Annotated in this window: 51 protein-coding genes, 4 tRNA genes, 1 rRNA gene and 1 pseudogene (1 of these 57 running past the window's edge); 43 read left to right on the plus strand and 14 right to left on the minus strand. The window is 52.2% G+C overall.

The features are described from left to right. From ACLTX1_RS07435 to ACLTX1_RS07450, 4 genes are all read left to right on the plus strand, one after another. Positions 1-163 (plus strand): 23S ribosomal RNA (locus ACLTX1_RS07435); the annotation flags it as partial. Positions 164-500: 337 nt separating this feature from the next. Next, the gene (locus tag ACLTX1_RS07440) at positions 501-842 is read left to right on the plus strand and encodes a hypothetical protein (protein WP_412330700.1); all 342 of its coding nucleotides are present in this window, start codon (positions 501-503) and stop codon (positions 840-842) included. Next, the gene (locus ACLTX1_RS07445) at positions 826-1314 is read left to right on the plus strand and encodes a GNAT family N-acetyltransferase (protein WP_308449957.1); all 489 of its coding nucleotides are present in this window, start codon (positions 826-828) and stop codon (positions 1312-1314) included. Before ACLTX1_RS07440 ends, ACLTX1_RS07445 begins: the two co-directional genes overlap by 17 nt. Positions 1315-1341: 27 nt before the next feature. After that, positions 1342-1551 carry a hypothetical protein gene (locus tag ACLTX1_RS07450; RefSeq protein WP_343285228.1) on the plus strand — a complete coding sequence of 70 codons (210 nt, stop codon included), beginning with the start codon at positions 1342-1344 and terminating at the stop codon, positions 1549-1551. A 303-nt stretch (positions 1552-1854) separates the two neighbouring features. Here ACLTX1_RS07450 and ACLTX1_RS07455 read toward each other — a convergent pair whose 3' ends face one another. The 3 genes from ACLTX1_RS07455 to ACLTX1_RS07465 are packed head-to-tail and all read right to left on the minus strand — an operon-like array spanning position 1855 to position 4301. Next, on the minus strand, positions 1855-2430 hold the full coding sequence (locus tag ACLTX1_RS07455) for an ATP-binding cassette domain-containing protein (RefSeq protein WP_308449956.1): 576 nt from the start codon (positions 2428-2430) through the stop codon (positions 1855-1857). After that, positions 2414-3196, minus strand: a complete 783-nt coding sequence (locus ACLTX1_RS07460) for an ABC transporter permease (RefSeq protein WP_308449955.1) — start codon at positions 3194-3196, stop codon at positions 2414-2416. Before ACLTX1_RS07460 ends, ACLTX1_RS07455 begins: the two co-directional genes overlap by 17 nt. 19 nt (positions 3197-3215) lie before the next feature. Beyond that, a complete protein-coding gene (locus tag ACLTX1_RS07465; protein ID WP_395507347.1) occupies positions 3216-4301 on the minus strand; it encodes an MqnA/MqnD/SBP family protein in 1086 nt (361 codons plus the stop codon). Between the two features lie 306 nt (positions 4302-4607). Between ACLTX1_RS07465 and ACLTX1_RS07470 the strand changes: the two genes are divergently transcribed. From ACLTX1_RS07470 to ACLTX1_RS07480, 3 genes are all read left to right on the plus strand, one after another. Beyond that, positions 4608-4682: transfer RNA gene (locus tag ACLTX1_RS07470), tRNA-Gly, on the plus strand. 45 nt (positions 4683-4727) lie between these two features. Continuing rightward, positions 4728-4804 (plus strand) — tRNA-Arg (locus ACLTX1_RS07475). Between the two features lie 4 nt (positions 4805-4808). Beyond that, positions 4809-4885: transfer RNA gene (locus ACLTX1_RS07480), tRNA-His, on the plus strand. A gap of 158 nt (positions 4886-5043) precedes the next feature. On the opposite strand, the gene ACLTX1_RS07485 is transcribed toward ACLTX1_RS07480, so the two are convergent. Then, positions 5044-5853, minus strand: a complete 810-nt coding sequence (locus ACLTX1_RS07485; RefSeq protein WP_308449953.1) for an AraC family transcriptional regulator — start codon at positions 5851-5853, stop codon at positions 5044-5046. A 174-nt stretch (positions 5854-6027) separates the two neighbouring features. Here ACLTX1_RS07485 and ACLTX1_RS07490 point away from each other — a divergent pair, with 174 nt between their 5' ends. The 7 genes from ACLTX1_RS07490 (at position 6028) to ACLTX1_RS07520 (ending at position 13531) form a co-directional block, all read left to right on the plus strand. Next, positions 6028-7185, plus strand: coding sequence for a Gfo/Idh/MocA family oxidoreductase (locus ACLTX1_RS07490; RefSeq protein WP_308449952.1), 1158 nt, complete (start codon positions 6028-6030; stop codon positions 7183-7185). A gap of 305 nt (positions 7186-7490) precedes the next feature. Then, on the plus strand, positions 7491-7616 hold the full coding sequence (locus tag ACLTX1_RS07495; protein ID WP_308449951.1) for a hypothetical protein: 126 nt from the start codon (positions 7491-7493) through the stop codon (positions 7614-7616). A 222-nt stretch (positions 7617-7838) separates the two neighbouring features. Beyond that, positions 7839-8795, plus strand: a complete 957-nt coding sequence (locus ACLTX1_RS07500; protein ID WP_412264681.1) for an ABC transporter permease — start codon at positions 7839-7841, stop codon at positions 8793-8795. A 50-nt stretch (positions 8796-8845) separates the two neighbouring features. Then, positions 8846-9751, plus strand: a complete 906-nt coding sequence (locus ACLTX1_RS07505) for a carbohydrate ABC transporter permease (RefSeq protein WP_412330701.1) — start codon at positions 8846-8848, stop codon at positions 9749-9751. A 95-nt stretch (positions 9752-9846) separates the two neighbouring features. Next, positions 9847-11508: an extracellular solute-binding protein gene (locus ACLTX1_RS07510; protein WP_412330702.1), complete on the plus strand. Its 1662-nt coding sequence runs from the start codon at positions 9847-9849 to the stop codon at positions 11506-11508. A 144-nt stretch (positions 11509-11652) separates the two neighbouring features. Next, the gene (locus ACLTX1_RS07515) at positions 11653-12729 is read left to right on the plus strand and encodes a Gfo/Idh/MocA family protein (protein ID WP_177717056.1); all 1077 of its coding nucleotides are present in this window, start codon (positions 11653-11655) and stop codon (positions 12727-12729) included. A 28-nt stretch (positions 12730-12757) separates the two neighbouring features. After that, on the plus strand, positions 12758-13531 hold the full coding sequence (locus ACLTX1_RS07520) for a ThuA domain-containing protein (RefSeq protein WP_177717058.1): 774 nt from the start codon (positions 12758-12760) through the stop codon (positions 13529-13531). 178 nt (positions 13532-13709) lie between these two features. On the opposite strand, the gene ACLTX1_RS07525 is transcribed toward ACLTX1_RS07520, so the two are convergent. Then, entirely contained in the window at positions 13710-15161 is a 1452-nt protein-coding gene (locus ACLTX1_RS07525) for a hypothetical protein (protein ID WP_412330703.1), read from the minus strand. 198 nt (positions 15162-15359) lie between these two features. Here ACLTX1_RS07525 and ACLTX1_RS07530 point away from each other — a divergent pair, with 198 nt between their 5' ends. The 9 genes from ACLTX1_RS07530 to ACLTX1_RS07570 all read left to right on the plus strand — a co-directional run bounded on the left by ACLTX1_RS07530 (position 15360) and on the right by ACLTX1_RS07570 (position 26373). Further along, entirely contained in the window at positions 15360-17063 is a 1704-nt protein-coding gene (locus ACLTX1_RS07530; protein ID WP_412330704.1) for a sensor histidine kinase, read from the plus strand. Between the two features lie 109 nt (positions 17064-17172). Next, complete coding sequence (locus ACLTX1_RS07535) at positions 17173-18657, plus strand: response regulator transcription factor (RefSeq protein ID WP_412330705.1); 1485 nt, start codon at positions 17173-17175, stop codon at positions 18655-18657. A gap of 52 nt (positions 18658-18709) precedes the next feature. Continuing rightward, a complete protein-coding gene (locus ACLTX1_RS07540; protein ID WP_308449944.1) occupies positions 18710-19669 on the plus strand; it encodes an aldo/keto reductase in 960 nt (319 codons plus the stop codon). A gap of 16 nt (positions 19670-19685) precedes the next feature. Further along, complete coding sequence (locus ACLTX1_RS07545) at positions 19686-20540, plus strand: ketose-bisphosphate aldolase (protein ID WP_177717071.1); 855 nt, start codon at positions 19686-19688, stop codon at positions 20538-20540. Between the two features lie 34 nt (positions 20541-20574). Next, the gene (locus ACLTX1_RS07550; protein WP_395507357.1) at positions 20575-21546 is read left to right on the plus strand and encodes a carbohydrate kinase family protein; all 972 of its coding nucleotides are present in this window, start codon (positions 20575-20577) and stop codon (positions 21544-21546) included. Further along, positions 21543-22928, plus strand: coding sequence for an L-fucose/L-arabinose isomerase family protein (locus ACLTX1_RS07555; protein WP_412330706.1), 1386 nt, complete (start codon positions 21543-21545; stop codon positions 22926-22928). The genes ACLTX1_RS07550 and ACLTX1_RS07555 overlap by 4 nt, the downstream gene beginning before the upstream one ends. Before the next feature lie 21 nt (positions 22929-22949). Further along, a complete protein-coding gene (locus ACLTX1_RS07560; protein WP_308449941.1) occupies positions 22950-23444 on the plus strand; it encodes an ureidoglycolate lyase in 495 nt (164 codons plus the stop codon). A 12-nt stretch (positions 23445-23456) separates the two neighbouring features. Continuing rightward, entirely contained in the window at positions 23457-25253 is a 1797-nt protein-coding gene (locus ACLTX1_RS07565) for a glycoside hydrolase family 13 protein (protein ID WP_308449940.1), read from the plus strand. 43 nt (positions 25254-25296) lie between these two features. Continuing rightward, entirely contained in the window at positions 25297-26373 is a 1077-nt protein-coding gene (locus tag ACLTX1_RS07570; RefSeq protein ID WP_343285212.1) for a Gfo/Idh/MocA family oxidoreductase, read from the plus strand. 311 nt (positions 26374-26684) lie between these two features. Here the strand turns inward: ACLTX1_RS07570 and ACLTX1_RS07575 are convergent, their stop codons facing one another. From ACLTX1_RS07575 to ACLTX1_RS07590, 4 genes are all read right to left on the minus strand, one after another. Next, positions 26685-28760, minus strand: a complete 2076-nt coding sequence (locus ACLTX1_RS07575; protein ID WP_343285211.1) for an elongation factor G — start codon at positions 28758-28760, stop codon at positions 26685-26687. A 500-nt stretch (positions 28761-29260) separates the two neighbouring features. Further along, complete coding sequence (locus ACLTX1_RS07580; protein ID WP_177717085.1) at positions 29261-29800, minus strand: stage V sporulation T C-terminal domain-containing protein; 540 nt, start codon at positions 29798-29800, stop codon at positions 29261-29263. A gap of 226 nt (positions 29801-30026) precedes the next feature. After that, positions 30027-31328 carry a DUF1015 domain-containing protein gene (locus tag ACLTX1_RS07585; RefSeq protein ID WP_412330707.1) on the minus strand — a complete coding sequence of 434 codons (1302 nt, stop codon included), beginning with the start codon at positions 31326-31328 and terminating at the stop codon, positions 30027-30029. Between the two features lie 173 nt (positions 31329-31501). Next, a complete protein-coding gene (locus ACLTX1_RS07590) occupies positions 31502-33589 on the minus strand; it encodes a helix-turn-helix domain-containing protein (protein WP_412330708.1) in 2088 nt (695 codons plus the stop codon). 78 nt (positions 33590-33667) lie between these two features. On the opposite strand from ACLTX1_RS07590, the gene ACLTX1_RS07595 reads away from it, so the two are divergent. Both ACLTX1_RS07595 and ACLTX1_RS07600 read left to right on the plus strand, forming a co-directional pair. Continuing rightward, positions 33668-33868: a hypothetical protein gene (locus ACLTX1_RS07595; RefSeq protein ID WP_412330709.1), complete on the plus strand. Its 201-nt coding sequence runs from the start codon at positions 33668-33670 to the stop codon at positions 33866-33868. Positions 33869-33997: 129 nt separating this feature from the next. Further along, positions 33998-35173: an MFS transporter gene (locus ACLTX1_RS07600; protein ID WP_412330710.1), complete on the plus strand. Its 1176-nt coding sequence runs from the start codon at positions 33998-34000 to the stop codon at positions 35171-35173. Between the two features lie 51 nt (positions 35174-35224). Here the strand turns inward: ACLTX1_RS07600 and ACLTX1_RS07605 are convergent, their stop codons facing one another. Beyond that, positions 35225-35920 (minus strand): CPBP family intramembrane glutamic endopeptidase, encoded by a 696-nt coding sequence (locus ACLTX1_RS07605; RefSeq protein ID WP_316523312.1) that lies wholly within the window; start codon positions 35918-35920, stop codon positions 35225-35227. A 182-nt stretch (positions 35921-36102) separates the two neighbouring features. Between ACLTX1_RS07605 and ACLTX1_RS07610 the strand changes: the two genes are divergently transcribed. Beyond that, positions 36103-37587: a serine hydrolase gene (locus tag ACLTX1_RS07610; RefSeq protein WP_308449934.1), complete on the plus strand. Its 1485-nt coding sequence runs from the start codon at positions 36103-36105 to the stop codon at positions 37585-37587. 119 nt (positions 37588-37706) lie between these two features. After that, positions 37707-37782: transfer RNA gene (locus ACLTX1_RS07615), tRNA-Gln, on the plus strand. Positions 37783-37900: 118 nt separating this feature from the next. Here the strand turns inward: ACLTX1_RS07615 and ACLTX1_RS07620 are convergent. Beyond that, positions 37901-38112 (minus strand): annotated as a pseudogene (locus ACLTX1_RS07620) (radical SAM protein); the annotation flags it as partial. Positions 38113-38210: 98 nt separating this feature from the next. Then, entirely contained in the window at positions 38211-39536 is a 1326-nt protein-coding gene (locus tag ACLTX1_RS07625; RefSeq protein ID WP_308449151.1) for a murein hydrolase activator EnvC family protein, read from the minus strand. Positions 39537-39901: 365 nt separating this feature from the next. Between ACLTX1_RS07625 and ACLTX1_RS07630 the strand changes: the two genes are divergently transcribed. The 11 genes from ACLTX1_RS07630 (at position 39902) to ACLTX1_RS07680 (ending at position 49686) form a co-directional block, all read left to right on the plus strand. After that, the gene (locus ACLTX1_RS07630) at positions 39902-40342 is read left to right on the plus strand and encodes a MarR family winged helix-turn-helix transcriptional regulator (RefSeq protein ID WP_176821017.1); all 441 of its coding nucleotides are present in this window, start codon (positions 39902-39904) and stop codon (positions 40340-40342) included. 291 nt (positions 40343-40633) lie between these two features. Then, on the plus strand, positions 40634-41593 hold the full coding sequence (locus ACLTX1_RS07635; protein WP_176821016.1) for a beta-ketoacyl-ACP synthase III: 960 nt from the start codon (positions 40634-40636) through the stop codon (positions 41591-41593). 76 nt (positions 41594-41669) lie between these two features. After that, entirely contained in the window at positions 41670-42614 is a 945-nt protein-coding gene (fabK, locus tag ACLTX1_RS07640) for an enoyl-[acyl-carrier-protein] reductase FabK (protein WP_308449152.1), read from the plus strand. Next, the gene (gene fabD, locus ACLTX1_RS07645; protein WP_308449153.1) at positions 42602-43534 is read left to right on the plus strand and encodes an ACP S-malonyltransferase; all 933 of its coding nucleotides are present in this window, start codon (positions 42602-42604) and stop codon (positions 43532-43534) included. Before fabK ends, fabD begins: the two co-directional genes overlap by 13 nt. After that, positions 43531-44268 (plus strand): 3-oxoacyl-[acyl-carrier-protein] reductase, encoded by a 738-nt coding sequence (fabG, locus tag ACLTX1_RS07650; RefSeq protein ID WP_412330711.1) that lies wholly within the window; start codon positions 43531-43533, stop codon positions 44266-44268. Before fabD ends, fabG begins: the two co-directional genes overlap by 4 nt. Before the next feature lie 128 nt (positions 44269-44396). Continuing rightward, complete coding sequence (gene fabF / locus ACLTX1_RS07655; protein WP_176821012.1) at positions 44397-45632, plus strand: beta-ketoacyl-ACP synthase II; 1236 nt, start codon at positions 44397-44399, stop codon at positions 45630-45632. 79 nt (positions 45633-45711) lie between these two features. Next, positions 45712-46146 (plus strand): acetyl-CoA carboxylase biotin carboxyl carrier protein, encoded by a 435-nt coding sequence (gene accB, locus ACLTX1_RS07660; protein WP_176821011.1) that lies wholly within the window; start codon positions 45712-45714, stop codon positions 46144-46146. A gap of 73 nt (positions 46147-46219) precedes the next feature. After that, positions 46220-46636 (plus strand): 3-hydroxyacyl-ACP dehydratase FabZ, encoded by a 417-nt coding sequence (gene fabZ, locus ACLTX1_RS07665; protein WP_176821010.1) that lies wholly within the window; start codon positions 46220-46222, stop codon positions 46634-46636. Between the two features lie 22 nt (positions 46637-46658). Further along, positions 46659-47972: an acetyl/propionyl/methylcrotonyl-CoA carboxylase subunit alpha gene (locus tag ACLTX1_RS07670; protein ID WP_176821009.1), complete on the plus strand. Its 1314-nt coding sequence runs from the start codon at positions 46659-46661 to the stop codon at positions 47970-47972. 41 nt (positions 47973-48013) lie between these two features. Beyond that, positions 48014-48916, plus strand: a complete 903-nt coding sequence (accD, locus tag ACLTX1_RS07675) for an acetyl-CoA carboxylase, carboxyltransferase subunit beta (RefSeq protein WP_373367778.1) — start codon at positions 48014-48016, stop codon at positions 48914-48916. Then, complete coding sequence (locus ACLTX1_RS07680; RefSeq protein ID WP_176821007.1) at positions 48916-49686, plus strand: acetyl-CoA carboxylase carboxyltransferase subunit alpha; 771 nt, start codon at positions 48916-48918, stop codon at positions 49684-49686. Before accD ends, ACLTX1_RS07680 begins: the two co-directional genes overlap by 1 nt. An 85-nt stretch (positions 49687-49771) precedes the next feature. Here the strand turns inward: ACLTX1_RS07680 and ACLTX1_RS07685 are convergent, their stop codons facing one another. Both ACLTX1_RS07685 and ACLTX1_RS07690 read right to left on the minus strand, forming a co-directional pair. Next, complete coding sequence (locus ACLTX1_RS07685) at positions 49772-51580, minus strand: ABC transporter ATP-binding protein (RefSeq protein ID WP_176821006.1); 1809 nt, start codon at positions 51578-51580, stop codon at positions 49772-49774. Positions 51581-51604: 24 nt separating this feature from the next. After that, the gene (locus ACLTX1_RS07690) at positions 51605-53401 is read right to left on the minus strand and encodes an ABC transporter ATP-binding protein (RefSeq protein WP_308449156.1); all 1797 of its coding nucleotides are present in this window, start codon (positions 53399-53401) and stop codon (positions 51605-51607) included. Between the two features lie 621 nt (positions 53402-54022). Here ACLTX1_RS07690 and trhA point away from each other — a divergent pair. The 5 genes from trhA to ACLTX1_RS07715 all read left to right on the plus strand — a co-directional run. After that, positions 54023-54724: a PAQR family membrane homeostasis protein TrhA gene (trhA, locus tag ACLTX1_RS07695; RefSeq protein ID WP_308449157.1), complete on the plus strand. Its 702-nt coding sequence runs from the start codon at positions 54023-54025 to the stop codon at positions 54722-54724. A gap of 46 nt (positions 54725-54770) precedes the next feature. Continuing rightward, a complete protein-coding gene (locus tag ACLTX1_RS07700; RefSeq protein WP_308449158.1) occupies positions 54771-55871 on the plus strand; it encodes an alpha/beta hydrolase in 1101 nt (366 codons plus the stop codon). A gap of 117 nt (positions 55872-55988) precedes the next feature. Then, positions 55989-56897, plus strand: a complete 909-nt coding sequence (locus ACLTX1_RS07705) for a polysaccharide deacetylase family protein (RefSeq protein ID WP_308449159.1) — start codon at positions 55989-55991, stop codon at positions 56895-56897. Between the two features lie 15 nt (positions 56898-56912). Next, positions 56913-57452: an N-acetylmuramoyl-L-alanine amidase gene (locus ACLTX1_RS07710; RefSeq protein WP_308449160.1), complete on the plus strand. Its 540-nt coding sequence runs from the start codon at positions 56913-56915 to the stop codon at positions 57450-57452. Further along, positions 57449-57671: the start of an amino acid carrier protein gene (locus ACLTX1_RS07715; RefSeq protein WP_308449161.1), read on the plus strand. It continues 1082 nt past the right edge of the window; the window shows 223 of its 1305 coding nt (coding positions 1-223); its start codon is at positions 57449-57451; its stop codon lies beyond the right edge, outside the window. The genes ACLTX1_RS07710 and ACLTX1_RS07715 overlap by 4 nt, the downstream gene beginning before the upstream one ends.

A 57671-nucleotide genomic window follows, 5' to 3' on the forward strand; every position in this document is an offset into this window, starting at 1 on the left:
GATAAACGCTGAAAGCATCTAAGCGTGAAGCCGACTCCAAGATTAGATATCCCATAGCGTAAGCTAGTAAGACCCCTTGTAGACTACAAGGTTGATAGGCTGCATGTGTAAGCACGGTAACGTGTTCAGCTTGGCAGTACTAATAGGTCGAGGGCTTGACCATAACCCTTCTTGGTTCAAGATTGCGCTTTCTTCTCCCATTCTACTCTTGCTTCTCCCTTTATTCAGTTTTCAGGGTATATGAAACCTACAGGATACACAAATGTGTATCCTGTTTTTTGTTATATTGAAAACGATTCCGATTTAAAAATGTGGTTTTGTCCAAAGTATAATAATAAAGGAATTTGGACTGCGAGGAAAATACGTTGACAATTGGTAACGCAGTTACAGGGTGACAGGGCGTTTGTGCCATGTTTGAATGATGCGGAGGAATGCTGATTATGGTGCGGATCGAATTTTTGGGCGCATGGAAAGACAAGGACGTGCAGGCTGTGCGGGACGTGACGGTGACGGGCATTGAAAAAAAACTGAAAATTTCGGTTTTACCCGCATATTTTGAAGAGGAATATTCTTTAATAGAAGAAAATTGCTTGGCTTTCTCCGAAAATTGTATGAGGAACAAAAAAATTGCACCTGTGGAGTGTGGTGAGGCAGAACGACGGATGAGCGGTGTGAAAATCACGATCTCGCTGTTTCCTGCGGGGAACGGGCGTATGCGGCGGCAGACTGCGCAGGAGATCACGAAAAATATTGCGCTGAAGACGGGGATATCCAAGGATAATATTTCGGTCACGCTCGATGCGCCGCCGCAGGAGAGGAGAAGCTATGCCGAAGAACGTTGAAAACTTTGAGATCCGCACACTCGGACGTGATGATTACGCGCAGGCGGCGGAAATTTTTGCGTTTGTGCATGCGCTGCACCAAGCAAATCGCCCGGATATTTACAGAAAGACGAATGTCCCGCTCGGCGAAGACGAATTTTTCAAAATGTGCGATGACCCGCACGAAATCATGCTGTGTGCGGTGCGAGACGGCAAAATTTTAGGGCTTGCCCGCACGGTGATGCGGGGAAATGCCGGGGATGCGGTTACTTTGTCGCGTGTGCGGGCGGTTATGGAGGAACTGGCCGTGTTGCCGCAGGCACAGGGCATGGGCATCGGCACGGCACTGCTGTATGCGAGCGAGGCGGAAGCGAAGCGCCGCGGTGCGGAATCTTTGGAGCTGATGGTGTGGTCGTTTAATAAATCGGCGATGCGGTTTTATGAAAGCGCCGGCATGACGGTGCGAAGCTTTGTGATGGAAAAGAAATTGTAAGCGCGCAAGTGTTATGTAAATCAAGCGGTGGAAGCGCTGGCGGCGGAGACCTCGGACACGGTGTGTCTGGGCGTTGGTCTGCATAGCGGCTACGGTGCGGCGCAGCGCATGTACGTGCTGCGCGGGTATGTGCCGGACGGCTCCGGCGTGTGGTATGAGGGCCGCGTGTGGGACCAATATGCGCCGTGCGTGAACGATGACGAGCTGAATTTGTTCCTTTCTAAGAAGCTTTTTTGATGTATTGTGTGGCAATTTAAAATAGAAATAGATACAATTAAAAGCCCTGCATTCTTTTTCTTTGAAAGATGAGAATGCAGGGCTTCGCTTGTTGCATTTTATGGATTTGCTATGCAAATCCATCGGAAATCCCCTTAATAGGGTTTTCCACGAGCAGACAGTCCACTGGACCGTCTCCTCTCCTTTCCTGATTTTTATGCAGGCAAAAAAATTCGCTTTCTGCGGAAAGCGACCAACTTTCTGAAAAAAGTTGGATCAAAAACTTTTAACGTTGCGGCGCGGTGATTTACGACAGTGCGCAAATCATTTTTCCGTTTCCATCTCGATGATTTTTGCGGCTGCTAAATCTTTGGCATCGCGGGGATCGTGGGTGACGAGGATCGTGGTGCGGTTCTTGAGGTTTTCTTTTACGAACTGCATGACTTTTTCGCGGGTCAGATCGTCGAGACCTTTAAACGGCTCGTCGAGCAGGACGGCGTCACCGCTTGTCAGCATGGCGCGGACGATGGAAACGCGCCTTGCCATGCCGCCGGAGAGCTGCACGGCGTTCTTTTTGAGGTCCTCGGGGTCGAACCCGACCTGCAAAAGCGCTTTTTCTGCGGCTGTTTCCGTGCACCCGGCGGCGACGGAAATGTTTTTAGCGGCGGTGAGGTACGGCAGCAGCCGGTCTTCCTGAAACACGGCGCTCGGCTTTTGAAAGCCATGGATTTCGCCAGAATCCGCAGGCAGAAGATTTAATAAGACGGAGAGCAGCGTGGTTTTGCCGCAGCCGGAGCGCCCGGAAACGGCGGTGACTTGGTGCTCCGGAAACTCGGCGGAGAAATTTTTGAGGATTTCCGCTTCACCACGCTTTACGATGAGATTATGCACGCTTGCCATTTAACACGTCCTCCATTTTGAGCTTTTTTAAGACCAACCGCAGCAAAAGCATAAAAAGCTTTTCAAATGCGACGCTGACAGCGACGACGACGACCGTCCACGCAAGCAGCTCGCTTGTCTGCAAAAAGATTTTGGCCTGATAAAACACCGCGCCGATGGAGCCGTCCGGCGTGCCGATGACCTCGGCGGCGATGCCGCTTTTCCAACATAGTCCGAGCGACACGGAGCAGGCGGAGACGAAAAACGGCGCGACGGCGGGCAGGTAGATGTAAAGCAGCTTTTTGCTGACTGAGAGCCTGAAAACCTGCGCCATTTCGAGCAATTCTTCGTCTGCGCTGCGGATGCCCTCTAAGACGTTCATGTAAATGACGGGGAAGACCATCAGCATGGAGATGATGACGGACAAATTTTTTCCGGAAAACCACAGCAGCACCAAAATGATGAACGACGCGACCGGCGTGGCTTTAATGGCGGCCGTGATGGGGCGCAGGAGAGTCTCAACGACCCAAAACCGCGAGGCGACCCACCCGAGCACCGTGCCGAGCGTGAGCGCGGTGAAAAATCCGCCTAAAATGCGCGCAGCGGAATACCACACGGTCTTTAAAAAATCGGGGTCGAAAATGACCGTGAACAGCGTTTGTACGACCTTTACGGGCGAGACGAGCACGAGTTCAGAGCCGACGCAGAGGCTGACGACATGCCACACCAATAGCCAAAAAGCCACAGCGCATGTGGCGGCTATGGCTTTCTGTTTCTTTGTTTTCACTTTTTTCTGCTTTGCGGGGTTATTCCGTATAGTAGAAAGCGTCATCGGGCAGCGTTCCTCCAACAGACTTCGGGTCGGCGTCAAAGAGCACCTGTAAATAGCCGGAGACCTTCTCCTTCATTTCTTCACCCTTGATGAAGTGGATGTTGCAGCCGGGCAGAGCCTTTAAAGCAATGGGCTCCTTCGGCACGATCTCATACTGTGCGATGAGCTTTGCAGCGTCTTCCGCATTCGTCTCGGTATAGTTGATGGAAGCTTCGTATTCCTCGAGGAACTTTTCAACAGCGGCGGGATTTTCCTCCAGCACATCGGTGCGGATGATCGTGACGCCGGTGACGAGCGTACTGCCGTTATCGAGCTTATCCCACTCATCGGTGAGGCTGAGCGCGATGCGGAGCTTGTCGTTCTGCATCATAGCGGTGGTGACGAACGGCTGCGGCAGCACGGCGATGGCATCGTCGGCCTCGGCAAGCGCTGCGGCGACCTCGGTCGCTTCGGATTTATACTCGATGGTCACGTCGGTCTCGGGATCGATACCGTTTTCGCGCAGAATGTAGTTGAGCGCGAACTCCGGTGTGGTGCCTTTGCCGGTGGAATAGATCGTCTTGCCTTTGAGGTCTTCAACGGATTGGATGCTTTCGCCGGTTTCAACGACGTAGAGCACGCCGAGCGTGTTGATGTCGAGAATCTTGATGCCGCCCTCGGTCTTGTTGTACAGCACGGAAGCGAGGTTGCACGGTACATTTGCAATGTCGATCGTCTTATTCGCGATGCCGGCGGTAATTTCGTCTGCGGTGCCGTACATCGTGACGTTGTAGGTGTTTGCGGTCTCGCCGTTTTCGGCGTCCTGCATCAGCTTGACCATGCCCATGGTAGTCGGTCCCTTGAGGGAAGCGACTTCATAGGTGGCGGGGGTGAACGCCTCCGGCGCTTCGGTGGGTTCGGCGGTCGGTTCAGCCGTAGGCTCGGCGGTGGGCTCTGCCGTGGCTTCAACGCTGCTTTCGGAAGATGTGCTCTCGGAGGAGGCGGCACCGCTCTGGCCGCAGGCTGCAAATACCGTCATGCACAGCAGCATGGCGAGCAAAACAGCGGTTATTTTCTTCATTTGAAACGGTCCTTTCTTTTGCGGCATTCCGCCGCGGAAATCGTTCGGGAGTTTGTCTCGGCGAACAGTATTATCGTAGCACAAAAGGGCGCGCATTGTCAACGAATTGTCAATTTTCTGCGCGATTTTTCTTTTGAAAGCGGAAGGGAGTTTGTATGGCGGTTTCACACACGAAAGCAAAATTTGAAAACTTCCCGTCGTCGGGAATAAAAAGGGTGCCCGGCGCGAAAAATATGCGAAAAAATAGAAGAAAACAGGTTGACGAACGGAACCTTCTGTGCTATAATCATCAGTGTCGCAGAATATGCGGGTGTAGTTCAATGGCTAGAATCCCAGCCTTCCAAGCTGGTCGTGTGGGTTCGATTCCCATCACCCGCTCCAACCCGCAGAAAAGGGACGATTGCCTTGGGCGGCATAAAGAGATATGCGCCAATAGCTCAGCTGGATAGAGCAACTGCCTTCTAAGCAGTAGGTCAGGGGTTCGAGTCCCTTTTGGCGCGCCATATGGTGGATGTAGCTTAGCTGGTTAAAGCGCCAGTTTGTGGCACTGGAGACCGTGGGTTCGAATCCCATCTTCCACCCCATATCAAGAGGATGTAACTGATTTCAGTTACATCCTCTTATTTTTTGCCTAAAAATGGACAAGTGTTATTATTCGTGAGTACAATGCAACGTTTTTTAGAACCAAATCGGCGGCTTGATAAAACAATTTCCATTGGAATCACAGTTACTACCGATTTGATCAGGAATTTTTATATTCGGATGGTGTCATCCCCGTTTTGTTTTTGAACACTTTCAAAAAGTAGAAATAGTCCTCAAACCCACAGGCTGTACTGGTTTCAGAAATAGTATAGCCGGACCTGAGCATACGCTTTGCCTGGTTGACACGCAAGGTTACCTGCATTTGTTTGATCGTCATACCATATACGGTTTGGAATATAGTATTTAGACGATTGTATGTTTTCCCAAAGGTATCCTCATAATCCCGATTCTTCAAGTGCTTGTCTTTGTTGTCATCAATATATTGTAAGATTCGGTAGGCCAGTCTGCTTTCCAAATTACACCAAAGCTCTCTTTTTTGCACAGCGAAACTAATCTGGTACAGAATCGCCTGAATTTGGGATGATAAAAAATTTTTGCTTGAAAAAGGCAATGTTCGGTGCTGAATCGCGTACTCCATCAGATCAAAGCAGGGTAGCTCCAGAGGAATCTGTCCATGTAACGGAAGCAAAATATGATTGGTATCTACCTTTACAGGCGGTGGAACCTGAATACCTGTTGCCTGAAAATGAGCAAAATAGGCTGCATGATTATCATATTGAAGCCCGCAATGCTGCACGTAAGGAGGCAACAGGAAAAATTCACCGCTATGAACGACGTAATTCTCACCGTAGACACGGAAAGAGCGTTCTCCGCTGATCATCAATACCAGTACCCACTGCGTCATCATTCTATCCGGATGCATATTATTGCCGCTAAACTTATCGACATCCTCCACGCGAATCTCCTTGTTTAACTGAAACCAGTAGAGATCGGTTTGTTTTATATCCATGGTTGAACATCTGCCTTTTCCAGTAAAATGATCTTATGATATGTCTGCCTAAAAGGAGCCAGACAATAATTCAATAAATAGTTTCGTTTATTCCATACCATTTTCATTCTCTCCATAGACTTTTTTTCGGATACACTGTATGATCATTTCAAAGAATCCTAGGAGGGATACAACATGAAAAACGGTAAATTAAGAGTGGCGCTCGTAGGAGTCTCCTTCGGCGCGGAATTTATACCCATCTATCTGAAACACCCGGACGTAGATTCTTTGGTGTTAGTAGATACGAATGAAAAACTGCTGAATACGGTTGGCGATAAGTTTCTTCTGGAAGAACGCTTGACGGACTTTAATGCCATGTTGGAAGATAAAACCATCGACGCCGTCCATCTGGTAACACCGCCTGCTACTCATGCTCCCCTATCTATACAGGTGATGAACGCTGGAAAGCACTGTGCCTGTACCATTCCGATGGGAATGAGTATCGATGAATTGTACCAAGTCATCGATGCTCGAAAAAGAAGCGGGAAACACTATATGTTTATGGAGACCTCCGTCTATGGTCGAGAGTTTCTGTATGTGAAGAACCTTTACGAAAAAGGAGAGCTGGGCAGAATACAGTTCATGCGCTGCGCGCATTATCAAGATATGGAAGGATGGCCGGACTACTGGTTGGGCTTTCCTCCGCTGATGCATCCTACCCATGCGGTAGCGCCTTGTCTGATGTTGTTGGGCAAGCGTCCGGAAACCGTATATTGCAAGGGCTCCGGCAAAGTACGTAAAGAAGTGGAAGCTCCCTATGGTTGTCCATACGCCTTTGAGTCAGCTCTGATCTCCCTAAAAGACAGTGATGTAAGCATTGAAATGGCTCGGTTCCTCTACCACGTAGCCCGAGGCTACACTGAAAGTTTCAACATATATGGTGAACGAAAAAGTTTTGAATGGCAGCAGTTGGAATCGGAACAACCGGTACTGTTCTCCATGGCGCTTGGTGCAAATGCTGAACATGTTATGAACGATTACGGTCGAGGCGGCCTTGTGACGGAAGAACGTATCCAAATCCCCGACTATGCAGATCGTTTACCGGCGGAAATTGGGCGCTTCACCAAACAAACAGTGTATGATGACAGCAATCCTCATCTATCGTTCCTGCAAGGCGGTGGCCATGGTGGTTCTCATCCTCATTTAGTCCACGAGTTTGTCCGAAGCATTCTGGAAGATCGAACTCCGGTTCCCAGCGATATTGACGGCGCCTACTGGACCGGTGTAGGAATCTGCGCTCACCAATCTGCCATGGACGGTGGCGTGGTAAAACGTGTACCTGTTTTCGAATAGAAATCTTCTTTAGAATCCATAAATTCAACCAGACAGCCGTATTCCCTTGCCTTGAAGGGAACACGGCTGTCTTTTACTGTCTGTTTTTACACACCTATTTCCCCATAGGTTGGGTAGCTACGTAATGAAGCGCTCCGTCAGTGTTAAATTCATCCTTACAATAGCAAAAAGCAAAGAGCAAAACAACCGACCATTGGTTGAGTCCTCGCTTAAAACCATATTCTTCTTTTGTCTGTCTTCCGGCTTTACACAAGGGGGAGCTGTTGTTTCGCGGAAGCAAAATTCTCAACCGAAAGCCATCTTTTTTGCTGACATTGACGCGGGAAATGGCCCCTTTATATCAAGAAAGAAAAAACGGAAATGCCGCAGTTGTACAAAAAGAAAAAGTAAGAATCAAATCTCTGACTCAGCCGATGGCTTTTGACGGTTAAAACACAGGCGGAAAACGAGAAGTTTCGGGAGGAAAAAGTGCTCCTTTTAAAAGACTTTTATCAAATTCGAATAAATATCGGGTGAAAGTAGATAAAAAGTGGTAAACAATCATAAATTCAGCCATTTTGTTTGCAGGGCTTACGCTTTATAATATTGCCACAACATCCAATTTGACAAGTGAAAGCTTTGTCAGAGATAATGGAGAAAGGAAGATGAGGGTTATGACAGAAAATCCAATGGGAAGACAGCGGTCAGGTTGGCGGTATAAGCTATACCGAGCTGGCAGAGGGATTCAACGAAATTGGGGATTGTACTTGTTGTTACTTCCGGCGGTCGTGTTGCTGTTTTGCTTCAACTACTTGCCCATGTACGGCGTGCAAATTGCGTTCAGGGATTTTTCTCCTTCACAGGGAATTCAGGGAAGCCCTTGGGTGGGACTTTTGAATTTTCAAAAATTCTTTAACTCATTCCAATCTAAAAACCTGATTTGGAATACGGTGAGCTTGAGCTTGTATAGCTTGATTGCAGGCTTTCCGTTCCCTATTATTTTAGCTCTGATGGTCAACCAGATCCGGGTGAAACGATTCAAGCAGGTTTTGCAAGTGGTGACCTATCTGCCCCACTTTATTTCCACAGTGGTTATGGTGGGCATAATGTTAATCCTTCTTTCCCCCAGCAACGGAATCTACGGAAATCTGGCCCGGGTGCTTGGCGTTCAGAATCCGGTCAACATCATGGGAGAGGCGAGCGCCTTTCAGCACGTCTATGTGTGGAGTGATGTGTGGCAACACGCAGGTTGGGACAGCATTATCTACATTGCGGCGCTGGCAGCGGTGGATCCCTCTTTGTACGAGGCGGCAACGGTGGATGGTGCCAGCAAGATCCAACGGTTGTGGCACATTGATGTGCCTTTCCTGATTCCTACTGCAGTGATCCTGCTGATTATGCGTGCAGGCAATGTGATGAATCTGGGATTCGAAAAGGTGTATCTCATGCAGAACCCGTTGAACACCAGTATCAGCGAAGTAATCTCCACGTATGTATACAAAATCGGTATGATCAGCAATCAGTACAGCCTTTCTGCGGCAGTAAACCTGTTCAACACCGTTATTAACTTTGTATTGTTACTTCTGGTCAACGGATTTTCCAAAAAACTTGGAGACACAAGTTTGTGGTAAGCGGAGAACGTGCGGACTGAAAATTTTTAGCGAAAAGAGGCGGATGCATTATGAGCGCACAAACAATACATAAATCACAAAAAGTGAGCATGGCAGATGTTGTTTTCAACATTATTCTGTACGGAATCTGCGGCTTGATCTTGCTGCTGATTGCGTATCCTATCTACTTTATCATCATTGCGTCTTTTAGTAACCCTTCTGAAGTGTCTAACGGCAACGTGTGGTTCTGGCCCAGCCAGTTCACGCTGGACGGATATAAAGAGCTGTTGCGTCACGGGAGTATCTGGATGGGTTATTGGAACACCATCCTTTACACGGTAGTGGGAACAGCCATCGGCCTGATTGTCAACATCTCTGCAGCATACTCTCTGTCTCGCAGAGATCTGGTAGGCCGCAAGTTAATCACGTTTTATTTCATATTCACGATGTTCTTTAACGGCGGCTTGATTCCTACTTACTTCACCATTCGAGATTTTCATTTATATGACACATTCTGGGTTATGGTTTTGCCTTTCTCCGTAATGGTGTACAACATGATTGTGGCCAGAACATTTTTTGACTCCAGCTTGCCAAAGGATTTGTTGGATGCAGCACAGATTGACGGCTGTGGGAACCTGCGATTCTTTTTCTCCATCGCTCTTCCCCTCTCCAAAGCCGTAATCGCTGTAATTGCTCTTTACATTGCCGTGGCGCAGTGGAACTCTTACTTTAATGCTCTGGTTTACATACGCAGCGAGAACTTAAAACCGCTGCAGCTGGTGGTGAGAAATATCCTGATCACGAACCAGTCTTTGGTGGGTGCCGGTGACGGCATGGCTGCTCAGGAGGCCATGCGTTTGGCAAATTTGATGAAATACGCCGTTATCATCGTTACCACCGTGCCGATTATGTGCATGTATCCCTTTGTACAGAAATATTTCAGTCAGGGCGTAATGATCGGCGCAATCAAGGGGTGAGTTTTCTCCCCAAATCACTCTGTGACGTTACCTTGGGAATATACCCTGAGGATTTCACCGTCAAATAAAAAATCCTATAGTGAGGAGATGCAAACATGAAAGAAAAGTGGACAAAGCTAGGAAAAAGCCTGATTTGTTTGGCCCTGGTTACCTCCATGCTGGCAGGCTGTGGCGGCGGTGGCAACAGCAGCTCTAGCAGTAAGGAACAGACAAGTGGCGGCACTTCAGGTGAGGTTGCAACAGGGGACGATAACTTCAATGAAACGGGCTTGCCTATTGTCAAAGAACCCGTGGAGTTAACTTTCCTTTACGTCAAAGGCGCCAATACGATGGATTTTAAAGACAACGTCATGTTCCAGCAGATGGAAAAGGACACCAACGTCAAGATCAACTGGCAGTACGCAGGCGATGCGGACTGGGGTGAGCAGAAGTCGCTCTTGCTGGCCAGCGGTGATTTGCCCGACGTATTCTTCGGAGACAATGCTCTGAAGGATAATGACATTGCCACCAACCTTGACATGTTCATTCCGCTGGAAGAATATGTAGAAAAGTATTGCCCCAACATCAAGGCGGCTTGGGAGGCAGAGCCCACTATGCGTCAGATGGTTACCAATCCGGACGGCCATATCTATACTCTGCCCGGTAAGAAGCCTCTGCGTCCGAAGGGCTGCGATACGCCCTTTATCAACAAGGCATGGCTGGATCGTTTGGGCCTGGAAATCCCCACCACCGTGGACGAGTGGTACGAAGTGCTGAAGGCCTTTAAGGAGCAGGACGCCAACGGCAACGGTGATCCGAACGACGAGATTCCTCTGACCGGCAGCGCTAAGACGAGTCTGTTTGACTGGATCCGCTACATCAACCCCTGGGGCCTCACGGACAGCTTGCAGGAGAACTTCCTGGCTTTGGATCAGGAGACGCTGAAGCCTGTTTTCATTCCGGCTGACGAGCGCTATAAGGAAGCAGTTGCTTTCTTCCATAAGTTATACGCAGAAGGCATTATGGATCCGGAGTTCATCACGCAGGATGGTTCCATGTCCGACGCAAAATGGAAAAACGCAGATGTATCTCTGGTAGGTACCGGTATCGCTTGGGAAACCTCCTCTGCTACTCAGCCTCATTCGGACGAATATGTTCCGATGCTTCCGCTGGCCGGTCCTAACGGCGACCGCTACATCCGCGGCAACGATGAAATCATCATTTATCATCGCAACGAGTATACCATTACCACCGCTTGTGAGCATCCCGAAGTGGCTATGCGTTGGGCGGATTACTTCTCTACCGATGACATTTCTGTCCAGTCTTACTGGGGCCCCTACGGTGTGGCGTTGAATAAGGACGAGGACGGCAACATTACCTTCTTGGATCCTCCCGAAGGAAAGAACGGCGACCAGTGGTACTGGGAAATTTGCCCCCGCGACTACGGTCCGAAGTATGTGACCCCCGAGTTTGAAGCGAAGATCACTCTTCCCGAGAATAGCGGTGACGGCGCTAAATTGAAGGAAGACGAGATGATGAAGGAATTTGTGGCAAAGCCCTATCCTGTTGTGAACTACACCGCTGAACAGTCCGAAGAGATTTCTTCTCTGACGGTGGACATTTACAAGTATGTTAACGAGACCTGGGCCAGCTGGATTGTCAACGGCGGCATCGACGAGCAGTGGGATGCCTATGTGGATCAGTTGAACCAAATGGGCCTGGAGCGTTTAATGGAGATTTATCAGGAAGCTCTGGATGTTTACAATAACGCGGGCTAATGGACAATTATTGATTTGTTGAGATTTTAGGAAAGCTTTCGAGCAGGACCTGAAGGCTGTTCCGGCCTTCAGGTCTTGCCTTGCTTTCATCGAAAATTCAAGAAATCAAATATGGAGAACAACAGATAGTGTTGGAGGAGTTTCATGGAGAAAAAAGTATTTCGCGTGGGAAGTGTAGGCATTGGAGGAATTTCTCGAGGCGTTCACCTTCCCGGAATTCACAAAAGCCCGGATCTGGAACTTGTGGCCGTGTGCGATCTAAAGCCTGAGCGCATGGAGTACGCCAGAAATACATACGGTATTCGAGAAGATCACTGCTTTGCGGATTATCACGATTTGATTGCCTGCCCGGATGTGGATGTGATTGACATTTCCACTTCCAACAACGCCCACTTCGAAGTGGCCAAGGCAGCTATTGAAGCCGGAAAACCGTTTTGCTTGGAGAAACCTGTCACCTTAACAGCGGAGGAGGCCGACATTTTGGCCAAAGCCGCACAGGAAAAAGGGATTCCCAATATGGTGTGCTTTTCCTACCGCTTTAAGGCTGCTGCCCGCTACGCCAAGGAATTGGTGGAGAAGGGAATGTTAGGTGACATTTATCACGTTTACATGCAGTATCTGCAGGGCGGCGGCGGTCCTTCCTATGATTTGCCCCGTTCTTGGAGATACCAAAAAAAGCTGACCGGAACCGGCGCACTGGGCGATTTGGGTTGTCACGCTCTGGATTTGGTAAGTTTTGTCACCGGTAAAAATTACCGGAAGGCTGTGGGACATACGGATACTTATGTGACCCAGCGCCGTCTGGAAGAGGGCGAAGGATACGGTCCGGTAGATGTAGATGACTTCTGCCATTACTTGATGGAGATGGATGGAAAGACTTCGGCAAATTTCTCTGTCACCCGATTTGCCTATGGCAGAGGAAATTACCAGCGCATGGAAATATACGGGAGCAAGGGCGGCTTGGTGTACAGCTTGGATGTTACTCCCGGTGTAGATGAATTAGAGGTCTGCTTTGGCTACCCCTATGACAGATCCGGAATCTACACAAAACTTCCCATTCCCCAGCGTTTCCAGTGCGATCAGATGCAGTCTTTTGCAGATATTCTCAACGGGTGCAGCGATGGCATGGCTGCCACCATTCAAGACGGCTGCCGCATTCAGCATGCATTGGACGTAATTATCCGCTCTGCGGAAGAAGAAAAATGGCTACCCTGTGATTAATTCATGATATGAGAGGAGTTTTTTTAAAATGGCAATTCGAGTAACTGTTTGGAACGAATACCTTCATGAGGTTCAATTCCCGGAAGTGGCTGAGGTGTACCCCAAGGGTATTCACGGCTGCATCGCAGACTTTCTGAAAGAAGCCGGTATGGATGTGAAAACCGCCACGCTGCGAGAGCCGGAACACGGACTGACTCAGGAGGTTGTAGACAATACGGATGTGTTGATTTGGTGGGGTCACATGGCTCATCAGGAAGTGTCGGATGAGATTGTGGATCGCGTTTACAATCGTGTTCTGGAAGGAATGGGCCTTATCGTTCTTCATTCCGGCCATGCCTCTAAAATCTTCCGGAAGCTGTGCGGAACGGATTCCTGGAAATTGAAGTGGCGTGAGGACGGCGAGAAGGAAATCCTTTGGGTTGTAGATCCCAGTCATCCCATTGTAGACGGTCTGGACGAGAAAATTATAATTCCGCACGAGGAGATGTACGGCGAGCGCTTTGATATTCCCCAGCCGGATGAGCAGGTGTTTATCAGCTGGTTCGAAGGCGGAGAAGTGTTCCGCAGCGGTTGCTGCTGGCATCGCGGAAAAGGAAAGATTTTCTACTTCCGTCCGGGCCATGAGGTATTCCCCATCTATCATCAGCCGGAAATTCAAAAGGTGATTATCAATGCGGTGAAGTGGGCAGCGCCCATCCGTTTCCCCAATACCACCTTTGGAAATCCTGCACCCATTATGCCCGTTAAGGGAGAGATGGAACATAGTGTTCAGGGGCTTCACGACCAGAAGAGCATCTCCTAAAAAGCAGATGTGTTTCTCTCTTAATATCTCTTAACTAAGGAACCAATGTGAAAAGGCCAAGGTTCTTGCGCGGGAAGCAGGGATAACGAAAGCGCGCCTTTCATCAGCATCAGCCGTTGGAAGGCGCACTTTTTATCTGAAAAATTATTTCCCGGCAAGAGAATTCGAAAAATCAGGCTCACTCTTGCAAAATGGATATCGCTTTTTGGTACTGCTGCTTTTTCCAGGTGTCCAGCAACTTATAGTCTCCTCTTTGCAACTCACTGACCAAACGAGCATAGGTCGGCGCGATTTCATCGGCAGAACAATCCTCCACCAAATTCACGATCTGATTTTCCAGAAATTTCTGTTTTCGTTCGTCTGCCGTAGCCAGACGTGTGTTGGAGTAGAGGGAAAACAGGATTTCATAGTGAATGATCGGAACAGTGTACTGGCTGTCAATGCCGATAGGTTTCATCGGTTCTGCATTCTTGAGCAAATCTCCAAGCCCGGAGCGCTCCAAAGCATTCTTCTGTTCGGGAGAAGGCTCCATGTTTTGCAGATAAAATGCTGCCAACAGTCTGGCTTGGAATTGGCTTTGTGTGCTGCTTTTAACAAACAGGGTGGAGACGTATTGTTCCTCGAAATTGTTGCTGAGTGCCGGTTCCCGTCCGGAATCCGAGAGGATGGGCGAGAGGATTTCATATTGTTCCCAAATTGGGTGGCTTTCCGGGAGCTGGGAGAGCAGCTTGCCCAGCGAGGGAGAAGCCGCCAAAAAGATCTCGCCGTTTTGCAGCTGTCTGAGCAGTGACTCTTGACTGAGGGTGAACACATCGCGGGAAAGCAGTCGCTCACGGAACAGGGTGTTCATAAACTCCAGTGACTCCAAAGTACCGGGGTGAAAAAAAGGATCCTCCCACGCAGTGCCGGTATCGGCGGTGACGCCAAACATCTGTTGAAGGCTGGGAAGCTCCACGTAGCAGGGAATCAACTCGGGATAGGCTTTCCGAACGGCTTTTAGCTGTTCCAAGCAATACGCTTTGGACAGGGGCTGCTGACTATCCCAGTGAATCTTTTCCAGAATGTCCTTGCGACCAATCATAGCGGCGGCAGACTTGGTAGAGGTATCTTCAGAGAGAATGGTTCTGGTATGCGGATAGGCGTAAACATCTCCCTGAAAATTTCCGCACCACCGGATAAAGTTTTCGGGCAGGGTAAAGCCGGGAATTTCCTTGTCCAGCAAGTCCTGCAGAGCCCAGGTAGTTCCGGTTGTTTCCAATCGTTTAAAGTTGGCGTCGGTGTACCAACAGGTGACCACATCTGCAGAGATTCCCGATGCTGTCATGTTCAAATATTTTTCAATGGTGCAAAAGGAGAGGTCCACAGGTGTTCCGGCCAATTCGGTGCAATCCTCTTGGGAGAGAAACAGGTCAGCATAGGAGGAATCCGTCTCGCCATAAGGTGTTATGAAAATCCATTTCAAAGCGGTTTCTTTCTCGGAGGATGTCGTCTGAAAGGGAGAGGGACTGGAAGTTGAGGGTGAGCGAATACAGAAAATAAGAAAACATACGGCAATCAATCCGACAAGCGTTTGAGCAAGCTTATAGAGAAATAAGCTTTTGCGCTGTTTATCGTTGTGTGGAGTATCCATGGTAATTCCTTTCTTTTGGAGTATAGCTGTGTCGACTACGAGTCGATAGGAAAAATTGACATTTTTTGCTATACTTGTTATACTATATCATAATAAACTAACAATCTCAAAATGTCCAGAGGTTTTTTATGTAAGTTTTATAAAAGACCGAGTTTGGGATTTTAATGCGGTTTTTTGATGATAGGAAAGGAGAAAAAAGTGAAACAGTGGCTGAGTCGGATGAAGCTAGCGCACAAAATGGTTCTTGGATTTTTGGGGCTCATCGCTCTACCGTTTACTTTGCTGTCGGTGTTCAGTTTTGCCTCGGTTGCGTCGCACTATGAACATCAGCTGGCGCAGGATGGGCAATATATGCTGAACATGGTAGTCAGTGATGTGAACGAAAAAATGGATCATGTGGAAATGCTGATGCAGGTGTTGTCCTGCAATCAAAATCTGATTGCTTTTCTGTCTCACGATTACAATGGCGCCGTCTCTCACGAGGAGTACACGCAAACTGTGATGCCGTTGCTGCAGGGAGCGAGCAATGCGGTGTCACCGCCTCTGGAACGCGTCTATTTACTGACGAAAAACACTACCATCCCGGAGGGCTACAGCGCAGTGTACCATTATGATTCTGTTCCGAAGAGTATTCCCACAGAGCTGTTGGAGAACGGAAGGGAAGCCACTTGGTATCATGCGGAGATAGACGGAAAAGATGTGTTGTACTACCTTTGTCCCATTGTTTCCTCGGTATATAAAAATCAGGGGTATCTTTTGGCCAAAATGCGCGTGGACGAGTTGTTCCCAGAGTTCGGAATGCCGCAACAGAATGGTGTGGCCCTATTCCTACTGGATGAGGAAAACCGACCTAAACTCAGCAATGTAACTCTGAATTCTGATTTCCGTTTCCCGCAAACCGCAGGTTCTCAAGAATCTGTGCGGTGTTTTTCCACCGAGATTCAGCGGGTTCCTCTGCGCGTGGGTGTGGCGCTGCCAGTGTCGGAACACGGATATTTGCAGCAGAGTTCTCTGCTCATCTTAATCTTCGTGGGATTTCTTTCGCTACTGTTTTTGTCTCTGTTCTTTTCCATGATTCGCTCCATCAACTCTCGTCTTCAGAGGTATGGAGATGAGATGGAGCGCATTGCCGAATCCGGTTTCAACGGGGAGTTAGCGGTGGAACGTCAGGATGAAATTGGAGTGATTGGAAATCAATTCAACCGTGTCTTGGGCAGAATGCGCGTCTTGATGCAGGAGAATATCCAAAAGGAAACCGCATATAAAGACGCTCAGTTAAAGGCTCTTCTGCTTCAGATCAATCCTCATTTTATCTACAACACCTTGGACATGTTTGCCGGAAAGCTGACTTTGGACGGAGAGTTTGAAACGGCGGATTACATTTGCGACTTTGCCCAGATGATCCGCTATAACACCATGACGAGCACAGAGCTTCCTTTGGAGAAGGAACTGGAGCATGTGATTAATTACGTGAACCTGGAGAAGTGCCGGTATGGGGACAGCGTGGAGCTGCGGATTCATGTCCCGGAGGAGCTTCGGCAGATCATAATTCCTCGCTTTTTGCTTCAGCCTATTGTGGAGAATTCCTTTGAGCATGGGTTTACCGGGATGGCTCCGGAGGAGAAAAGGCAAATTATCATCACGGCCCGCAAGATGGGTGACCGAATGATTCTTCGTGTACGGGATAACGGCAGGGGAATGAGTTTGAAACAAGTGAAGAAGATAAATCAAAAATTCTCTCAGCCCTATGATGCCATAGCTCTGCGTCATCAGAAAGAGCATGGAATTGGGCTGGATAATATCAATGATCGACTTCAGATTTTTTCTCATTCCAATGATCGTTTGGTACTGAGGAGTCGGGAGGGAAAGTATACCAGTATGTTTATTTTACAAACATTATAGCAGTTTTTTCAGAAAAGGTAAACGCAAAAAGCTGTCTTATAACAGGTGTGCTTTTCGCCGGTGTTGGCCAAGTAAGACGGAGAGTTTGACAGAAAAGCGGAGGATGCAGATGCTTACAGTGATGATAGTGGATGATGATCCCCTTTTGTGCACAGCCATGCGACGAAAGATAGAGATGATTGACAGGGAAAACCAGTTAGGAATTCAAGAGACGCTGATAGCCCACTCGGCCCAAGAGGCGTGGGGGATTTTGCAGGAAAAGTCCGTTGATATATTGATCAGCGACATTCGAATGCCTTATCAGACGGGTCTGGAGCTGGCGGACAAGGTAAACGAGGCTTTCCCGGAGATTCAGGTGGTGATTCTGAGCGGCCATGACGATTACGAGTATATGCGGAGTGCTCTCCGCAGCGGAGTGGTGGATTATCTGCTCAAGCCCGTAAAGCTGATGCAAATTCAGGAAGTGCTGCTCAAGTGTCAGGAGAATCTTCGCCGCCGGAAGGCGCAATCTCTCCGAAACGGCAACGACCGGGAGGTACTGGAAAACTGGCTCAACGGTTTACTCGCGGGTAAAACCGGCAAGCCCCCGGTGGAATTTCCCCATCCGGTGTTCTGGGTTGCATGGCCTTTTGGCGGGGAAGGAGAAGCCGGTTTCCGGACTGAGGAAGTCTTTGCCGAGGAGTCGTCGGAGGATGTGGCGGCATTCTTTTTTCGCAACGTAACGCAAGACACAGTTGTGCTGTTGAATACCAAAAGCAGCCGGGAGGACATTGTAAAAACGTACATTGAAACGTGTCAGGAGTCCTGTGTCAGGCAGGGGGCGGGACGACCTCGTTTTGCAGTGAGTCGACCGTTTACGCGTTTGGAGGAGTATCCTGTGTTTTATAAAGAGGCACGGTACACCATGGCCTATCGCATGCTGGAGCCGTTCGACCTTCGGTTTTCCTCTGCTCAAGCGGCTGCGGAGCAAAGCCGGTTTCCGCGGTTTCAAGCCCGGATTCATTCGGCCTTTCAGAGCAGAAATTTTGCTGAGCTTTATCAGTTGCTTCAAAAAATCTTCTGTCGGGATTTTTTTCAGGAGCAGCCCTTTCCTAAGGAGATTCGACGATTTTATGTGTATTGGGAGTCTCAGGTTCAGGAGATGGCTTCTGCGTATCATCTGGAATTGGAAGCGTTTCCCCACTTTAGCAGATTTGCCGGTTTAAATGAAATGCAGGAATACCTGCAGAAGGTTTTGAAGCAGATGGAGGCGGCTGTGCAGACCGCTACAAACAAGTATGCCCATATTCTTTCCATAGCAAAGCAGTATGTGCAGAAGAATTACAACCGCGATATCAGCATGGACGAAGTGGCCGAGATGGTTTCCATGAGTTACAGCTACTTTAGCCGTGTGTTTAAAGAGCAGCTTCATCAAAGCTTTTCGGAATATGTTCTGTCTGTCCGAATGCGAGAGGCCAAACGGTTGATGGAAGAAGATCCCGCAATCAAAATAAAGGAAGTGGCGGAACTGGTTGGCTATGAAAGCGTGTATACCTTTTCCAGGGCGTACAAGCAGTACTATCATGTCTCACCGAAACAGGATCGAGACGGCTAACCGAAATTTTTTGCCAAAACATAGACATCATATTTGAGAAAGGAATTTTAAAATGGAATATAAGAAACTTGGGAAAAGTGATGTACTGGTCTCGGAGCTCATTCTGGGTTGCTGGGCCATGGGAGGAGATTATTTTGGCGCAACAGAGGACAAAAGCTCTTTGGAGGCGTTGGAAGTATCCTATGAGAATGGTGTGAATACCTTTGATACGGCCGAGATTTATGGCGATGGCCGTTCCGAGCGAGTGGTGGGCGAGGCTGCCCGCCGGATTGGCAGGGACAAGGTGCGAATCATTTCCAAGGTGTTCAAGCCCTCTATGTCCCACGATAAGATGATTAAAGCCTGCGAAGACAGCCTTCAGCGCTTGGGTACCGATTACTTGGACGTTTACTTTTTACACTATCCGGTAGCGGAGGAAGAAGTTACCATTCAGGAAAGAATGGAGACCATGGAAGAGCTGAAAAAGGCCGGCAAAATTCGAGCGATCGGGTTGTCTAACTTCTCTCTGGAAGAGATGAAGGCGGCTATGCGATTTGGACAGGTGGATGTGATTCAGCCTTGCTACAGCCTGCTGTGGAGATACGATGAAGCCTTGCTGGAGTTTAGCCGAAAGCAGGAGATTTCGGTGATTCCTTACAGCACGCTGGCGCAGGGATTGCTGACGGGAAAGTACCAAAAAGGCGCAGTGTTCACGGACGGACGCGCCAGAGCGGCTCTGTTCCAGCCGGAAAACTACGATAGGTGTCTGGAAGTGACGGATGTGCTGTCACAGATCAGTGCGAAATATGGCAAAACACCGGCCCAAGGCGCCATTGCTTGGCTGCTGCAAACCCAAGGGATTACGGCACCGATTGTCGGAGCGAAAAACGGAAGACAGGCTCAGGAGAATTTGAAAGCCGCCGGCTGGCAATTCAGTAAGGAAGACTACGATGTGATTGACCGAGCCAGCAGACGCTTTATGGAGGGCTTACCCCATTACACACTGTTCTTCAATACGGAGACAACAAACTGAGAGGAGAGAAAAGAGAATGCCATTGGTTAAAGTAAATGAGCTGCTGCACCACGCCACGGAAAACGGTTACGGAGTAGCTGCTGTGAACGTGTTCAACTACGAGACGATTAAGTGGGTGGCTGAGGCGGCCAATCGGGAGCGAATTCCGGTGATTATCCAGTTTTATCCCGGCTTCGACAAGTACATCGCCTTAAAACATGTGGCGGCTATCGCCAAAGATTTTGCAGAAAAATCTTCAGTGCCTATCGGCGTACATCTGGATCATTCTGCCGGCTATGAAATAGCAGTGAGCGGCGTGCGGGATGGCTTTCCGTCTGTGATGGTGGACGGCTCAGCGTTGCCGTATGAGGAAAATATGGCGCTGACAGCAGCGGTTGTGAAAACAGCAGCGGTGTTTGGCGTAGACGTAGAGGCCGAACTGGGTCATGTGGGCTCGGGAGCCAATCTGGATGACATCGTCAACAGCGATCATTACACCGACGTAAAGCAGGCTGTGGAATTTGTGAAATGCACGGGTTGCGGATCTCTGGCAGTGGCTGTGGGCAATGCGCACGGTGCCTACGTGCAAACCCCGAATCTGGATTTTGACCGTATTGCTTCTTTGCGTAGCGCTCTGCCCATTCCGCTGGTACTGCATGGGTGTTCGGATATTCCTCCCGAGCAGTTGCAGGAGAGTGTGCGCCTGGGTATGAGCAAGTTCAACATAGCCACTGAGTATTTTCGGGCTTGCTATCACGGTGTGGTACAGCATGGGGATCCGGCTGAAAAGAACGGGGACATGTTCCGACTGATGATGGAGACTTCCGAAAACGCTATAGATTTTGTACGTGGTAAAATGCGTTTGCTTAATCCGAATAAGTTTACATTTTAGTTAACTTAACGCAAAGGAGGCTTTAGGAAGAGTTGTGTTAAAAGAATTTGAAATAGCGGGCTATGACATGCCCTGTGTAGACCTGGCAGTGAATGTGGATGTGTTTCCCAAGCCAAACGGAGGAACCGGGATAAACGCTATGAGCTGGCAGGGCGGAGGAAAAGTGGCCACCGGCATGGTGGCGGCAGCCAGATTGGGAGCTAAATGCGCCATGATTGGTGCAGTGGGAAGCGATGACTACGGCGAGTTTTGCTTACGGGATTTTGAACGTCATGGAATTGACATATCCGGAATGAAAACGCGCCAGGGAGAAACGACATCTCTCTCCATAGTGCTCAGCGACCGCGAGACGCAGGGACGGAGTATCGTGTACCGATCCGGCACGGCAAATCCCCCTACGTTGGAGGAGATAGAGGAACGAATTCTGACGGGGTGTCAGTGGTTTTTTATCTCTCATGCCACACATGTGGCAATGGAATCAGCCAAGCGGGCAAAGAAAGCGGGAGCCAAAATCATCGTGGACGCCGATTCCTACTCATCGGAAATGATGGAGAATATCGGCATCATCGACGTTTTTATTGCTTCGGAATTCTTCTATAAGGTGCTTTTCCGGGGAAAGGAGGAGGCCTTTGAAGCAAATTGCCGGGAGGTCCAAAAAATGGGCCCTTCTATTGTGGTATTCACATTAGGAGCAAAAGGCTGCGTAGGGTACAGCGAGGAGGATGGCTTTTTTCAGATGCCCTCCTTTGCAGTGGATGTGCAGGATACAGTGGGGGCCGGAGATGTGTTCCACGGCGCATATACCGTAGGATTGCTGCGCGGGCTTTCTCCCAAAGAAGCCGCTCGGCTTGCCACGGGAGTTTCTTGCATCAAGTGTACCAGAATTGGTGGCAGAGCCGGCATTCCCGATTGGAATACGGTGCAGCGCTTTTTGCGCACCGGGGAAATCGACTATACGGAAATTGATCAGCGTGTAGAATTTTACAGGAGGAAGTTGCAGATATGAAAAAGCAGAACATTGTGATTGGCGTAGCGCCTACTAAGCGCAGCTTTTTGAGCATGGAGGAGGCCAAGCGGCAAAAGGAAAAGTTTATGGCTGTTATTCGCGGTATTCATCCGGATGTGGTCACTCTGGTGGATATTGATGACATATGCGAAAACGGAATACTGTTCGAAACGGAAAAAATAACGCAGGTGGTGGAAAAATTCCGTCAGGCAAAGATTGACGCGCTGTTTACCCCCCATTGCGATTTTGGTGAAGAGCAGTGTGCCGCAGGAGTAGCGGCGGCGATGAAGGTACCCACCTTGGTATGGGGTGCTCGGGATGAGCGGCCTAACACCGACGAAAGCCGAGGAAGAGATACGCAGTGCGGCATGTTTGCCTGCACCAAGGTGATGCGCCGGTTCGGAGTGCAGTATAGTTATATTTGGAACTGCGAGACCGAAAGCGAGGATTTCCGCAATGGCTTTGACAGCTTTATCCGTGTGGTGTCCGTTATAAAGGCGGTGAAAAATCTGCGAATCGCCAAGTTTGGAGCAAGACCGGAACCGTTTATGAGTGTGACGGCCAATGAGGGAGATTTGGCAACCAAATTGGGTGTGACTGTGGTGCCGATATCTCCTAACACAGTGGCAGCCCGTATGGATCAGTTGATCGGTGAAAATTCTCCCAGATTACAAGACTACGTGGCGGATGTAAAGCAACGTATGGATGCTTCCGGTATGAAGGAAGAGGCGGTGGAGAGAGCCGCAGCAGCTAAACTGGCCATTCAGGATCTGATGGAGGAAAAGCACTGTGCAGCCGGAGCGATGGAGTGCTGGAGCGCGGTTACAGTTTTAGGCGCACCTGTCTGCATGGCTTTGGGTGAGCTGTCTGATGAAGGATTGCCGGTTTCCTGTGAGACGGATGTCAACGGAGCGGTGACCATGGCGATGTTGCAGGCGGTTACCTTGGGCAAAGAGGCCTGTTTCCTTGCGGATTTGACCATTCGCCATCCGCAGAACGACAACGCGGAGCTGCTGTGGCATTGCGGTCCCTTCCCGTATTCCTTGAAGGATTCTTCCAGTGTTGCCCGACTTGTCCAGGGACAGGAACGGTTTGAACTGAAAAAGGGCCCCATTACGGTATGCCGTTTCGACGATGTGGACGGAAAGTACTATCTGTTTGGCGGTGAGGGCAAAGGAGTAGACGGACCCGAAACCAATGGAACCTATGTGTGGTTCGAAACGAACAACTGGAAGATGTGGGAAGAGAAGCTGATGTTTGGGCCTTATATCCATCATGTGGGTGGAATTTACGGAAACTACAAAAAGGTGTTGCGGGAAGCCGCCCGTTATCTGGGAATGATTTTTGATGATGCGGACGAACAGGGCGTGTATAGCCTGTAATCTTAGAAAGGAAAAATTGCCATGAGAGAGATTGTTTCAAAACCGTTGGATCGGGAGGCGTTTCGTCCCTATGGAGATTTTGTGGATTTGCTCCATATCAAGCAGATGGATGCTATGGCCGGAGCGGATAATATCTTCATCCCGGACCTGACGACACTCCGTTTAGATGAAAGAATGCAGGCCTCGGTATGCGTGGCACGGGTGTCCCAGTGTGAGAGAATCATCACCGCTGTGGAATACCATGGATTTACCAGCGAGGGAATTCTTCCTCTGGATGGTGACATTGATATATTTGTGGGACCTTCCAGTTTTCAGGTGAACCCTGCGTCCATTGAGGCGTTCCGTGTTCCCCGGGGTACCTTTGTCCGGCTGAATCCCGGTGTGCTTCACGGCCGCCAGTTTGTCGTGGATTCCCAGAGCGTCAATGTAATGATCTTGCTGCCGGAGCGTACCTTCGGAAATGACTGTGTGTTCACGCGGCTGGCAGAATCCGATCAGATTAAAATTCTGTTGTAAAGGAGTGATTCCATGAATCGAGAGGCAATATTTCACAATCCGGTCAGCAATTATGCGTTTCCCATTTCCTATGAAAAGTTCAAGGTTCGTTTGCGTGCAGGGAAGGGCGATTTGGACCGAGTGACTTTGGTCATTGGAAATAAATACCTCTGGCATACCCGTAAGGAAGTTCCCATGGAGGTGGAAGGTTCAGACGAGCTGTTTGATTACTATTCTTATGTGTATCCGGTAGATGACCCTCGCGTTGCCTACTACTTCCTTTTGGAAAAGGGGGACGAACAGTGGCTGTATGGGGACAGCGGTTTCGCAAAGCCGGAACTGGTCAACATAGACGAGGATGAATCTTCAGCCTTTGTTAACTTCCATTTTCCGTTTATCAATCGCATTGACATCCACAAAAAGCCATCTTGGGTCAACAGTGCGGTGTTCTATCAGATTTTTCCGGAGCGCTTTTGCAACGGAAACCCTAAGCTTTCTCCGGAAAATGTGGCGCCTTGGGGTACCGCGCCGGACAGACAGATTTTTATGGGCGGAGATTTGCCGGGTATTACCCAAAAGCTTTCCTATTTGGAAGAATTGGGAGTGAACGCCCTGTATTTGACCCCGATTTTTGAAGCCACTTCCAACCACAAGTATGACACCGTGGACTATACGCGCATCGATCCTCATTTTGGCGATGAATCCGATTTGGTGGAGCTGATTAATCAGGCTCATAAGCGCGGCATCCGAGTGATTTTAGACGGCGTGTTCAACCATTGTGGCGGAGGTTTTAGGCAGTTCCAAGATGTGGTGGAGCACGGAGAGGAATCCCCTTTCCGGGATTGGTTTTACATTCGAGAATTTCCGGTGAGTTTTGATCCTTTGAATTTTGATTCTTTCGGAGACACTCCCTATACCCCCAGACACCCCGGTTTGAAAAATTTATCTGAAGAACAGTTGAGAACGGCCTGCATGCCCAAGTGGAATACGGAAAATCCTCAGGCGAAGGAATATCTTCTGGGAGCCGTGGCCAAGTGGACCCGCATGGGTATTGACGGTTGGAGACTGGATGTAGCCACCGAGGTGGACTCCCATTTCTGGAGAGAGTTCCGGGAGACCGTTCGGGGGATCAATCCCGACGCACTGATTATCGGAGAGTTCTGGCGCAATTCGGAAGCGTGGCTTCAGGGGGATCAGTACGATGGCGTGATGAACTATGGTGTTCAGCGCGCGGCAGTGGAGTACTTTGCCAAGAGCGCAGTGGCTCCTCAGCGTTTTCAGGAACTTCTCACGGAAAATTTGATGCGCTATTCCGATGCAGCCAATGACTCTATGCTCAATCTGCTGGACAGCCACGACACTGCCCGTTTCCTTACGGTCAGCGGAGGGAATACGGCGCGGTTGAAAAACGCGGCGGCTTTCCTGTTCACCTTTGTAGGTATGCCCTGCACATACTATGGCACGGAAATTGGTATGACGGGTGAGAACGACCCGGATTGCCGTAAGGCGTTCGACTGGGAGGAATCTCATTGGAATACGGATTTGCGGACGCACTATCAGAAGCTGATGCGGTTGCGAAAAACCAGAAAAGCACTGCAGGAGGGAACCGTTAGATTCCGTTCTCAGGGAGATTTGTTTGTTATGGAACGCCAATTGCAGGAAGAGCTTCTGGTGACGGTCATCAACAACACAGATTGTCCCCAAAACTACACGTTGTCGGGAAATCACGTCCGCGATTTGTTAAGTGAAAAGGCCTTTGAAGGGGCTCAGAATGCCACCGTGGTGGAAGTTCCTCCCTTCTCTGCAATGATTCTGGAAAAAATAAATTAATTTTATTTAATTTATAACTTAATTTAAAGGAGTTGTAATCAACATGGAAAAGAAAGTTATTCGCGTAGGATCTGTAGGCGTAGGAGCCATCTGGGGCGGCGTGCACGAGCCCGGTATTGCCAAGAGTCCCGATTTGACCTTGGTGGCCATCTGCGACATTGATGAGAAAAAGCTCGAAGCCGTTGGCGAGAAGTATGGGATTCCTCCGCAGTACCGTTTTACGGATTATCGAGATTTGGTTAACTGTGACATTGTCGATGCAGTGGATATCTGCACCTCTAATGACGCCCACTTCAAGGTGGCAATGGCTGCCGTGGAAGCCGGCAAGCCGTTTAACCTGGAAAAGCCCATCACCCTGACCGCAGAGGAAGCAGACATACTGGCCAAGGCGGCTCAGGAGAAGAATGTCAAGAATATGGTGTGCTTCTCCTACCGATTCAAGGCTGCTGCCCGCTACGCCAAGGATCTGATTGCGCAGGGCAAGATCGGGCGTGTCTATCACGTGAATATGCAGTATTTTCAGGCGTGGGGATTGCCCCGTGCCAACTGCCCCTTAGTATGGCGCTATGTCAAGAGCAGAACCGGTACAGGCGCTCTGGGAGATCTGGGAAGCCATGCCTTGGATTTGGTACGATTTGTGACGAACAAAGAATATACACGCGTTGTGGGACATACCGGTACTTACGTACACGAGCGTCCGTTGCTGGACGGCAAAGGTGTCGGAAAAGTAGATGTGGACGATTTCAGCAACTACATGGCGGATATGGAAGATGAGATTTCTGTCAGCTTCCAGATTACCCGATTTGCTTATGGCCGCGGTAACTATCAGCGTATGGAGATTTACGGCAGTGAGGGTGCCATTGTCTACAGCTTGGATGCCACACCTGCCGGAATTGACGAAATTGAAGTCTGCTCCGGAGACATCAATGCCGATGCCCATGTTTTCAACCATCTGCCCATTCCGCAGCAGTATTTCTGCGATCAGATGCAGTCCTTTGCAGACATTGTGAATGGCACCGGTGATGGTCTTGCTGCCAATATTCAGGATGGACAGGCAAACCAGCACCTGCTGGATGCTATTGTAGAGTCCGCAGAGAAAGGCACATGGTTATCACTCTAAGCAAAATTCCAAAGGCGAAGAGTGACGGTGGCTGGAAAAAGATACAGGCACCTTTGAAAATCAGTGTAGAGTAAGCAACCGCGTTCCGCTTTAACTTTAAGGCGGAACGCGGTTAACTCTATGTAAAGAAGCATTTGAACGATACAGTTGAGAAAAAGGCACAACTTACGGAGGAAAAATCCGTAGGTTGTGCCTTAGTGTTATTCGTGAAATTGGAATGGATTACGTACCACACGTATGCGATTGCTGCATTTAAAGAGAATTACATCAAGATTGATCGTATCTTTTGTCTCTTTTTGTCATGGCTTTATTCAGTCAATCTCGCCGTTGGCTTTCGCGGCCTCAATAACCTTCTGCGCAACATTCTGCGGGGCTTCTTCGTAGCGCACGAAATCGAACGTGAAGCTACCTCTGCCCTGCGTGACCTGGCGCACATAGGTGCTGAAATCGTACATTTCGGCCATTGGCACTTCGGCGTCTACGGTCTGATAGCCGGCGGTTTCTGCCGGAGACATGCCCAGCACACGGCCGCGGCGCTTGTTGACTTCGCCCATGATATCGCCCATGTTAGCGTCCGGCACGGTAGCCTTCAATTCGCCGATGGGCTCAAGCAGAACGGGATTTGCCTGCGGCATGCCGTTCTTATAGGCGATGGAAGCAGCGGTCTTAAACGCCATTTCGCTGGAGTCTACGGGGTGATAGGAGCCGTCATACAGCGTCGCCTTGAGACCGACGACCGGATAACCGGCAAGAGGACCTCTCGCGATGCACTCGCGCAGACCCTTTTCAACGGCGGGGAAGAAGCCCTTCGGCACTGCGCCGCCGACAACGCGCTCTGCAAACTCCAAACCGTCTGCATCGCAGGGGGAGAATTCGATCCACACGTCGCCGAACTGACCGTGGCCGCCGGTCTGCTTCTTATGTCTGCCTTGTACGGAAACGGTCTTGCGGATCGTCTCGCGGTACGGAACGCGCGGGCTGCGCAGCGTGACATCTACGCCGAACTTCGTCTTTAGCTTGGAGACGATGACATCAAGGTGCTGTTCGCCCATGCCGCTGATGACCATTTCTTTGGTTTCTGCGTTATTTTCAAAACGAATCGTCGGGTCTTCTTCCGCAAGACGCATGATGCCCTGCGCGACCTTATCTTCGTCGCCCTTGTTCTTCGGGACAATGGCCATACGCATCTCCGGGGTGGGGTATGCGATGCCGTCCAGTGTGACCTTGCGTGCGGGTGCGCAGAGCGTATCGCCCGTGTTGACGCCGGCAAGCTTCGGGATGGCGCCGATATCGCCCGCAGTGATGGCTTTTACATCTTCCTGCTTTTTGCCGCACATCATGACGGTTTTGCCGACGCGCTCCGTGTTTCCGGTGCGCATGTTGATGAGCGGGGTCTCTGTGGAGATTTTGCCGGAGAGCACCTTTACGTAGGAAAGTTTGCCGATGAACGGGTCTGCAACGGTCTTGAAGACGATGGCAGCCGTGGCGGCATCTTCCTTAACGGCAATCTCAACGGGGTTGCCGTCTACGTCTACGCCGATTTCCGCGCCCTTATCCGCCGCGCTCGGGGCGAGCCAGCAAAGGCCGTCCATAAACTGCTCCATGCCGCGCATGAGCATAGCGTCGCCGCAGAATACGGGCGAAATGGTGCCGTTTTTAACACCCTGGGAAACACCGACGATAACCTCTTCCGGCGTGAATTCTTCGCCGGAGAAATATTTCTCGAACAGCTCGTCACTCGTTTCGGCGACGGCCTCGTAAATGGCGGTACGCAGACCCTCGAGGCGGGCGCCCATGTTCGGCATATCTACCTGTACAGGCTTGCCGCCGGAGTAATCGTACGCCTTATATTCCAGCATATTGATATATTTATCTGCCTTGCCGTCCTCAAAATACGGCACAACAATCGGGCAGACGGACGGGCCGAAGCTCGCCTTTAAATCTTCGAACACTTTATAGAAGTCGGAACCTTCATCGCACAGGCCGTTTACGAAGAAAATCTTAGACAGGCCGCGCTTTTCCGCTGCCGCAAAAGCCTTTTCCGTACCGACGGAAACGCCGCTCTTGCCTGCAAGCACGATGACAACGGATTCTGCCGCGCGTGCGGCTTCATACAGACCGCCCTGGAAGTCGAAAAGACCCGGGGTGTCCAGCAGGTTGATCTTTTTATTTTTCCATTCAAACGGTGCCACGGCCGTGGAGACAGACGTCTTGCGGCGGATCTCCTCCGGGTCGGAATCACAGACCGTGTTGCCCTCGCCTACTTTACCGCGACGATCGGATGCGCCTGCAAGATAAAGCATAGCTTCCGCGAGGGAGGTCTTGCCGGCGCCGGAATGGCCTGCCATAGCAACGTTGATGATGTTCTTAGCCGGATATGTGTTCATGGAAAAACACCCCTTATATGTATAATTTACAATTTCAATTTGAGATTGCTCTTTAATTATATATCATATTGCCAGCTATTGCAATGGTGAATTGCAATTTATACAGATATTCTATTTTGTGTATTTGAAGTTTATGCATGTTGTATATTTAGAAAATGTTTTTTTGCAATAAGTTTTCAAATTCCTTTTGAAAAGGATAGAATTCGGCAGGATTTGAGAAATATATAGCAGACTTCTTCCGATGAGGGAGCTGCCAGCGAAGCTGACTGAGGGAGAAATACAGCGGGCTAACGAACCTCACAGCACCTTTTTCATATTATAGAGAAATCCTCTCCCGGCGTAGCCGGGAGAGGATAAATTATATCAGTCGGCAAAAAGATTTCGCTTTCTGCGGAGCTCGACCAAAGGCGCTGCCTTTGGAAACTACAACCGAACGAGAAGTTCGGTTTCAACTTCTTTGAAAAAAGTTGGATCAAAAGCTTTCAGCGACTCTTTCCATGTTACTCAACTGTTTCGCGGCTTAAAAAATCGGACGCGAGCTTGCCGAGCCGCAAATGCTCCTGCGTTTCGCCGGGCTTTGCGTCTTCGTCTTTAATGAGCAGGAACATGCCGCACAAATCGCCCGCACAGGAGATGGGGAACGCTGCGTTTGCGGTGCGCAGCCCGCCCTCCGCCGCCAAAACGGTGTCCTCGCCGGAGGAGATGAATGCCTTTTTGCGGCGCATCAGCTCATCCAATTGCTTGGAGACGGGCTTATCCAGCAAATCCTTTTTCGGGATGCCTGCCGTTGCGATGATGCGGTCGCGGTCGCACACGGCGGTGCCGATGCCGCTTGCCGCCGAGATGCACTCCGCCATGTTTTTGGCGCTTTCGTTTAGTTCTCCCACGGGCGAGTATTTGCGGAAGATGATGCTGCCGTCTTTGTCGATGAAAATTTCAAGCGGCGTGCCCTCGCTGATCTTCATGGTGCGGCGCAGCTCTTTCGGCACCACCACTCGCCCGAGATCATCCATACGTCTGACGATACCGGTTGCCTTCATATCTCAAATCTCCCTTGTTTTCAAAGTTTCGGTATGGGTAGTATTTGAGAAATGCGGGGAATTATACACGTTACAAAGTTTTACGGAAATACACAGTGATGCGTCCGGTACCTGCTTTGACGTGAAAAGCGGCATGGTTTGAAAAGGATTGTCTCCGATATTGATATAAAAAATCAAGCGTCATGCTGGAGTAAAAGCACGGCGCTTGACTTATTAAAAATAAATTTTAATCTTCCACAGGCGTTTCCAAATTGTTCATTACAAGCCCTGTGATAAGCTTCGGGTAAAAATACGTGGACTTCTGCGGCATCTTTTCGCCCGCAGCCGCTACCGCGCCGATCTCCTCCACGCGCGTGGGGTTCAAAATAAATGCACACTGCATCTCGTCGCTTTCAACCGTGGAAAGCGCTTCGTTCAAATCGCGCGTATACGTCAAGTTTTTCTGACTCGCCATATTTTCGCGATCAATCCCGAGGGCGCGCTCCAAAATGAGCGTATGCAAAACGCTGACGTCCAGCCCGCGCGAGGCCTCGCTCTTTTCGGGCATAAATTCTTCCATAACCGCCGCGTCTTTCAAAATCAGCAGCGCGTAGTTCATTCTGTCCCCGTTTTTATACACGAATGCGAACGCCTTTTGCCCGGCATCATACGCATTTTTCATGCGCGGCGCAATCTCGCTTTTGTCCGCAAGCGTCTCGATTTGAAAGTATTCCCCGCAGCTTTCAAGTACCTTTTCGGCGGAAAAGCCCTCAATGCCGCGCACAAGGCGGTGCGTTGGGAACACCACAAGCCCCGGGTGTGCCATATCGACGAGCGTCATCATGACGAATTCGCTGCCCGGCGCCCAAACGGCGTTTTCACGGCAGTAATCGCGGTAATGAATTGCGGTTTCATAGCGGTGATGCCCGTCCGCAATGTACAATTTGCGCGGCGCAAAATCGGCGCGGAACGCTTCAAGCGCCTGTTTGTCATTCACAATCCACAGGCGGTGTGTGACAAGTCCGTCTGAAAATTCGCAGTACGGCGTGCCGGCGGAAAGGCGGTCGATGCGCTTTTGCGTCTCGCCCTTTTCGTCCTGATACAAAGAGTAAATCGAACTGAAGTTGCAGTTCGTCGCCTTCATCAGCTCAAAACGGTCCTTTTTCGCCTTAGAGAGCGTCTCCTCGTGCGGCAGCACAACGCCCGCGGAAAAATCCTCCACGCGCACAAGGCACACGATGCCCTTTAGGCTGCGCACCTCGCCATGGTCTACGTCGGTTTTGAATTCTTCCTCGTAGATATAAAGACCTGCGTCCTTGTCACAGCGCAAAGTGCCGTCGGAAAGCCACGTGTGCAACGTCTTGCCGGCGGTCTTATACGGTTCTTCGCCGCGCGGCAGCTCCAGGCGTATGACGTTGTGCGGGTTTCTTTCCAAAAACGCCGCGCGCTCCGCTTCACTGATGATGTCATACGGCGGACAGGTCAGTTCTTTCGCTTCTCCCGCCGATTTTGTGTACCGCATGGCATGAAATGCCCGAATGTCTGCCATCGTGGTGCCCCCTTTAGATTTCACTTTTTCTCATTATAACGGCAAAGCACTCTTGCGTCAAGAAAAAAGCGATACAACATGAAACATCCTCGCCGCAGTTCAAGTCCGAAAACACTTCACAGCCCGGCTGTTTTGTCCGTATTTCCCCGACCGTTCGAATCAAAACCTGCTTCTTAAAAGCGCAAGAACAAAACGCTGTGCGGCGGCATTTGCAAGGTTCCACCCGCGGCTTGGTCCAGAACGTTTGACTGGGTAAATGAGGAGGGAGGCAACACGGTGTCACTGGAGAAGAGCACCGCCTCGCTGCAAGGTCCAAAGGAAGAGAAGTCCACCGGCTTTTTGCGGTGAAATGCGGCGTTCACCACCGTGGCGGACACCCGACCCTCTCGATCCACGGTAATAACGGCTTCTTGAGACGCGGAGCACAGACGATTACCCATGTGCCAGCGATTCATCCAGGAGAACACTTGTCCTTGCGCTGTCAAGCTCACGTGATCCGGTTTCACACACAGCATTCCCTCGTTGATTGCCTGAAAGTGACACGCAAGGGCTATCCCGCTTTTTTCCGCCTCTTCCATCAACATGTGCAGAACCAGCGCCGCATAAATACCGTCGGTAACACTGGAAGGACGGTACCAGGCATACCACACATTCCACTCGTCCATGGAAATGCGTATAGAAGGCTCCAGCCACTGCCGGGACTGGTGAATCAGCTCCCGCATCCGGGAGACAGAAGCCATGCACCGGTTATATTCCTCCTCTACGGTGGAAAGGTCGGTGTAATGGGGGTCGTAGCCATAATAGTGCTGGGAAATCATCTGAGAAATCCCGGCAAGCGGCTTGGCTGAAAATTCTGCCCATTCCTTGTTAGGATAGGGTCCCGAGGAGCACAGGCTGAGACCGGGTGAGGCCTCCAGCATTTTTTTGCCATTCTCCAGTGCGATCTGGCAGTACCCGGCAGGAGTGTTGTCGCCCTCCATGTGACCATAGCCGAATTCGTTACCCAATGACCAAAACTGCACATTGTAAGGCTCTTGGTGACCCCGATTGGCTCGGAGTTTTCCGTAGGGGGTTGAGACATCGCCGTTGCAGTATTCCACCCAAGCGGCGTTCTCATCGGGGGTGTTCCAACAGGGGTTGATGGTGATAAACGGCTCGGCACCGATTTCTCGACACAGGGCGATAAAGTCATCGGTATTCATCTCGCTGAAATCGTAGCCCATGGTGTGAGGTTGGGTCTCCAGGCCCAAATAAGACTGGAACGGCGCACGCATATCCGCCGGCAAAAGGCCGTCCATCCAGTTGAATTCCCCGGCAAAATTGCCGCCCGGCCAGCGCAGCACCTTGATGCCCAAATCCTTCATGGCTTCCACCACGTCGCGGCGCATTCCGTGGAAGTGATCCTTGGGCAGCAAAGAAACGGCTCCTACGCAGACATAACCCGCATTCTCCCAGCAGATTCGCAGGTCGGCATCAGAATTAGCGGCCTGCGGGGTGAGCTCCACCTCTAAACGGGTCCAATCGTCGCCGCCACCTACAGATGTGGCACAGCAGTAGACGTTCTTTCCGGTTCGATCTGTCAATGAAACCGTAAACTTCACCGATTCTTGGGTTTTAACCACCATTCCGAACAGATACGGTTGCCCTTGGGATATTGTGATGCCATGCTGACCCATGCCGACAGCTTCCCCGCAGTAGGGGTTGAAGATACCGACGGAATTACATTCGAGGGTCCGTTTCATGTGGTAGCCTTCTCCGTGGCGGGTGTAGGGTTCATCCAAGGCAAACACGCCACGTTCCCCCAAGGGAAACCATTCTATGGCGCAGCCCTCGCAAGCCGTGGGCTTCCCGGCGAACTTCCGATTGCGAACCATCTGGGCGGATAGGCCGGTATAGATACAGGAGCGCGTGTGCTCCAGATTGCAGCCGAACAAGTAGGGCGAAACCAGTAAATCCGCAGGATCGTCCCGGCGTAAGGTGAGAGGTGTGGCCTGAGCTGCTTTTCCATCCCAATCGACGGCCTCGTCCAGATTGCTGCTGCGAACCACGTTCATGAGTTCGCCGCTGAGAAGCTCCACAACGCTGACGCGCAGCTCCGCAGCCACACGGCTGAAAAGCGTCACGTCGGGCAGGCTTTTGCCACGTTCCCACTTAGAGACCGCTTTATCGGTTACATTCAGTCGTTCGGCCAGTTGAGCCTGCGTAAGCCCCATGGCCATCCTGCGCCGGCTGATAAACTGTCCTATTTTTGATAAATTCATAAATTTTCCTCCCCTTAGGACTTTTCTTTAGCATACCATAGTCCACCCGCACAAGCAACCGACCGACAGTTGAGTAACATGGGGCGAAAAAATTTCTCTGACACTTTTATGAAACGCTTCTTCTGTCACGACGGAAAAGAAAAAACGGGAGTGCTTCCGAACATCGCCTCGCAGTTAAGGCAGAACGCGGTTGCTTATTTTGCACTTGTTTTCAAAGGGCTGCACCGTATTCTGCTTCGTTTTTTCGCCCGGGACCTCTTTACCGCTTTGCAAAAATAAAAGCTTTTCCGCGCGCAAAAAGCTTGAAACGCAACGGGGGATTTGGTATGATGGACGTAAATAAGCCTTGAGGGGAAGGACTGCACATTGTGTGCGGCGTGCGCCCTAAATTTTGGGAAGGCGGTTGGATTGAGATGGAAAAAAAGCAAGCGAACGTTTCGTGGCAGTTACCCGGCGTATGCCCTGACCTATTTCTTCTTTTACTGGAGCTTGGGCGTGTTTACCTCGGTGCTGTCTATGTATCTGACGGGCATCGGCAAATCGAAAGCGGAGATGTCCTTCATTATGTCGGCTTCGAGCTTGTTCGGCGTGGTGCTGATCCCGATCGTGGGGTATATCAATGATAAGCTGCGAAAGCCGCGGCTTATCTGTACGGTGATGATGGCGTGCGTGGCGGTGTTCGGCATTCTGTTTGCGCTGGTGCGCGAAACGATGCTGCTGTTCCTTTTAAACGGCTGCATCATGGGGTTTATCTCATCGCTTTCGCCGGTGAGCGAGCGTATGGCAACCTCGACGAAGTACCGCTACGGTACCATTCGTATTTGGGGCACGTTCGGTTATGCGGCGGCCGTACAGGTGGCCTGCGCCATGATGGAATTTACGAGCCCGCAGCTGATTTTTGTTTCGGTCTCCGTTTCGGCGGTGCTGGCCATTGTGGGTTTCCTCGGCACGGACGACATTTCGTTTACGGATACGGAAGCGGCAAAGGCTGCGGCGGGCAAGCAGTTTTCATTTCTCTGTGCGCCGATGTACATTTTGTTCGTCATCATCGGGTTCGTTTTTTCGGGCTGCTCAAATCTCAACATGACATACAGCCCCATTTTATTGCAGGAGCTCGGCATGCCGACGGGTGCGGTGGGCACAGTGCTGTTTTTCAGTACGATTGTTGAGCTGCCTGTCATTTTGTTTTCGTACAAATTTATGGATCGCTTTTCAGGGCGCACGCTGATGCTTTTGGCGTTTGCTATTATGGTGGCGCAGTTTTTGCTGTACGCCACGGCGCCGAACGCGTTTGTTGCGGTTGTGACCATGCTGGCTTTGCGTGCTATCGGTTCTACGCTGTTCGGGATGATCTTATTGAAGATCGTGCGCGGCGTTGTGCAGGTGCGTTCCGTTTCCACGGCGCTGGGCGTTATTAGCGCTACGGACGCGATGAGTGCCATTTTAATGCAGAACCTCGGCGGCATTCTGGTGGAAAACACGAGTATCCGCATCTTATATTTTGCCATGGCGGGCCTGATGATGCTCGGCATGATCCTAACGCTGTTCCTGCGCGTGCAGAACACGGAAAAGGTGTTTTCGTAAAAATTTCCCCGCAGCTTCGCGAAATTTCCGACGTGAAGCTGCGGGGAATTTTTAGAAGCCGAACACGGCTGTGTAATCTAAAACGGCGTGCACGAGGACGGGGATCCACAGGGAGCCGGATTTTTCTTTGAGGTATTGGAAAAGGCAGCCCATGGCGACAAGCCCCGCCATTTGTGAGCATACAAAACGCACAAGGTAAGACGCGGTGATCGCTCCGAAATCCGCATAGGCGAACACGTGCATGGCGGCAAAGAGAATGTTTGGCACGAGGTAGCGAACGGCGGCGGGCTCGTCCCGCAAAAGCCCCACGCATACGCCGCGCACGACGAATTCCTCACAAAACGCGATGAAAACGGTGTAGTAGAATAGGCTGTACAGCACGGTGATTTTATCCGGCTTTACGATCAGCGCTGCGGCCGTGACGATAAGCAGGAGAAACAGCAACAAAACAGCGATTTTTCTTGTTTTGCCTTTGGGGACGGTCAGCTGCATCGCCTGCACAAAGCGCTTTTTGCAGAAAACGAGCGCGAGGAAAACAAGAAAAGCGGGCACGGCGGACGTGAGCAGATTTTGCGCAAAGAGCTGCGGCAGGTGCGAGGAAGCCGCCCGCACGGAGAGCAGCGTGCCTTTTTGTTTTTCGGCGTATATGACCCATGCGGCGAAAAGCATATCCGCGGCACAAATCAAAAACACGGCAAGAATTTTCAGCGCAAATTTGCCTTTTGAAGACGCTTTATCTAAAAGCATAGTTTTCTCCTTTCGCGGCCCGAGCAGCCGCCTTTTTCGGGTAAATTATAGCACGGCTTTCAGAACGTGACAAGTTCACTAAATTTCTGACAGTGAATTTTACGGGGGGAATTTTCTTTTTACTGGAAACGGGCGGGCGGCTGTGCTATGATTAAAGTATCAAAAGGAAGGTGGTTATATTTATGATATTGGAAAGAGTCACGCCGGAAAGCGTGGGTATTCATTCCGAAGGCATATTGAAATTTATCGATCTTGCAGAAAGCAGAGGACTTGAGCTGCACAGCATGATGCTGCTGCGCCACGGCAAGGTGTGCGCAGAGGGCTGGTGGAAGCCGTATAACCCGGCGTCGCCGCACATGATGTTCTCCTTTACAAAGGCGCTGACCTCCACGGCCATCGGCTTTGCGTGCCAGGAGGGTGCGCTGTCTCTTGACGATCGCTTGAGCGAGCTGTTCCCGGACAAGATGCCGGAAAATCCGAGCGAAAATCTGCTTGCCTGCACGGTGCGCGATCTGCTCACGATGTCCTGCGGCCACGAGACGGAGATCAATACGTTCGACGTGAACGAGCCGGATTGGATTAAGAATTTCCTTTCGCACGAGTTTAAATATAAGCCCGGCACGTGCTTTATGTACAACACCGCCGGCACGAACATGCTGTGCGCCGCGCTGAAGCGCCGCACGGGTGAGGATCTGTTCGAGTACCTTACGCCGCGCCTTTTTGAGCCGCTCGGCATTGAGAATATTGAGTGCTTCCGTCTGCCGGACGGCATCGAAATGGGCGGCGCGGGCAGCCGTCTGAAGACCGAAGACATGGCGCGCTTTATTTTGTTTGTTTCCCGGCACGGCAAGTGGGAGGGCAAGCAGCTTTTGAACGCCGAATGGTTCGACATGGCGAGCGCAAATCAGGTCTCAACGATCAGTCCGGCGAATAATGCGGATAATCCCGACTGGCGCTGTGGTTACGGCTTCCAGTTCTGGCGCTGCGTGCCGGAGCATGTGTTCCGCGCGGACGGTGCGTTCGGCCAGTACGGCGTGGTGTTTGAGGACAAAGACACCGTGCTCATTTTGCAGAGTTCTTCCTCCAACCAGCAGGAGCAGCTGACCTGCGCGTGGGAAGCGTTGCTGCCGGCCATCACGGACGAGGAGACGCTGCCGGAAAGCCCCATGGCGCACGTTTTGAAGAAGCGTTTGGAAAAAGCGGAGATCACGCCGATGCTGTCTTCCCGCAACCCGTGGTCCGAAAAAGAGATTGAGGGTAAGAAATTCGCGTTTACGGAGGAAGTTCCGGGGCTTGTCGATTTCATCGGCGGCGTGTGGATCGTGGCCCCGCAGGGCGGTGTGACAAAGACGCTGCGCTTTGAATTTGCGCCCGAAAAAGCAAATCTCGTTTTCGAGCAGGATAACGGCGAATTTACGGCGGAGATCGGCCTTCAGAGCCACTTCACGAGCTTTACGCTCGGCGGCCGTACCTACGGCGCTGTGGGTCGCTGGCGCAGTGACAAGCGCTTTGAGCTCGAAGTTTGCTGTGCGGAATCCGCAGGCGGCAGACGAATGATTTTCACATTTGAGGGTGACGCGCTCACGCTGGAGACGGAATCTACGATGTCAATCTCCGGTGGCATTGCAGACCGCCCGTACAAGCGCTACACGCTGAAAGCGGAATAATTTCAAAGAAGGATATGGAGCCGTGCGCAGAAGGAAAACCTGTTTGCGCGCGGCTTTTCTTTGCTTAAAACGTTTGACTAACGGCCTGAAATATGTTATACTCTTGGGGTATCGAATATTGGGCTGTCGCCAAGCGGTAAGGCAACGGACTTTGACTCCGTCACCTCGTGGGTTCGAATCCCGCCAGCCCAGCCAGAAAAAAGGACTTTGCGTTTTGCAAAGTCCTTTTTTCAACAAGATAAATCCCCTGGGGATTTGTGAAACTGCCCTTTATGCGGTGAAGTGTCTTAGAATGTTTATAAAAAGGAAAACCGCCGACCTTCGCAATCATCTCGCGCAGCAGCTCCGGGTTTTCCAGCATGGGGCACGGGCGCAGGTGGTTCTCGTTGAACGGCTGGCCATCGTGGTACGCCATGAAGAGCGGCGACTGCAGGACTTCGAGCAGTGTTTTTTCGCGGATGTTGGAATCGGAATAGTGGATGAACACGCACGAGCGGCGTCGCCGCCGGTGTAGATATACAGGTATACGCCGAGCTCTTTGCCCTGCGTGATGGCAGAAATTATAGAGAAAACAAAAGCGCCGGGCTTCCATGAAAGCTCGGCGCTTGATTTGTTGATGAGAATTATACGAACTGGGACGGGTCTACACGAGTGCCGTTTTGGTAGACCTCAAAGTGGCAGTGGTCACCGAAGGAATAGCCGGTATCGCCGACATAGCCGATGACATCGCCCTTGTTGACCCACTGGCCCTCGCTGACAGCGACGGAGCTCATGTGTGCGTACAGGGTGGAATAGGTGCTGTCGTGGTAAATGGAGACGTAGTAGCCCCAGGAATAGCCCCAATCATCGGAGCCGTTTGCGGTCATGACCCTACCGGAGCGGGATGCCACGATCGGCGTGCCGCGGCTTGCGGGGATATCCATGCCGTAGTGGCCGTTGCCGAATGCACAGCTGACGCCGGTCCAGCCCGGAACAGGCCATGCAAAGCTTTCACCGGAATAGTCATCGTCATAAGACGGCTGCGGCACCGGGGTCGGGGTGGGGGTCGGCTTTACGGTCGGCACCGGGGTCGGTGTCGGGGTAGGCATAACGTTGCCGTTATCGTCCACTTCTTCTTCAGGCACCGGGGTCGGCGTAGGTGTGGGCTCTACGGTCGGTACCGGGGTCGGGGTGGGCGTGGCTTTTGCCTGTGCCATCTGCTGCTGCATTTCGGCGATCTTTGCCGACATCATGTTTGCGAGCACGTATTCTTCTTCCTCGGTACGGGAAAGCTCGGTCTCGGCACTGCTCTTATCGGAGCGGATCTGCTCGAGCAGGGCGGTGTTGTCGCTTTCGAGCTGCTTTAATTCTTCTTCGCTTGATTCATACAGCTTTTTGGCATCGGCAAGCGCGGTCTTTTCCTTTTCAAGCTCTTCGCGCTGTGCCTTTGTCTCGTTCATGTACGCTGCAACCGTATCGATGAGCTGCTTATCGTGGCGGGTGATGGTGGAGACGGCCTCTGCGCGCATGGAGAAATCATGCAGGCTTTCGGAATTGAAGAGAATCTCCAGTGTGCCGACGGTGCAGCCGGCGGAGTACAGCACGGCGAGACGCTTTTTCAGAAGCTCCATGGTATCGGAGATCTGATCTGCGGAATCGCTGAGCTCTTTTTCGAGCTTTTTAATGCTGGTGTTCAGCACGGTGATGTCACTGTTTGCGGTATCGATCTGCTCCTTGATGGTATCAATCTTTTCGGAGAGTAGGGTAAGGTATTCGGTCTTATCGGCCTCCTGAGACTCCAGAGAGGAGATTTTGTTTTCGAGGTCGGCCTTTTTGTTGGCGAGCTCGGTCTGCTTGGCTTCCATATCGGCTACGGTATCGTCGGCGTAGCTGAGCGGTGCGGCACAGAGCAGCAGGGCGGAAAGCACGGCTGCAGTGATGCGCTTCATGTTTTTAGAAAACAGCTTCAACGGAAAAACTTCCTTTCAGCAATAAATTTCGATTTCATAAAAGGGCATACGAATCCCCCTTTTATATACGGGACTATTCTACATGATAACTTTCGATTTTTAATTCCTTAAAAGAATTAAAATGCAAATTACTACGGAAAAAGAACAGATTTATTTCAGAATTCTTACAAGAGAGCCCAAGTCGGTATCAGCTTCGAGATAACTTTACGGGGAAAAGAAGGGCACTTCAAAGGAAAAAGAGGATGCGCGAAAGCGTTTTACTTGACATTTTGCCGCGAAACGAGTACAATATCAGCGGTTGTTCGTTAGTTTGTTTAACTAAATTTATCGAAAAACGGCACAAATGGGCGAAAGGAGTGTGCAGCATGTCCGGCTTTTCTGCGAAAGCAAACGAGCTTCTGGTGGAGATCTATCGCAATGTGCAGATCTTGGAGCAGAACGAACTGAAAAAACAACGGCTGAACATCTCCATCAACGAGATGCACATGATCGAGCTCATTGCCAAAGGCAAAACCGGCATGACGGTCAGCGAGATCGCCCAACAACTCAAGGTGACAAAGCCCTCCGTTACGGTGGCGGTGAACAAGCTGGTGCAGAAGGGCTACTGCGAAAAGCAGCGTCTGCCCGGCGACGGCCGCGCGGTGCAGGTAATGCTAACGCCCGAGGGTAAAAAAGTGGAGGCGTTCCACCGCCGCTGCCACCGGCGCATCATTGCGGAAATCTGCGAGGATCTTTCGGAAGAGGAGCGCGAGGAGCTTCTGCGCACCATGACGCGCATCAATTCTTATTTTCAGACGAAATTGTGATTTCTTTAAGTTTATTTCGATGATTTGCGCGGCAAATCATTGGGAGACCCCTTAATTGGGTCTCCCACACCTCAACAGTCCACTGGACTGTTGAGGTTCCCGTCCTGATTTTTGGGAGGCAAAAAGATTTCGCCATTTGCGAATGACGACTTAGGGCGCTGCCCTAAGAACCCGCAAGTTTTCTGAAGAAAACTTGACTAAAGACTTTTAACAAACATTCACTTTAATAAGGTTATTATATTGCCTTTACGGCGCTGCCGAAATTTTTTCGGCCGGAAAGGAAAGAAAACTATGAGCTTTAAAATTTTAGGTACAGGCAGCTACGCGCCGGAGCACGTTGTGACGAACGACGACCTCTCTGCGCTTGTAGACACCAACGATGAATGGATCACACAGCGCATCGGCGTGCGCTCCCGCCACATCAGTGAAACGGAAACGAATGTGGATATGGCGGTGAAAGCGGCCGAGCGCGCACTGGAAAACGCGGGCATCTCTGCCGATGAGCTCGACCTCATCATTGCGACGACCATCACGGGCGACACGCTTTCTCCGGGCACGGGCTGCATGGTGCAGAACCGCATCGGCGCGCACTGCCCGGCGTTTGACCTTGCGGCGGCCTGCAGCGGCTTCCTCTTTGCGTTGGAAACGGCGGCGGGCTTCCTTTCCCGCGGCGCGTATAACCGCGTGCTTGTCGTCAGCGCAGAGCGCATGAGCGGTATCATCGACTGGACAGACCGCGGCACGTGCTGCATTTTCGGCGACGGCGCGGGCGCGGCGGTGCTCGGCAAGGGTGACGGTCTTGTGGCCTCTCACCTGATGACAAAGGGCGGCGACGACGTAATCACAATCCCGACGCGCTATGACCGTTCCCCGTGGTACAAAAACGAGATCAGCGAGATTACGTCCGTACACATGAACGGCCGCGAGACGTACAAATTCGCCGTGATGGCGATGTCCGACAACATCAAGGATTTGATGGCTTCGGCGGGCGTTGCGGGCGAAGACGTGGCGCTTGTCATTCCGCATCAGGCAAATTACCGCATTATCAACGAAGCGCGACGCAGAATCCCCGACATTGCGCCGGAGAAGTTCTGTATCAACATCGACCGCTACGGCAACACGTCTTCCGCGAGTGTGCCGATCCTCTTGGATGAGATGAACCGCGCGGGCAAGATTCACGAGGGCGACCTCATCATTCTGGCGGCATTCGGCGGCGGTCTTTCTGCAGGCGCCATGATCATCCGCTGGTAAAAACACGACATACAGTCAAAAATAAAGAAAAACCGAAACGTTTTCAACAGGCAAAAGCCGGAAAGGGGAAAACATTATGATCTCAACACCGATTTGTGACATGCTTGGCATTCGCTACCCGATCTTTCAGGGCGGCATGGCTTGGATCTCGGACGGCAAATTAGCAGGCGCCGTTTCCGAAGCGGGCGGCCTTGGCATTATTTCCGCTATGAACGCAAACGCAGAGTACCTGCGCGAGCAGATTAAAATTGCAAGAGAACTGACCGATAAGCCCTTTGGTGTGAACATCATGCTGATGAGCCCGTTCGCGGACGAGGTGGCAAAGGTGGTCGCGGAGGAAAAAGTGGCGGTCGTAACGACCGGCGCGGGTAACCCCTCCAAATATATGAAAGACTGGCTTGCGGCCGGCATTAAGGTTATCCCGGTCGTGGCATCCGTCAGCATGGCACGCCTGATGCAGCGCGTGGGCGCCTGTGCGGTCATTGCGGAGGGCGGCGAAAGCGGCGGCCATATCGGCGAAACGACCACCATGGCGCTTGTACCGCAGGTGACGAGCGCAGTGACGATTCCGGTCATCGCGGCGGGCGGCATCGGCGACGGCCGCGGCGTGGCGGCAGCATTCATGCTGGGCGCTGTGGGCGTGCAGCTCGGCACGCGCTTCCTGGTTGCAAAGGAGTGCGGTGTGCACCAGAACTACAAAAACAAGGTCTTAAAGGCCAATGATATTGCGACGATGTCTACCGGCAAGCGTCTCGGTCACCCGGTGCGCAGCATCAAGAACCCGTACACGAAAGAATATTTTAAGCTCGAGTACAGCGATATTTCCGACGAGGAGCTTGAAGCGTACGGCAGAGGCTCTCTGTACCGCGCGGCCGTGGAGGGCGACGAAAAGACCGGCTGCTTCCTTGCGGGCCAGATTGCCGGCATGGTGAACAAAGAGCAGACCGCAAAGGAGATCATCGAAGAGATCTTCACGCAGGCGGAAGATGTGCTGAAGGGGGCGACCAAATGGGTAAAGTAGCCTTTGTTTTCTCCGGTCAGGGCGCACAGTACAGCGGCATGGGCAAGTCCCTTTACGAGCACAGCGCGGCGGCAAAGAACGTGTTTGACACGGCGGAGAGTATCCGCCCCGGCACGAAGAACCAGTGCTTCTCCGGCACCTTGGAGGAGATCAGCATCACGAAAAACACGCAGCCGTGCCTGTTCTGCGTTGATCTTGCGGCGGCGGAAGCGCTGCGTGAAGCGGGCATCACGCCCGATGTGACGGCGGGTTTCTCGCTCGGCGAAGTGGCGGCAGTGACGTTTGCGGGCATCTTTACAACGGAAGAGGGCTTCTCGCTCGTCACAAAGCGCGGCGAAGCGATGCAGGCGGCGGCCGAGCAGGCAGACAGCGCCATGGCGGCGGTTTTGAAGCTGCCGAACGAAAAGGTTGAGGAGCTGTGCCGCATGCACCAGAGCGTGTTCCCAGTGAACTACAACTGCCCGGGCCAGCTCGTCGTGGCGGGTCTCAAAACGACTTTGCCGGATTTCCTTTCCGACGTTGCCGCAAACGGAGGCAGAGCCGTACCGCTGAATGTGAGCGGCGGCTTCCATTCTCCGTTTATGGAGAGCGCTTCTGCGCGTCTGCACGACGTTTTGGAGACGATGGACGTGAAGGAGCCGACCGTGCCGGTCTACGCGAACTACACGGCGGAGCCGTACACGAAAGAAACGGCAAAAGAACTGCTGACACAGCAGGTGGCACACCCGGTGCGCTGGCAGCAGACCGTTGAAAAAATGATTGAGGCGGGCGTGGATACGTTTGTTGAAGTGGGCGCAGGCAAAACGCTGTGCGGCCTCATCAAAAAGACGAGCCGCGCGGTGAAGGTATATAACGTGGAAGACGCGGAGACGCTTTCGGCAGCGGTGCAGGCGATCCGTGCAGAAGGAGAAAACGCATGAGCTTAAACGGCAAAACGGCGCTCGTTACGGGCGCATCCAGAGGCATCGGCCGCGCCATTGCGCTGCGCCTTGCCGAAGACGGCGCGAATGTGGCGGTCATCTACGCAGGCAGCGCCGATAAGGCCGAAGCTGTTGTGAACGAGATCACGGCGCTTGGCGTAAACGCAAAAGCATACCAGTGCAACGTGGCGGATTCCGCCGCGGTGAACGAAACCGTGAAAGCGGTGACGAACGACCTCGGCAAGATTGATATTCTCGTCAACAACGCGGGCATCACACGCGACGGCCTGATGCTGCGCATGAAGGACGAGGATTTTGATGCGGTGCTCGACACGAATTTGAAGGGCGCGTTCAACATGATTCGCGCGTGCTATTCCGGCTTCATCCGCAAGAAAAGCGGCAGAATCATCAACATTTCCTCTGTTTCCGGCATTATGGGCAACGCAGGGCAGGCGAATTATTCCGCTTCAAAGGCGGGCGTCATCGGTTTGACGAAATCCGTGGCGCGCGAACTCGCTTCCCGCGGCATCACCTGCAACGCAGTGGCGCCGGGCTTTATCCAGACGGACATGACAGAAAATCTCGGCGACAACAATCCGCTTTTAAACAGCATCCCGCTGGGCAGAATGGGCAAGCCGGAGGATATTGCGGCGGCAGTGGCGTTTTTGGCTTCCGACAGCGCGGCGTACATTACGGGCGAAGTGCTGAAGGTAGACGGCGGTTTGGCTATTTAAAACCTGTGAATTTTGAGATTTTACGGGCTTGAAAAAGTTCTTATTGATTAAGTTTTCAACGTAAAAAGATAAATCGGTTCAAAACTTTCAAGAGAAAGGAGTGCTTCCGTTTCGGAAGCCTGAAAAATATGGAAAGAAGAGTAGTTATCACGGGTCTCGGCGCAGTTACCCCGATCGGCAACGATGTGGATACGTTCTGGGAAAACCTGAAAGCCGGCAAGTGCGGCATCACGAAAATCACGAAGTTTGACTCCACGGACTTTAAAGCGCATGTGGCGGCGGAGGTCAAGGATTTTGACCCGCTGCTGTACATGGATAAGGGCGAAGTGCGCAAGAACGACCCGTTCTCTCAGTTTGCCATCGCGGCGGCAACGCAGGCGGTGAATGACAGCGAGATCATGGGAAAGATCGACCCGGAGCGCTTCGGCGTGTATTTCGGTTCCGGTATCGGCGGCATCCAGACGTTCTCCAATCAGGTGACGGCGCTGAACGAAAAGGGCCCGCGCCGTGTTTCCGCGTACTTTATCCCGATGCTCATTGCGAATATCGCGGGCGGCAACATCGCCATTAAGTTCAACGCGCAGGGCTCCTGCCTGCCGATCACCACGGCGTGCGCGACGAGCAACAACGAGATCGGTGAAGCGTACCGCGCCATTAAGCATGGCTATCTCGATGCCATCATCGCCGGCGGCGCGGAAGCAGCCATCGTCCCTGTGGGCGTGGCGGGCTTTGGCAATATGACGGCGCTGACCACCTGCCCCGACCCGGAAGACGCTTGCTGCCCGTTTGATAAGCGCAGAAGCGGCTTTGTCATGGGCGAGGGCGGCGCGGCGCTCATTCTTGAAGAATATGAGCACGCAAAGGCGCGCGGCGCGAGAATGTACGCGGAGATCGTGGGTTACGGCGCTACGGACGACGCGCACCACATGACTGCCCCGGATCCGGAGGGCAACGGCGGCGCAAGAGCCATCCGCATGGCATACGAAGAAGCGGGCGCGGACCTTGCAAACGAGAAAATTTACATCAACGCGCACGGCACCAGCACGCCGCTCAACGAGCGCAGTGAGACGCTGGCCATTAAAAAGGCGTTCGGCGAGCACGCATATGACGTTGTCATCAGTTCTACAAAGTCCATGACGGGCCACATGTTGGGCGCGGCCGGCGCGGTGGAGGCCATTGCTTCCGCGCTGGCGGTGAAAGAGGGCATCGTTCCGCCGACCATCAACTACAAAGAGCCGGACCCGGACTGCGACCTTGACGTCTGCCCGAACGAAGCGAGAAAGGTTGACCTTGACCTCGCCCTGTCCGTTTCCCTCGGCTTTGGCGGCCACAACGCTTGTATTGCAATTCGCAAGGTTTTGTAGTAAAATATGGGGTACGACACCGCAGGGCATCTGCGGGAATACCCGGATAAATACCGCTTGATTCAACGGAGGGACGTTTGTGAATATTAAAGACATTGCGGCTTTGGCGGAGATCGTCAAGCAGAACGAGCTGACGAAGCTGGAAATAAACGGCGAAAATATCGTCATTGAGCGCGCCGCGCAGGTCGTGCAGGCGGCGCCGATCCTGAACGCCGTGCAGCCCGCCGTGCCGGAGCAGATGCACACGACGGAGCCCATTGCGGAAGTGAAGGAGAAAGAGGGCGTTTATGTAAAAAGCCCTGCCGTAGGCGTGTTTTACGCCGCGCCGTCTCCGGACAGCAAGCCGTTCGTCGCCGTGGGCGACACGGTGCACAAGGGCGACACGCTCTGCATCATTGAGGCCATGAAGCTGATGAACGAGATCAACAGCGAAATGGACGGCGAAATTGCCGAGATTTGCGTCGGCAACGGGCAGGTCGTCGAATACGACCAGCCGTTGTTCCGCATTATTTAAGATGAAAAGCTCCCGGAGCGCCGCCAAAAAAATGCGCGTCCCCGGGATTTTTCCGTGGAAAGGAATACGTTAGATGAACAAGGAAGAGATCAAAAAGATTCTGCCGCACCGCGAGCCGATGCTCCTCGTAGACGAAGTGGAGCTCATTGACGGCAAAGCGTTCGGCAAGTGCCACATCCGCGGTGACGAATACTTTTTGCAGGGCCATTTTCCGGGCAACCCCATCGTGCCGGGCGTGATTCAGTGCGAAATGCTGGCGCAGAGCGCCTGCGTGCTGCTCGCAGACGGTGCATCGGAGGGCATGACTCCGGTGTTTACGAGCCTCGATAAGGTGAAGTTCCGCGGCATGGTGAAGCCCGGTGATACGCTGGAGACCGAGTGCGAGCTCGTGCGCCAGCGCGGCATGTTCTATTTTGCAAAGGGCACGGGCCGCGTAAACGGCAAGGTCTGCGTTTCGGCAGAGTTCTCGTTTGCGCTCGTCAAGGCGTAAGCCCGGCGGAAAGGAACAGGCTATGTTTACGAAACTGCTTATCGCGAACCGCGGCGAAATCGCGGTGCGCATTATTCGTGCCTGCAAGGAAATGGGCATCCGCACCGTGGCGGTGTATTCCAAGGCGGACGCGGAGTCTATCCACGTGGCGCTGGCCGATGAAGCCATCTGCATCGGCGAGGCGGCGGCGAAGGACAGCTATTTGAATCAGGAGCGCATCATCAGCGCGGCCATTGCGTCGAAAGCGCAGGCCATTCACCCCGGCTACGGCTTTTTGGCGGAAAATGCTTCGTTTGCGAAGCTGTGCAAAAAGTACGGCATCGCGTTTGTGGGCCCGTCCGGCGAACTCATCGACCGCATGGGCGATAAGGACGCCGCACGCAGACTGATGAAAGCGTCCGGCGTGCCGATTATTCCGGGCAGCGGCATTTTGGAAAATGTCGACGAAGCAAAAAAGGCGGCAAAGGAGATCGGCTACCCCGTCATGTTAAAAGCATCGGCAGGCGGCGGCGGCAAGGGCATTCGACTTGTAAAGACCGAGGACGAGCTGGAACAGGCGTTTAAAACGGCATCAAGCGAAGCGCAGCAGGCGTTCGGTGACGGTCGCATGTACATGGAAAAATACATTTATCCGGCAAAACACATAGAAGTGCAGCTGCTCTGTGACGAGCAGGGGCATGTGGTGTGCCTTGGCGAGCGCGAATGCTCCATTCAGCGCAATAACCAGAAGCTGATTGAAGAATCCCCCTCGCCCGGTGTGACAAAGGAAAAGCGCGCCGAGCTGTTTGAGGCGGCGACGAAAGCGGCGAAAGCCGTGGGCTATGTGAACGCCGGTACGGTGGAATTTTTGATGGACCGCGACAAGAATTTCTATTTTATGGAAATGAACACGCGCCTTCAGGTAGAGCATCCGGTTTCGGAGCTCGTCACCGGCAAAGACATTGTAAAGTGGCAGATCCGCATTGCAGCGGGTGTAGAGCTTGACTGCACGCAGGCGGACATTAAAGTGCGCGGCGCGGCGATCGAGTGCCGCATCAACGCGGGCGGCGTGGGCAAAGTGAATTTCCTGCACATTCCGTCCGGCCCGTGGGTGCGCTTTGATACGTTCTTATATCAGGGCTACGAGGTGCCGCCGTTTTACGATTCCATGCTCGGCAAGATGATCGTGTTTTCTTCGACAAGAGAAGAAGCGATACGCAAGATGCAGTCCGCCTTGTGCGAGCTTGTCATCGGCGGTTTGCCGAACAACATTGAAGATCAGATCGATATTATCCGCGACCCCGTTTTCCACAGCGGAGATTATTATACGGACTTCATCAAAAACCGTGAGGGCTGAGGAAGTTCATTTACCGAAGGGAGTAGACCGTTATGAATTTGATGGGTCTGTTCCGCTCGCCCCAGAATGAGCTGGAAAAGGGCGGAAAACAACTGAAAAACCCGCAGGAGGAGCAGCACGAGATCACAATGACATGCCCGAAGTGCGGCACGCAGACCCCGGTCTCCGAGCTTTGGGACGACCTGAACGTCTGCCGCTGCGGCCACCATTTCCGCATGACGGCACGCCAGCGCATCAGCTTTTTGGCGGACGACGATACGTTTACGGAGCTCGATGCCGACATGACGAGTCATGACATTCTGGAGTTTCCGAACTACGAAAATAAACTGAAAAGCGCGCGCCTTGCGACCCGAGAAAAGGAAGCCGTTGTCTGCGGCACCGCAAAGGTAATGGGAGAGGACTGCGCCGTGTTCTGCATGGACCCGCATTTTATGATGGGCAGCATGGGCACGGTTGTCGGCGAGAAGATCACGCGTTTGTTTGAGTATGCCACAGAGCACCGTTTGTCTGTTATCGGCTTTACGGCGGCAGGCGGCGCCAGAATGCAGGAGGGCATTTTGTCTTTGATGCAGATGGCGAAAACGAGCGGCGCGGTACGCCTGCACAGCGATGCAGGGCTCTTTTATCTCACTGTGTTGACCGACCCCACAACGGGCGGCGTGACGGCGAGCTTTGCCATGGACGGCGACGTCATCATGGCGGAGCCTGACGCAATGGTCGGTTTTGCCGGTGCGCGTGTCATTGAACAGACCATCCGCAAAAAGCTGCCGGAGGGCTTCCAGCGTGCGGAGTTCCTTTTGGAGCACGGCTTTATTGATCTCATCACGCCGAGAAGTCGGCAGCGTGAAGTGATCGCGCGGCTCCTGCGTCTGCACAACGAGGGCAAACAGGATGCCTGCGTACAGCAGGCGGATGCAGGTGAGACAAAGGAGGCTGAAGCATAATGGCAACGGCATACGAAAAGGTTCAGCTTGCTCGCGGCAAGGGACGCCCGAGCGGCCTCAGCTTCATTCAGAATATTTTCCCGGATTTCATTGAGCTGCACGGCGACCGCCGTTTTGCGGATGACCCCGCGGTCATCGGCGGCATCGCGACGCTCGGCGGCCGCGCGGTGACGGTCATCGCCATCGAAAAGGGCGCAGACACAAAGGATAAGGTCTACCGCAACTTCGGTTCGCCGAACCCGGAGGGCTACCGGAAGGCGCTGCGCCTGATGAAGCAGGCAGAGAAATTCCATCGCCCGGTGATTTGCTTTGTGGATACCTCCGGCGCGTTCTGCGGCATCGGCGCAGAGGAGCGCGGGCAGGGACAGGCCATTGCCGAAAACCTTGTGGAAATGATCGGGCTGAAAACGCCGGTCATCTCGATTTTGGTCGGTGAAGGCGGCAGCGGCGGCGCACTTGCGCTGGCGGTTGCGGACCGCGTGTGGATTTTGGAGAACGCCGTGTATTCCGTCGTTTCCCCGGAGGGCTGCGCGAGCATTCTCTGGAAAGATGCAAAGAAAGCGAAGGAAGCCGCAGAGTGCCTGCATCTTACCGCGCAGGACATGGAAAAGCTTGGCGTTGTGGAACGCGTCATCAGTGAATCCGGCAAAACGAAGGCGGAGCTTTTCAGCCGAGTGAAAGAGATGCTTGCCGTGCAGACGGACGAGCTGTGCAAAAAAGACACCGAGACGCTTTTAAAAGAGCGGTATGAGCGGTTTAGAAAGTACTGAGATAAGCAAAGACCGACGAAAACGCTGTGGTTTTCGCCGGTCTTTTCATGTTCCGAAAAATCGGTGGTTTTAGGAACACACCGTATTATTCCCCAAACACATGCTTCACGTTTTCCTGCTCGAACTGTTTGTTGTAGAGATCGGCGTAGTAGCCTTTGTTTTGAAGCAGCTCTTCGTGCGTACCCTGCTCGATGATCTTGCCTGCGCGGACAACCAAAATAAGGTCGGCGTGGCGGATAGTTGAGAGGCGGTGCGCAATGAGAAACGAGGTTCGGTTTTCAAGCAGCGTCGAAATGGCGTGCTGAATGAGCTCCTCGGTTTTTGTATCGATGGACGCGGTGGCTTCGTCTAAGACGAAGATGCGCGGGTCGGCCAGCACGGCTCTTGCAAACGAGATGAGCTGCTTTTCGCCGGTGGACAGCTGGTCGCCGCCCTCGCCGACGTCGCTGTCGTAGCCGTTTTCCATGTGCATAATGGCGTCATGTGCACTGACGAGCTTTGCAGCGGCCTCAATCTCCTCGTCCGTCGCGTCTAAGCGGCCGTAGCGGATATTATCGCGCACGCTGCCGGAAAAGAGGTGCGGCGTTTGCAGCACGTAGCCGATGCTGGAGTGCAGCCACAGCATGGAGCGCTCGCGATAATCTTTGCCGTCAATGAGGATGCGGCCCTCAGTGGGCTCAAAGAAGCGGCAGGCAAGGTTGACGAGCGTGCTTTTGCCCGCGCCCGTTTCGCCGACAATGGCGACCGTGGTACCGGCGGGAATATCGAGCGAAAAATGTTCTAAGACGTTTTCTACTCCGTCCGGATAGCGGAACGTCACGTCGTCAAACGTGATGTGGCCCTGAATCGGCTCCCAGTTTTCTCTTTTCGGGTCGAATGCGGTGCCGTATTTTTCAATGACTTCAGGCGTATCTTTGATGAGCGGCTCGCGCTCCAAAAGGGCGGAGACACGCTCAATGTTGACCTGTGTGGAAATAAAATTCGAGATGGTGCGCGCAAGCTGCTGTACCGGGTCGGCAATAATCAAAGCATAGTTGATGAACACGGTCATTTCGCCGACGGTGATGTCACCGAACAGCACCATGTTGCCGCCCTGATTCAGGACCATCGCAACGCCGATGGCGGTCAGAAAGCTGATGATCGGAATATACACGGCATTTAACCGCACGGCGCGGATCGTTGTGGAGCGCATGTCCTCCGCGACTTTTTCGAACGCTTTGTCGTTCTTTTCTTCGATGACGAGCGTTTTGGATGTTTTTGCGCCGGAGATGCCTTCGTTATAATGACGGGTGACCTCGGCATTGATGGCGCGCACGCGGCGGTTCACTGCCAAAATTTTCTTCTGGAACACGACTGTGATGACGGCGATGATCGGGATAATCGCGATGAGGATGAGTGCGAGCTTCCAGTTGACGAACAGCATGATGACAACGCAGCCGAGCACGTACATGGAACTCCAGAAAATATCCACAAGGCTCCATGCCAAAACCGTGCCGATCTTGCCGGTATCGCTCATTAAACGCGCCATAATGGTGCCGACGGGCGTTGTGTTGTAGTAGGAAAAGTCGAGCGTCTGCAAATGGTCGAAAAGCTTGCGCTTTAAGTCGCGGCCTAAGTACATTTCAACCTTTAAGGCGTAGATTGCCATTAAAATGGTTGTAATGGTCTGCACGACGACCATGGAAAGGTAAACGGCCGTGAAGGGAATGAGGCCTTCCGTCGTGCGCGGCTCGATGAAATTATCCACGGCGTAGCCGGAAAAAAGCGGCTGCACCATGTCAAAACAGGCGCCGAGGATCATCAGTGCGATGATTAAAATCATCTGCCACTTATACGGGGCAAGGAACGGAAGCAGCTTTGCCCACGTTTGTAAGGATTTGTTTTTGATTTTCATATCGGTAAATACCCCGTGCGCGGCTTAAGTAGCCGAGCGCTGTGTGTCGTAAATGCGTTTATAGATGCCGTCTTCCTTCGAGAGCGTTTCGTGCGTGCCGCGCTGCACGATGCGACCCTTATCCATGACAATGATCTGGTCGGCATTCATGATGGTCGTGATGCGGTGGGCGATCAAAATCGTTGTGCCGCGCACGTTTTTGTTGATGGATTCGCGAATCTTCGCATCGGTTTCCATATCCACGGCGGAAAGAGAGTCATCGAAAATTTTGATCGGCGTGTTCTGCATGAGCATACGGGCGATGGCGACGCGCTGTTTCTGACCGCCGGAAATCGTCACGCCGCGCTCGCCGATCTGCGTATCGTAGCCTTCGGCAAAGCGGTCGATGGTGTCGTCGATGACGGCAAGGCGGGCATACTTGCGCACGCTTTCAATATCGTGGCGATTGGAACCGTCCGAAATGGTGTCCTTAAAGCTTTTCGAGAACAGGAACGGTTCCTGCAAAACAATGCCGATATTGCCGCGCAGGTGCGAAAGCGCGATGTTGCGGATATCCACGCCGCCGATGGTGATCTCGCCGGAGCCTTCCGGCAGCTCGTATAGGCGGTCTAAAAGGTAGGTCAGCGTGCTTTTGCCGCTGCCCGTGGAGCCCAAAATGCCGAGCGTGGTGCCTGCGGGAATTTTGAGGTCAATGTCATGCAGCACTTCGCCGGAAGTGCCGTAGGAGAAGTTGACGTGCTTAAACACAATGTCGCGGTCCATGGGCGGGGTAACGGGGGTTTCCGCATCCTTTTCCGGCTCCGCGTCGAGAATTTCAAAAATACGCTTGGAGCTGATGCCGGTTTTTGAAAGCTCGCTCAAAAGACGACCGAGGCTGCGTGTAGGCCACACAAGCATGGAATTGTACGCGACGAACGCGAGGTATTCGCCCTCCGTGATGGCGCCGTCCACGACGAACACGATGCCGGCGGCGATGATCGTCAACACCTGAATGCCGGAAAGCAGGTCGCCGATGCCCCAGTTGACGCCCATCACGTGGCCGAGGCGTACCCAAAGGTCGGAGAAGAGGTCGTTCTGCTTATTGAATTTATCTTTTTCAAAACGCTCGCGGCCGAACGCGCGCACCACGCGCACGCCGGTCAGGTTTTCCTGCACCATGGCGGTCAGCTTGCCTTCGGCTTCATCCGCAATGCGGAAGCGGTCACCCACGATGACGAAGAAGATCATGGAATACCCCACGACGATCGGGATAAAAATAAAGGCGATAAGCGCGAGCTTTGCGTTCATGGAGAACATCAGGGCGAGTGAGACGACGATGAGAAAAACCACGCGCACAAGCTCCATCATCTGGTCGTTGATAAAGTTGTGAATGAGGTCGACATCCTGCGTGCATCTCTGGATGATGTCGCCGGTCTGGTTTTTGTTGTGCCATGCGTAGGGCAGGCGCTGAATGTGCGAAAACAGCGTGTTGCGGATCTTCGTCACGGTGCCCTCGCAGCCCTTTGCCATATTCATGCGCGAAAGGTACGTGGAAATGCCCGCGAGCACCGCGAACAAAAGCGACGCCAAGGCGCATAGAATGAGATTTTGACGTAAGAAATCCCGCCCGCCCATGTTTTCGATCTGTGTTGCCAAAAACGAGGGGAGGTTGAACGGGGAGTCGTTGATGACGGAGTCTACCGTCACGCGGATGATCTGCGGTGTCATGTACCCGGCGAAGACCGAGATCGCCATGGTGAGCAGCGCCAGCACAAAATTGTGGCGCAGTCCCTTTGTAAAGGAGTAAAACCGCAGAATGGTCGTGCGTTTTTCCTTTTTCACAATATACCGGTTGCCTTTCCGGTGCGCATTTTGTCTAAACAAAAAAGGAGAAGTCGGCCACACCTCAAGCTGCTTCTTGCCCGCGCGGTTTCCCGACGGTATGGACATCTTTTTGCGCACCTCACACTGTGCCGGGTGTTTAGTATCGGCACAGAAAAACGGGTCGAAGCCAAAGCTTCGAGCCCTTCACAGCGTGTATGCCGCAAAAACCGCTTGTTTTGTGTCCCGCTGCCGAACGCCATGAACACACAGGTTTTTACGGTATGAGCCCGGAAACAGACACGGCTTTCCGAACCCATAGATAGTATGACGGCGATTTAACTTTAACATCACAGATACAAAAAGTCAATCGTGTTGAGCAAAAATTTTGTTAGAAAATATAAGTTTCGTGTGCGGCGGGCGTGCAACAAGGGAACCGAATAGACTTTTTAGCGCTAAATAGACTGAAAATTACAGTTTTGGGGGCGTCTGCGAAGAAAATTTACAAATACCCCCTTGCTATTTTGAAACACGCAGATTATAATATGAATATATCTGGTATTGAAAACCATATAAAAGAAAAATAAAAAACAGTTTTAAAATAAAGAACCGGGGCAGGTCCCCGGAGAAAGGGTGAAACGTATGGATATGCAGACGGCATACGCCGGTTACGGTGCAAGAAAGGTTTGGCATAAGGAAGACAGGATGCGGCTGTCTTTGCCGCTGTATTCGCTTGGGGAAGAGATCTTCTCCGCTGTGTCACACGGTGTGGGCGCGCTGTTCGGTGCGGCGGCGCTCGTTATGTTATTGTGGTTCTGCGAAAAGAGTCTTGTGAACGTCGTCAGCGTCAGCATTTTCGGCGGCACAATGATTTTGCTCTACACGGTCTCCACCCTTTACCACGCATTGAATGTGAACCGCGCGAAAAAGGTGTTTCGCGTGCTCGACCACTGCACAATCTATCTGCTCATCGCAGGCACATATACGCCCATCACGCTGTGCTGCATTGAGGGCAGGCAGGGCATCGTCATGTTCGCGGCCGTGTGGGCTGCGGCGGTGCTGGGCATTATTTTAAACGCCGTCGATATGGAGAAATTCAAGGTCGTTTCGATGATCTGCTACCTGATGATGGGCTGGGTCGTCGTGCTGGCGTTTAACACGGTCGCGGCAAAAATGCCGGGTGTGGGATTAAACTGCCTCATCGCGGGCGGCGTGGCGTACACCGTAGGCGCGGTGCTGTACGGCCTCGGCAAAAAAGTGCCGTACATGCACGCCGTGTGGCACCTGTTTGTCTTAGCCGGCAGCGTGCTGCATACGCTGAGCGTGTTTACGGTAATTATTTGATAATTGACTTTTCTATAAAAATCACAAACCGAAAGGATTAAGCTGCATGAAGGTATCCGAATTTACATTTGATTCCAGCACGGCACATAACAAAATTTTCACCCGCCTGTATGAGCCGGACGGCGAACCGAAGGCTGTTTTGCAGATTTCGCACGGCATGGCGGAGCATAGTGCGTTGTATAAACCGTTTTGCGAATACATGGCGCAGCGCGGCTTTGTCGTTGTCATCAACGATCACCTCGGCCATGGCCGCAGCGTGACCTCCGGCGCGCTCTACGGGCATTTCGGCGAAAAGGGCGGCCTCTATAATGTCGTCGAGGATCAGCGCAATTTGCAGAGCATCATGCGCGAAAAATATCCCGAGCTGCCGTATTTTCTCATGGGCCACAGCATGGGCTCGTTCATCGCGCGCGAATTTGCGGCCGCCTACGGCAACTCCCTCACGGCAGTGGTATTCATGGGTACCAGCGCGGGCATTTCGACTGCCATGTGGAAGGCCGAGCGCACGTATCTCAATATGCTGAAAAAGGCAAAGGGCGCACAGGCGAAAATTCCGTCGCTCGAGAAGATTGCCACGGGCCCGTACAACAAGAAATTCAAGCCCAACCGCACAAATTACGACTGGGTGACGAGTAAGGAAGAGGAAGTGGATCGCTTTGTAAACGACCCGCTGTGCGGCTTCCCGCTCACGGTGCAGGGGTATATCGACCTCGGCACGCTTTTGTACGCCATCAACACCGACCAGTGGTACCGCCGTGTGCCGAAAGACCTGCCGATTTTGCTCATCTCCGGCGAAAACGATCCCGTAGGCGATATGGGCAAGGGCGTGCGCCGTGTGTTTGATAAATTGAATAAGACCGGGCACGACGTGAAGCTGACGCTTTACCCGCGCATCCGCCACGCGCTCATCACCGAGATGAACAGTGCGCAGGTCTACGAAGACCTGTATGCTTTCTTCTCGTCGCACCTGCCGAAGGCGGAAGAGCCGGTTTACGAAAAAGAGACGGAAGCAGAGCCTGAAGTTTCCACAGAAACGGAAATATCCGTTGAAAATCCTGCTGCGGAAGAAGAAAAAGAGACCGAAGCGGCAGCCGCCGAAAAATACGACGACATGCCGGAAGAAAACGCAGAGCTCCCCGTGATTTGAAAATAGAAAAGCCAAGCGGAAAGTCGCCTTTGCACCGACGTACAGTATCGGGCAGGGGCGGCTTTTTGCATAAGGAAATCTTTTTCCGCGTATACATAGCGCGAAGGAGGGATCGGGATGTACGGTGTTTTGAGCTTGCGTTCGCATCGTGTGCCGAGCTTCGGTGCGTTTTATCGCTTGTTGCCCGCGTGGCTGCGCAGAACGGCGGCCGCAGCGCTGACGCTCGGCACCATCGGGGCGCTCGGTGCGATCTTAACGGTCATGGCGGAGGACCCCGGCGTGCGTGTGCCGGTCATCATGTATCACGCCGTTATGGACGACGCGTCGCGCCTTGGCAAATACGTCATTTCGCCGGAGGAACTCGAAAGCGATTTTAAGTGGCTTTCGGAAAACGGCTATACGGCAATTTTATCCGAAGACCTCATAAACTACACGGAAAACGGCGCCGCGCTGCCTGAAAAACCGATTTTGCTGACGTTTGACGACGGGTATTACAATAACTACTTATACGCTTATCCCACCGCAAAGCGGTACGGCATGAAATTTGTGCTTTCGCCCATCGGAAAATACGCCGACCTCTACACCGAAACGCCGGACAAAAGCCCGTACTATGCGCACTGCACGTGGGATATGCTGCGCGAAATGCAGTCTTCCGGCGTGGTGGAAATTGCGAATCACACGTATGACCTGCACAGCTCGGACGGTGCGCGGCTCGGCACAAAGCAGCTTTCCGGGGAATCTCTGGAAGACTACACGAAGCTTCTCACCGAAGATGTGACGCTTTTTCAGCAGAAAGCAGAAGAAAACCTGCAAAGTAAGCCCGTCCTGTTTGCATATCCGTTCGGCGCAGTGAGTAAGGGAGAGCCGGAGATCATCAAAAACCTCGGGTTTAAGGTTACGCTTTCGTGTGAGGAGCGTGTCAGCACCGTTACGCGTGCCCCGGAAAGCTTATATTACCTCGGCCGCTACCTGCGTCCCTCGGGTGTGAACAGCGAGTCGTTTTTTGAACACATTTTGAAAGCATGATGTAGGAGGGTTCATATGCCGACAATCTATTTAAGCCCGTCCATTCAGCCGTACAATAAGTATTTGACAGAGGGCGATGAGCAGTACTGGATGAACCGTATCGCGGACGACATGGTGCCCATGCTGGAGCAAAACGGCATCAAAGTTGTGCGCAACACGCCGAACACGTCGCTTGGGCAGGCGATACGCGAATCGAACGCCGGGAATTACGATTTGCATTTGGCGCTGCACTCGAACGCCGGGCCGTCAAATTTGGCGGGGAAGCTGCGCGGGCCGGATGTGTACTATTATCCGTACAGCGCTTCCGGCAAGCGCGCGGCGGAGCTTATTGCCGATGAACTGCGGAAAATTTACCCCGACCCCGACCTTGTGAGCACAGTGGCGACGACACGTCTTGCGGAGATCACGAAAACGAGCGCACCGGCGGTCCTCGTAGAGATCGCGTACCACGACAACGCCGAGGACGAAGCGTGGATTAGAAATAATATCACTGTGATTGCCGAAGCGCTTACCCGCGCAGTGTGTGCGTACCTTGAGATGAACTGCGCGCTGTGAACGAGAGCTTCTCGGCGTTTGTCCGTGTTTTGACAGCGGTTTTGTGGGGGCCGCACGTGCTGCTTTTGATTTTGCTTGCGGGCGTGTGGTTTACGCTGCGCGGGCGGTTCATGCAGGTGACAAAGCTGCCGGGCATGACGCGCGGGGCATTGTGCGGCACGCAGCGCTGCGGGGGATTTTCCGCATTTCAGTCCTTGACGGCGTCGCTTGCCGGCTCGC

The organism is Hominenteromicrobium sp. (genome assembly GCF_046974225.1).
GTDB lineage: Bacteria > Bacillota > Clostridia > Oscillospirales > Acutalibacteraceae > Hominenteromicrobium > Hominenteromicrobium mulieris.

Bases quoted from the DNA above. Each gene is read 5' to 3' on its own strand.
- ACLTX1_RS07445 (WP_308449957.1), top strand. From the start codon at position 826: ATGCCGAAGAACGTTGAAAACTTTGAGATCCGCACACTCGGACGTGAT.
- ACLTX1_RS07455 (WP_308449956.1), bottom strand. From the start codon at position 2,430: ATGGCAAGCGTGCATAATCTCATCGTAAAGCGTGGTGAAGCGGAAATC.
- ACLTX1_RS07465 (WP_395507347.1), bottom strand. From the start codon at position 4,301: ATGAAGAAAATAACCGCTGTTTTGCTCGCCATGCTGCTGTGCATGACG.
- ACLTX1_RS07485 (WP_308449953.1), bottom strand. From the start codon at position 5,853: ATGGATATAAAACAAACCGATCTCTACTGGTTTCAGTTAAACAAGGAG.
- ACLTX1_RS07490 (WP_308449952.1), top strand. From the start codon at position 6,028: ATGAAAAACGGTAAATTAAGAGTGGCGCTCGTAGGAGTCTCCTTCGGC.
- ACLTX1_RS07500 (WP_412264681.1), top strand. From the start codon at position 7,839: ATGACAGAAAATCCAATGGGAAGACAGCGGTCAGGTTGGCGGTATAAG.
- ACLTX1_RS07505 (WP_412330701.1), top strand. From the start codon at position 8,846: ATGAGCGCACAAACAATACATAAATCACAAAAAGTGAGCATGGCAGAT.
- ACLTX1_RS07510 (WP_412330702.1), top strand. From the start codon at position 9,847: ATGAAAGAAAAGTGGACAAAGCTAGGAAAAAGCCTGATTTGTTTGGCC.
- ACLTX1_RS07515 (WP_177717056.1), top strand. From the start codon at position 11,653: ATGGAGAAAAAAGTATTTCGCGTGGGAAGTGTAGGCATTGGAGGAATT.
- ACLTX1_RS07520 (WP_177717058.1), top strand. From the start codon at position 12,758: ATGGCAATTCGAGTAACTGTTTGGAACGAATACCTTCATGAGGTTCAA.
- ACLTX1_RS07525 (WP_412330703.1), bottom strand. From the start codon at position 15,161: ATGGATACTCCACACAACGATAAACAGCGCAAAAGCTTATTTCTCTAT.
- ACLTX1_RS07535 (WP_412330705.1), top strand. From the start codon at position 17,173: ATGCTTACAGTGATGATAGTGGATGATGATCCCCTTTTGTGCACAGCC.
- ACLTX1_RS07540 (WP_308449944.1), top strand. From the start codon at position 18,710: ATGGAATATAAGAAACTTGGGAAAAGTGATGTACTGGTCTCGGAGCTC.
- ACLTX1_RS07545 (WP_177717071.1), top strand. From the start codon at position 19,686: ATGCCATTGGTTAAAGTAAATGAGCTGCTGCACCACGCCACGGAAAAC.
- ACLTX1_RS07555 (WP_412330706.1), top strand. From the start codon at position 21,543: ATGAAAAAGCAGAACATTGTGATTGGCGTAGCGCCTACTAAGCGCAGC.
- ACLTX1_RS07560 (WP_308449941.1), top strand. From the start codon at position 22,950: ATGAGAGAGATTGTTTCAAAACCGTTGGATCGGGAGGCGTTTCGTCCC.
- ACLTX1_RS07565 (WP_308449940.1), top strand. From the start codon at position 23,457: ATGAATCGAGAGGCAATATTTCACAATCCGGTCAGCAATTATGCGTTT.
- ACLTX1_RS07570 (WP_343285212.1), top strand. From the start codon at position 25,297: ATGGAAAAGAAAGTTATTCGCGTAGGATCTGTAGGCGTAGGAGCCATC.
- ACLTX1_RS07575 (WP_343285211.1), bottom strand. From the start codon at position 28,760: ATGAACACATATCCGGCTAAGAACATCATCAACGTTGCTATGGCAGGC.
- ACLTX1_RS07580 (WP_177717085.1), bottom strand. From the start codon at position 29,800: ATGAAGGCAACCGGTATCGTCAGACGTATGGATGATCTCGGGCGAGTG.
- ACLTX1_RS07585 (WP_412330707.1), bottom strand. From the start codon at position 31,328: ATGGCAGACATTCGGGCATTTCATGCCATGCGGTACACAAAATCGGCG.
- ACLTX1_RS07590 (WP_412330708.1), bottom strand. From the start codon at position 33,589: ATGAATTTATCAAAAATAGGACAGTTTATCAGCCGGCGCAGGATGGCC.
- ACLTX1_RS07595 (WP_412330709.1), top strand. From the start codon at position 33,668: ATGGGGCGAAAAAATTTCTCTGACACTTTTATGAAACGCTTCTTCTGT.
- ACLTX1_RS07605 (WP_316523312.1), bottom strand. From the start codon at position 35,920: ATGCTTTTAGATAAAGCGTCTTCAAAAGGCAAATTTGCGCTGAAAATT.
- ACLTX1_RS07610 (WP_308449934.1), top strand. From the start codon at position 36,103: ATGATATTGGAAAGAGTCACGCCGGAAAGCGTGGGTATTCATTCCGAA.
- ACLTX1_RS07630 (WP_176821017.1), top strand. From the start codon at position 39,902: ATGTCCGGCTTTTCTGCGAAAGCAAACGAGCTTCTGGTGGAGATCTAT.
- ACLTX1_RS07635 (WP_176821016.1), top strand. From the start codon at position 40,634: ATGAGCTTTAAAATTTTAGGTACAGGCAGCTACGCGCCGGAGCACGTT.
- fabK (WP_308449152.1), top strand. From the start codon at position 41,670: ATGATCTCAACACCGATTTGTGACATGCTTGGCATTCGCTACCCGATC.
- fabD (WP_308449153.1), top strand. From the start codon at position 42,602: ATGGGTAAAGTAGCCTTTGTTTTCTCCGGTCAGGGCGCACAGTACAGC.
- fabG (WP_412330711.1), top strand. From the start codon at position 43,531: ATGAGCTTAAACGGCAAAACGGCGCTCGTTACGGGCGCATCCAGAGGC.
- fabF (WP_176821012.1), top strand. From the start codon at position 44,397: ATGGAAAGAAGAGTAGTTATCACGGGTCTCGGCGCAGTTACCCCGATC.
- fabZ (WP_176821010.1), top strand. From the start codon at position 46,220: ATGAACAAGGAAGAGATCAAAAAGATTCTGCCGCACCGCGAGCCGATG.
- ACLTX1_RS07670 (WP_176821009.1), top strand. From the start codon at position 46,659: ATGTTTACGAAACTGCTTATCGCGAACCGCGGCGAAATCGCGGTGCGC.
- accD (WP_373367778.1), top strand. From the start codon at position 48,014: ATGGGTCTGTTCCGCTCGCCCCAGAATGAGCTGGAAAAGGGCGGAAAA.
- ACLTX1_RS07680 (WP_176821007.1), top strand. From the start codon at position 48,916: ATGGCAACGGCATACGAAAAGGTTCAGCTTGCTCGCGGCAAGGGACGC.
- ACLTX1_RS07685 (WP_176821006.1), bottom strand. From the start codon at position 51,580: ATGAAAATCAAAAACAAATCCTTACAAACGTGGGCAAAGCTGCTTCCG.
- trhA (WP_308449157.1), top strand. From the start codon at position 54,023: ATGGATATGCAGACGGCATACGCCGGTTACGGTGCAAGAAAGGTTTGG.
- ACLTX1_RS07700 (WP_308449158.1), top strand. From the start codon at position 54,771: ATGAAGGTATCCGAATTTACATTTGATTCCAGCACGGCACATAACAAA.
- ACLTX1_RS07705 (WP_308449159.1), top strand. From the start codon at position 55,989: ATGTACGGTGTTTTGAGCTTGCGTTCGCATCGTGTGCCGAGCTTCGGT.
- ACLTX1_RS07710 (WP_308449160.1), top strand. From the start codon at position 56,913: ATGCCGACAATCTATTTAAGCCCGTCCATTCAGCCGTACAATAAGTAT.